At 50.4% G+C, this 57671-nt stretch carries 50 protein-coding genes and 1 tRNA gene (2 of these 51 cut by a window edge); 8 read left to right on the forward strand and 43 right to left on the reverse strand.

Annotated features, from left to right (window positions below; translation table 11 throughout):
* The 10 genes from tolB to aspS form a co-directional block, all read right to left on the reverse strand.
* Nucleotides 1-233 carry the 5' portion of a Tol-Pal system beta propeller repeat protein TolB gene (gene tolB / locus IDAT_RS09715; RefSeq protein ID WP_425277396.1) on the reverse strand. 1126 nt of this gene lie to the left of the window's left edge, so only the first 233 of its 1359 coding nucleotides appear in the window; its start codon is at nt 231-233; the stop codon falls past the left edge of the window.
* Nucleotides 234-281: 48 nt separating this feature from the next.
* Nucleotides 282-1172, reverse strand: coding sequence for a cell envelope integrity protein TolA (tolA, locus tag IDAT_RS09720; RefSeq protein ID WP_034733256.1), 891 nt, complete (start codon nt 1170-1172; stop codon nt 282-284).
* 44 nt (nt 1173-1216) lie between these two features.
* The gene (gene tolR / locus IDAT_RS09725) at nt 1217-1654 is read right to left on the reverse strand and encodes a protein TolR (RefSeq protein WP_034733308.1); all 438 of its coding nucleotides are present in this window, start codon (nt 1652-1654) and stop codon (nt 1217-1219) included.
* Complete coding sequence (gene tolQ / locus IDAT_RS09730; RefSeq protein WP_034733257.1) at nt 1654-2367, reverse strand: protein TolQ; 714 nt, start codon at nt 2365-2367, stop codon at nt 1654-1656. The genes tolR and tolQ overlap by 1 nt, the downstream gene beginning before the upstream one ends.
* Nucleotides 2357-2782, reverse strand: a complete 426-nt coding sequence (gene ybgC, locus IDAT_RS09735; RefSeq protein WP_034733259.1) for a tol-pal system-associated acyl-CoA thioesterase — start codon at nt 2780-2782, stop codon at nt 2357-2359. The genes tolQ and ybgC overlap by 11 nt, the downstream gene beginning before the upstream one ends.
* Before the next feature lie 753 nt (nt 2783-3535).
* A complete protein-coding gene (gene ruvB, locus IDAT_RS09740) occupies nt 3536-4549 on the reverse strand; it encodes a Holliday junction branch migration DNA helicase RuvB (RefSeq protein ID WP_034733261.1) in 1014 nt (337 codons plus the stop codon).
* 107 nt (nt 4550-4656) lie between these two features.
* Entirely contained in the window at nt 4657-5277 is a 621-nt protein-coding gene (ruvA, locus tag IDAT_RS09745) for a Holliday junction branch migration protein RuvA (protein ID WP_034733263.1), read from the reverse strand.
* Nucleotides 5274-5789: a crossover junction endodeoxyribonuclease RuvC gene (ruvC, locus tag IDAT_RS09750; protein ID WP_034733264.1), complete on the reverse strand. Its 516-nt coding sequence runs from the start codon at nt 5787-5789 to the stop codon at nt 5274-5276. Before ruvC ends, ruvA begins: the two co-directional genes overlap by 4 nt.
* The gene (locus tag IDAT_RS09755; protein ID WP_034733265.1) at nt 5786-6535 is read right to left on the reverse strand and encodes a YebC/PmpR family DNA-binding transcriptional regulator; all 750 of its coding nucleotides are present in this window, start codon (nt 6533-6535) and stop codon (nt 5786-5788) included. Before IDAT_RS09755 ends, ruvC begins: the two co-directional genes overlap by 4 nt.
* 14 nt (nt 6536-6549) lie before the next feature.
* Nucleotides 6550-8322, reverse strand: a complete 1773-nt coding sequence (gene aspS / locus IDAT_RS09760; RefSeq protein ID WP_034733266.1) for an aspartate--tRNA ligase — start codon at nt 8320-8322, stop codon at nt 6550-6552.
* Between the two features lie 158 nt (nt 8323-8480).
* Here aspS and cmoA point away from each other — a divergent pair, with 158 nt between their 5' ends.
* From cmoA to IDAT_RS09775, 3 genes are all read left to right on the forward strand, one after another.
* Nucleotides 8481-9224, forward strand: a complete 744-nt coding sequence (cmoA, locus tag IDAT_RS09765; protein ID WP_034733267.1) for a carboxy-S-adenosyl-L-methionine synthase CmoA — start codon at nt 8481-8483, stop codon at nt 9222-9224.
* A 211-nt stretch (nt 9225-9435) separates the two neighbouring features.
* Complete coding sequence (gene cmoB / locus IDAT_RS09770; RefSeq protein ID WP_034733268.1) at nt 9436-10407, forward strand: tRNA 5-methoxyuridine(34)/uridine 5-oxyacetic acid(34) synthase CmoB; 972 nt, start codon at nt 9436-9438, stop codon at nt 10405-10407.
* 28 nt (nt 10408-10435) lie between these two features.
* On the forward strand, nt 10436-11326 hold the full coding sequence (locus tag IDAT_RS09775; protein WP_034733269.1) for a LysR family transcriptional regulator: 891 nt from the start codon (nt 10436-10438) through the stop codon (nt 11324-11326).
* Nucleotides 11327-11342: 16 nt separating this feature from the next.
* On the opposite strand, the gene IDAT_RS09780 is transcribed toward IDAT_RS09775, so the two are convergent.
* The 16 genes from IDAT_RS09780 to IDAT_RS09855 all read right to left on the reverse strand — a co-directional run bounded on the left by IDAT_RS09780 (nt 11343) and on the right by IDAT_RS09855 (nt 25957).
* Complete coding sequence (locus IDAT_RS09780) at nt 11343-12893, reverse strand: peptide MFS transporter (protein WP_034733270.1); 1551 nt, start codon at nt 12891-12893, stop codon at nt 11343-11345.
* A 103-nt stretch (nt 12894-12996) separates the two neighbouring features.
* Nucleotides 12997-13881 (reverse strand): UTP--glucose-1-phosphate uridylyltransferase GalU, encoded by an 885-nt coding sequence (gene galU / locus IDAT_RS09785; RefSeq protein WP_034733271.1) that lies wholly within the window; start codon nt 13879-13881, stop codon nt 12997-12999.
* A gap of 35 nt (nt 13882-13916) precedes the next feature.
* Nucleotides 13917-14663, reverse strand: coding sequence for an MlaA family lipoprotein (locus IDAT_RS09790; protein ID WP_244441636.1), 747 nt, complete (start codon nt 14661-14663; stop codon nt 13917-13919).
* 15 nt (nt 14664-14678) lie between these two features.
* Nucleotides 14679-15893, reverse strand: a complete 1215-nt coding sequence (ccmI, locus tag IDAT_RS09795; RefSeq protein WP_034733272.1) for a c-type cytochrome biogenesis protein CcmI — start codon at nt 15891-15893, stop codon at nt 14679-14681.
* Nucleotides 15890-16390 (reverse strand): cytochrome c-type biogenesis protein, encoded by a 501-nt coding sequence (locus IDAT_RS09800; RefSeq protein WP_034733273.1) that lies wholly within the window; start codon nt 16388-16390, stop codon nt 15890-15892. Before IDAT_RS09800 ends, ccmI begins: the two co-directional genes overlap by 4 nt.
* The gene (locus tag IDAT_RS09805; RefSeq protein ID WP_051986694.1) at nt 16387-16962 is read right to left on the reverse strand and encodes a DsbE family thiol:disulfide interchange protein; all 576 of its coding nucleotides are present in this window, start codon (nt 16960-16962) and stop codon (nt 16387-16389) included. Before IDAT_RS09805 ends, IDAT_RS09800 begins: the two co-directional genes overlap by 4 nt.
* Nucleotides 16959-18911, reverse strand: a complete 1953-nt coding sequence (locus tag IDAT_RS09810) for a heme lyase CcmF/NrfE family subunit (RefSeq protein WP_034733274.1) — start codon at nt 18909-18911, stop codon at nt 16959-16961. The genes IDAT_RS09805 and IDAT_RS09810 overlap by 4 nt, the downstream gene beginning before the upstream one ends.
* A complete protein-coding gene (gene ccmE, locus IDAT_RS09815) occupies nt 18908-19396 on the reverse strand; it encodes a cytochrome c maturation protein CcmE (protein WP_034733311.1) in 489 nt (162 codons plus the stop codon). The genes IDAT_RS09810 and ccmE overlap by 4 nt, the downstream gene beginning before the upstream one ends.
* Nucleotides 19397-19401: 5 nt before the next feature.
* Entirely contained in the window at nt 19402-19602 is a 201-nt protein-coding gene (gene ccmD / locus IDAT_RS09820; RefSeq protein WP_034733275.1) for a heme exporter protein CcmD, read from the reverse strand.
* Nucleotides 19602-20348 (reverse strand): heme ABC transporter permease, encoded by a 747-nt coding sequence (locus IDAT_RS09825; RefSeq protein ID WP_034733276.1) that lies wholly within the window; start codon nt 20346-20348, stop codon nt 19602-19604. The genes ccmD and IDAT_RS09825 overlap by 1 nt, the downstream gene beginning before the upstream one ends.
* Before the next feature lies 1 nt (nt 20349).
* Nucleotides 20350-21033, reverse strand: coding sequence for a heme exporter protein CcmB (gene ccmB / locus IDAT_RS09830; protein ID WP_034733277.1), 684 nt, complete (start codon nt 21031-21033; stop codon nt 20350-20352).
* The gene (gene ccmA / locus IDAT_RS09835) at nt 21017-21652 is read right to left on the reverse strand and encodes a cytochrome c biogenesis heme-transporting ATPase CcmA (protein ID WP_034733278.1); all 636 of its coding nucleotides are present in this window, start codon (nt 21650-21652) and stop codon (nt 21017-21019) included. Before ccmA ends, ccmB begins: the two co-directional genes overlap by 17 nt.
* Before the next feature lie 74 nt (nt 21653-21726).
* Complete coding sequence (locus tag IDAT_RS09840; RefSeq protein WP_034733279.1) at nt 21727-23679, reverse strand: type IV pilus modification PilV family protein; 1953 nt, start codon at nt 23677-23679, stop codon at nt 21727-21729.
* Nucleotides 23669-24802 (reverse strand): pilus assembly PilX N-terminal domain-containing protein, encoded by a 1134-nt coding sequence (locus tag IDAT_RS09845; protein WP_051986695.1) that lies wholly within the window; start codon nt 24800-24802, stop codon nt 23669-23671. Before IDAT_RS09845 ends, IDAT_RS09840 begins: the two co-directional genes overlap by 11 nt.
* On the reverse strand, nt 24792-25406 hold the full coding sequence (locus IDAT_RS13015) for a prepilin-type N-terminal cleavage/methylation domain-containing protein (RefSeq protein WP_051986696.1): 615 nt from the start codon (nt 25404-25406) through the stop codon (nt 24792-24794). Before IDAT_RS13015 ends, IDAT_RS09845 begins: the two co-directional genes overlap by 11 nt.
* Nucleotides 25400-25957 carry a GspH/FimT family pseudopilin gene (locus IDAT_RS09855; RefSeq protein WP_034733280.1) on the reverse strand — a complete coding sequence of 186 codons (558 nt, stop codon included), beginning with the start codon at nt 25955-25957 and terminating at the stop codon, nt 25400-25402. Before IDAT_RS09855 ends, IDAT_RS13015 begins: the two co-directional genes overlap by 7 nt.
* A gap of 93 nt (nt 25958-26050) precedes the next feature.
* Here IDAT_RS09855 and IDAT_RS09860 point away from each other — a divergent pair, with 93 nt between their 5' ends.
* Nucleotides 26051-26437 carry a type IV pilin protein gene (locus tag IDAT_RS09860; protein WP_034733281.1) on the forward strand — a complete coding sequence of 129 codons (387 nt, stop codon included), beginning with the start codon at nt 26051-26053 and terminating at the stop codon, nt 26435-26437.
* Between the two features lie 16 nt (nt 26438-26453).
* On the opposite strand, the gene ispH is transcribed toward IDAT_RS09860, so the two are convergent.
* The 7 genes from ispH to IDAT_RS09895 all read right to left on the reverse strand — a co-directional run bounded on the left by ispH (nt 26454) and on the right by IDAT_RS09895 (nt 34503).
* A complete protein-coding gene (ispH, locus tag IDAT_RS09865; protein ID WP_034733282.1) occupies nt 26454-27398 on the reverse strand; it encodes a 4-hydroxy-3-methylbut-2-enyl diphosphate reductase in 945 nt (314 codons plus the stop codon).
* A 118-nt stretch (nt 27399-27516) separates the two neighbouring features.
* Complete coding sequence (fkpB, locus tag IDAT_RS09870; protein WP_034733314.1) at nt 27517-27954, reverse strand: FKBP-type peptidyl-prolyl cis-trans isomerase; 438 nt, start codon at nt 27952-27954, stop codon at nt 27517-27519.
* A complete protein-coding gene (gene lspA / locus IDAT_RS09875; RefSeq protein WP_034733283.1) occupies nt 27954-28466 on the reverse strand; it encodes a signal peptidase II in 513 nt (170 codons plus the stop codon). The genes fkpB and lspA overlap by 1 nt, the downstream gene beginning before the upstream one ends.
* The gene (ileS, locus tag IDAT_RS09880; protein ID WP_034733284.1) at nt 28459-31311 is read right to left on the reverse strand and encodes an isoleucine--tRNA ligase; all 2853 of its coding nucleotides are present in this window, start codon (nt 31309-31311) and stop codon (nt 28459-28461) included. Before ileS ends, lspA begins: the two co-directional genes overlap by 8 nt.
* 123 nt (nt 31312-31434) lie before the next feature.
* On the reverse strand, nt 31435-32364 hold the full coding sequence (gene ribF / locus IDAT_RS13415; RefSeq protein WP_034733315.1) for a bifunctional riboflavin kinase/FAD synthetase: 930 nt from the start codon (nt 32362-32364) through the stop codon (nt 31435-31437).
* A 164-nt stretch (nt 32365-32528) separates the two neighbouring features.
* Nucleotides 32529-34070, reverse strand: coding sequence for a murein biosynthesis integral membrane protein MurJ (gene murJ / locus IDAT_RS09890; RefSeq protein ID WP_034733285.1), 1542 nt, complete (start codon nt 34068-34070; stop codon nt 32529-32531).
* 67 nt (nt 34071-34137) lie between these two features.
* A complete protein-coding gene (locus tag IDAT_RS09895) occupies nt 34138-34503 on the reverse strand; it encodes a four helix bundle protein (protein WP_034733316.1) in 366 nt (121 codons plus the stop codon).
* A 167-nt stretch (nt 34504-34670) separates the two neighbouring features.
* On the opposite strand from IDAT_RS09895, the gene rpsT reads away from it, so the two are divergent.
* The gene (rpsT, locus tag IDAT_RS09900) at nt 34671-34931 is read left to right on the forward strand and encodes a 30S ribosomal protein S20 (protein ID WP_034733286.1); all 261 of its coding nucleotides are present in this window, start codon (nt 34671-34673) and stop codon (nt 34929-34931) included.
* A 60-nt stretch (nt 34932-34991) separates the two neighbouring features.
* A tRNA-Arg gene (locus tag IDAT_RS09905) sits at nt 34992-35068 on the forward strand.
* Between the two features lies 1 nt (nt 35069).
* On the opposite strand, the gene IDAT_RS13300 is transcribed toward IDAT_RS09905, so the two are convergent.
* On the reverse strand, nt 35070-36518 hold the full coding sequence (locus IDAT_RS13300) for a tetratricopeptide repeat-containing sulfotransferase family protein (RefSeq protein WP_034733287.1): 1449 nt from the start codon (nt 36516-36518) through the stop codon (nt 35070-35072).
* A 144-nt stretch (nt 36519-36662) separates the two neighbouring features.
* Between IDAT_RS13300 and IDAT_RS09915 the strand changes: the two genes are divergently transcribed.
* Entirely contained in the window at nt 36663-38288 is a 1626-nt protein-coding gene (locus IDAT_RS09915; protein ID WP_081909812.1) for a tetratricopeptide repeat protein, read from the forward strand.
* Nucleotides 38289-38290: 2 nt separating this feature from the next.
* Here the strand turns inward: IDAT_RS09915 and IDAT_RS09920 are convergent, their stop codons facing one another.
* The 9 genes from IDAT_RS09920 to IDAT_RS09960 all read right to left on the reverse strand — a co-directional run bounded on the left by IDAT_RS09920 (nt 38291) and on the right by IDAT_RS09960 (nt 54913).
* Nucleotides 38291-39865, reverse strand: a complete 1575-nt coding sequence (locus tag IDAT_RS09920; protein WP_051986697.1) for a tetratricopeptide repeat-containing sulfotransferase family protein — start codon at nt 39863-39865, stop codon at nt 38291-38293.
* A gap of 87 nt (nt 39866-39952) precedes the next feature.
* Nucleotides 39953-42817 (reverse strand): TonB-dependent receptor domain-containing protein, encoded by a 2865-nt coding sequence (locus tag IDAT_RS09925; RefSeq protein ID WP_034733289.1) that lies wholly within the window; start codon nt 42815-42817, stop codon nt 39953-39955.
* Between the two features lie 260 nt (nt 42818-43077).
* Complete coding sequence (locus tag IDAT_RS09930) at nt 43078-45030, reverse strand: S9 family peptidase (protein WP_051986698.1); 1953 nt, start codon at nt 45028-45030, stop codon at nt 43078-43080.
* Nucleotides 45031-45122: 92 nt separating this feature from the next.
* Nucleotides 45123-45752 carry a 3'-5' exonuclease gene (locus IDAT_RS09935; RefSeq protein ID WP_034733290.1) on the reverse strand — a complete coding sequence of 210 codons (630 nt, stop codon included), beginning with the start codon at nt 45750-45752 and terminating at the stop codon, nt 45123-45125.
* Nucleotides 45753-45758: 6 nt separating this feature from the next.
* A complete protein-coding gene (locus tag IDAT_RS09940; RefSeq protein WP_034733291.1) occupies nt 45759-47639 on the reverse strand; it encodes a DUF294 nucleotidyltransferase-like domain-containing protein in 1881 nt (626 codons plus the stop codon).
* Nucleotides 47640-47766: 127 nt separating this feature from the next.
* The gene (locus IDAT_RS09945) at nt 47767-49482 is read right to left on the reverse strand and encodes a sodium:solute symporter family protein (protein ID WP_034733292.1); all 1716 of its coding nucleotides are present in this window, start codon (nt 49480-49482) and stop codon (nt 47767-47769) included.
* 11 nt (nt 49483-49493) lie between these two features.
* Complete coding sequence (locus tag IDAT_RS09950; protein WP_034733293.1) at nt 49494-49760, reverse strand: DUF4212 domain-containing protein; 267 nt, start codon at nt 49758-49760, stop codon at nt 49494-49496.
* A 145-nt stretch (nt 49761-49905) separates the two neighbouring features.
* Nucleotides 49906-51879, reverse strand: a complete 1974-nt coding sequence (locus IDAT_RS09955; RefSeq protein WP_034733294.1) for a S9 family peptidase — start codon at nt 51877-51879, stop codon at nt 49906-49908.
* A 106-nt stretch (nt 51880-51985) separates the two neighbouring features.
* Nucleotides 51986-54913, reverse strand: coding sequence for a TonB-dependent receptor plug domain-containing protein (locus IDAT_RS09960; RefSeq protein ID WP_034733295.1), 2928 nt, complete (start codon nt 54911-54913; stop codon nt 51986-51988).
* A 597-nt stretch (nt 54914-55510) separates the two neighbouring features.
* Between IDAT_RS09960 and IDAT_RS09965 the strand changes: the two genes are divergently transcribed.
* Nucleotides 55511-57671 carry the 5' portion of a PAS domain-containing hybrid sensor histidine kinase/response regulator gene (locus IDAT_RS09965; protein ID WP_034733296.1) on the forward strand. The gene runs 1325 nt beyond the window's last position, so the window shows 2161 of its 3486 coding nt (coding positions 1-2161); it begins with the start codon at nt 55511-55513; the stop codon falls past the right edge of the window.

Consider the following 57671-nt stretch of genomic DNA (forward strand, 5'->3'; position numbering starts at 1 on the left):
TTCACCGGAATCGGATTAAATTTGCCACTACGCATAAGGTCTGCGGCAATCACTTCGGTTAGATTACCTGGAGCAGGCCCTTCACCAAGCCAACGAAACGGTACTACGGCAATCGGACGCGCACTGTCGATACCATCGGTAATGACGATTTCGAGTGAAGCATTCGCTGGGCGCTGAACCATTATTAGGGTCAGCAGCGCAGTCAGCGCAATCAATGTCAATTTTTTCATCATAGTATTGGTTACCGTTACTTCCTAAAAAAACTTGTATGAGAGCCTATCTTAATCAAATTCAGGCGCCACCGTAAGGTTAATGTCCTTCAATTGATTAAATACCTCAGGATTATCTGACACCGGCAAGCTGCCAGCTTTAAATACCGCATTTTCGGTCGCTTTACACACTGCAGGGTCGCCACCTAAGTTAGTGACCGAAATAACAAAGCCACTTGATGCCAGACGAATATTGACGCGACATTCTTTACCACGCATCGACGGATGGGTGATCAAGTTGCGCTGAATCGTTGCTTGGATCAAGCTGGTGTATTTGCCCACTTCGCTCTGCACCGCTCGCGCTCGTGCTGCCGCACGTTGTTCCCGTTCACGCGCAAGCTGCTCTTGCAATTGGCGTTCGCGCTCCGCGCGTGCACGCTCCTCCGCTTCTTTGCGCTTGCGTTCCTCTTCAAGACGACGCGCTTCTTCTTCGCGACGTTTGCGCTCTGCTTCAGCTTTACGCGCCGCTTCTTCTTCAGCTTTACGGCGTTGCTCGGCTTCGGCTGCTTTGCGTTCCGCCTCACGCTGTTGCCGTAAAGCACTATCTTTTTCTCGTTCCAAGCGCTCACGCTCGGCCCGTTGCTGCGCCTCGAGTTCGCGTTGGCGTTGCTGCTCAGCTTCACGTTGGCGTTTCGCCTCAGCAGCACGGCGCTCAAGCTCCGCAATCTCGTCCTTACGCTGCTGTTCCGCCGCCTCAATCGCTGCTAACTGTTGCTCCACCTTGGCTTTATCCACCGTCGCTGCCTGCACGATCTCTTCGTTGGGCAGCACTTCTTCACTCAGCGGAGCATCGAGTTGAATCTCCATGACTTTGGGCGCGCTCGGTGAAAACAACGAGCCTGCAAACAGCACCACGACAACCCCTAAATGCAATGCTATCGACAGCAGCAGAGGCGTTGTCATCTCATCCGGCCATGTAAACTTACCAATCTTCACATGCGCCTCACTTAACTCTCGGTGTCTTCGGTCATCAAGCCAACCGACTCAACCCCGACCTGCTGTAGCAGCACCATCAGACGGACCACTTGGTTATAGGACACACCACCGTCGCCATTCACCATAAAGCGCGTTTGTGGGTCCCGAATCATCTCGGCCTGCACCCGCGCCGCAAGGGTTTCGAGGTCCAAAGCATCGTTTGGGTTACCAATATTATTCAATGAATTGATATAAAATTGACCATCACGATCAACCGTGACAATAACAGGTGGTTTGCTGTCTTCACTCAAAGGCTCAGCATTCGCATTCGGCAAATCAACTTTCACACCTTGGGTGATCAGCGGTGCCGTCACCATAAAGATAATCAGCAATACCAACATGACGTCGATATATGGCACCACGTTGATTTCCGAAACCGGCTTGCGCCGTTTGCGCATGGTGGTCATCATCATGACGCTTCACCCGCCTTAGCAGCCGCTGGTTTCGTTGGAGCACTGCCTTGGCGCTGCAAAATCGCCAACAGTTCATCCATAAAATTCAAATATTGATTATCGACTTTCTCAACTCGATGCGCAAAACGGTTGTAAGCGATGACCGCTGGAATCGCTGCGAACAAGCCCATAGCTGTGGCAATCAAAGCCTCGGCAATGCCCGGCGCAACCATCGCCAGTGTCGCTTGCTGCACCGCCCCCAAACCGATAAAGGCATTCATGATACCCCAGACGGTACCGAACAAACCGACGTAAGGACTGATAGAACCGATAGTGGCAAGCAAACTCAAGTTACTCTCTAACCCGTCGACTTCACGTGAATGCACCACGCGCATCGCCCGATAAGAAGCCTCGAGAACCTGTGGCTGTGTCAGTGCAGTATTATTACGTAACCGCGCAAACTCTTTGAAGCCAGCATAGAAAAGCTTTTCCATACCGTTGGCATTTTGCGCCCGCGCGCTTATTTCTTGATACAAACGCGCCAAATCAACACCAGACCAAAACCGATCCTCGAAAGCAATCGCATCCTGGCTGGCTTTCTGAATAACCTTGCGACGCTGAAAAATCATCATCCAACCGGCTACCGAAAAAGCTAGCAACATCAGCATCACCAGTTGCACCACAAAGCTAGCTTCTAGAATTAACGCAGTAATCGACATCTCAGCTTGCACGCTTCAGCACCTCTATTATTTCCGTTGGCATAGGTACCGCGCGCACCGCGCTACCCACTTCCCCTAAATTGACACATGCCGCGCGGATCTGCGCTTGGCATAACACATTATTTTCGTTATCAAGCACCTGTTGACTAAATTCGACCGATGCACGCTTCAAACGTTCGACCACAACCGTCACGCGCAGTTCATCGTTAAAGCGCGCCGGACGCAATAAATCCATTTGCACTTGGCGAACAACGAAACCGATGCGGTGCGCAAGCCAAGTATCTTGTTCAATCCCCAGCGAGCGTAACCATTCAGTACGCGCCCGCTCAAGGAATTTGAGATAATTGGCATAATATACGATACCGCCTGCATCTGTGTCTTCATAGTACACACGAATGGGCCATAAAAATGCATTTGTCGCGTTCATCCAGTTACCTTTGCATGATTTTTTCGTTCTTCGTTCTTCGTGATTCGTTATTCGTTATTCGTTATTCGTTATTCGTTATTCGTTATTCGTTATTCGTTATTCGTGAGTGGAACCTCTAGCTATAGCCGAGTTCCGAGCTTCGAATGCATTTTTATTCGCATCCAATATCAAAAAACTTACAAGCAGAGGTCAGCCCCCTAACGATTAACCAGTAACGAATAACGGTTGTTATTGATTAACAATTCATAATTATGCATAAAATTTTTTATTAGCCAAAATTTACCAAAAACATTCATTCTTTTGTTTTTATTGATTTATTTTGGTCTTACCAATTTTATATAGGCTATTTTTTGCGCTGCATAATTTATTCAATATTAGATTTTCTAATGCATGCCACAATTTTTCTCGTTTGAACAGTTATCCGACCTCCGTATAATGTGCTGCATATCAGTTACGAAGAGACCGGTTGTCAATTCTATCTGTTATTGTTCCCTGGATTTAACTTCCTTGTTGTTCTGTAGTTTTAACCCGCCTCCCCGGCGGGTTTTTTTTACCTGTAAAATATCGTTATTCGTTATTCGTTAATCGTTAGTGGAGCCGCTAGTTATGTTCGCGTTTCTTGCTGCGAATGGTTTCTTAGTTGCTTCCGATATTGGAAAGCTCGTATTCGGCGCTTAACAATTGGGAGCAGAGTCTCTCAACCCTAACGAATAACGATTAACGATTAACGAATCACGAATCACGAATCACGAATCACGAATCACGATCTTTGAACGCGAGGCCGAAGTGGGCGTAGGCATGCGGTGTTGCAATACGGCCGCGCGGCGTACGCTGCAAAAAGCCCTGCTGGATCAAGTACGGTTCAAGCACGTCTTCGATAGTGTCTTTTTCTTCGCCAATGGCAGCGGCTAGATTATCTAATCCGACCGGACCACCGGAGAACTTCTCCATAATGGCAAGTAACAGCTTACGGTCCATGTAATCAAAGCCAGCTTCATCGACATCCACCATTTTCAATGCAGCCGACGCAATCGGCTGGTCGATCTTGCCATCGTTGCGCACTTCGGCAAAATCACGCACACGACGCAATAAGCGATTGGCGATGCGCGGAGTACCGCGCGAGCGCCGTGCAATTTCGGTAGCCCCGGCAAAATCCAAATCTAGATTCAAATAATTCGCGGAACGCTGAATAATGGTGGTGAGCTCTGGCACGTTGTAAAACTCGAGGCGCTGCACAATGCCGAAGCGATCACGTAACGGTGACGTCAAGGCGCCCGCACGGGTGGTCGCGCCAATCAAGGTAAAGGGTGGCAAATCAAGTTTGATAGAACGCGCAGCGGGACCTTCACCGATCATAATGTCCAGCTGATAATCTTCCATGGCTGGATAGAGTATTTCTTCAACCACTGGACTCAGACGATGGATTTCATCAATAAACAGCACATCGTGCGCTTCGAGGTTGGTCAACAGTGCCGCTAAATCCCCCGCTTTTTCTAATACGGGGCCAGAAGTTTGGCGAATATTCACTTTCAATTCGTTGGCAACAATATTGGCGAGCGTGGTTTTACCCAGTCCCGGCGGGCCGAATATCAACAGATGATCGAGTGCTTCTTCACGTTGCCGAGCCGCTTGAATAAAGATTTCCATTTGCTCGACAACGTGGGTCTGACCGGTATAGTCAGCCAGCATCTTCGGCCGAATTGCACGGTCAATGACGTCGTCTTCGCCTTGTTTCTGCGGCTGATTAATACGATCCGGTTCAATCATTTAAAATTCCCAAATTCGTCATTCGTTATTCGTTACTCGTTATTCGTTTAGCTTGAGTCGACTAAGGCTCCCCCTAACGAATAACGAATAACGAGAAACTGTTCTTATTACATATTCTTCAGGGCGGTGCGGATCAGCTGCTCGCTGCTCGCGCCATCGTCTGCTTTCAATGCCTGCGCCACCGCTTTCTCCGCCTGCGCGGGCTTGTAGCCCAGAGCTAGTAACGCACTTAGTGCGTCATCACGCGGCGAATTACTGACCAGTGTGCTTTGCATGTCGCCAAAGTCAATTGATGCTGCATCGGTCGCAGGTGTTGCACTGCTCCACTGCTGCAAGCGATCGCGCATCTCAACCACCAAGCGTTCGGCAGTTTTCTTGCCGACACCCGGCAATTTTACCAAAGTGGAGACATCGTCGTGGGTCACCGCCTGCACAAATTGTTGCGCGGTCATACCCGACATTATGGTGAGCGCTAACTTAGGACCTACGCCTTGGGCTTTGATTAACTGGCGGAACAGGCTGCGCTCGGCAAAGGTATTAAAGCCGTACAACAACTGCGCATCTTCACGGACAACAAAATGAGTAATAATACTGACCGGCTCACCAATATCAGGCAGTTCATAAATGCAGGTCATTGGCATTTGTACTTCATAGCCCACTCCGTGCACGTCAAGCATGACTTCGGGGGGCTGTTTACTGATCAGCGTACCACTTAAACGTCCTATCAACGGGATCTCCTTCCGGCCATTAAGATGGCCTGTTGCCGATGGTGCGCATGACACATCGCCACCGCTAAGGCGTCGGCTGCGTCCGCTTGTGGCCGATGACTTAATTTCAGCATCGCCACCACCATATGTTGTATTTGACTCTTATCGGCAGCGCCAGTGCCGACCACTGCTTGTTTGACCAAGCGCGCCGCGTATTCAGCGACGGGCAATCCGGCTTGCGCTGCGGCAACGATAGCGGCGCCACGCGCTTGTCCGAGCTTCAATGCCGAATCGGGGTTACGTGCCATAAACACTTGCTCAATGGCGAATTCGTCGGGTTGAAACTGCGCGATAAGTTCACTCACGCCATCATGAATGACCTTGAGTTTTTCAGCAAGTGCTAGCGGCTTTGCCGCTGTGCCGGCCGCGTTTATGCAACCGCTAGCAAGATAAGTGAGCTGATTGCCAGACTGGCGAATCACGCCATAGCCGGTCAAACGTGAGCCTGGGTCGATGCCCAGAATCACGGTCATGAGCTGAGCCGCTCCAACACATCGTCGGCGATATCGGCGTTGTGATAGACCTCTTGCACGTCATCAAGTTCTTCGAGTGCGTCAATCAGCTTCAGGAATTTTTCGGCATCTTCTTCGGCTAGTGGCGAACGCGTGTCAGGTAATAAGCCGACTTCAGCATGATCAGGGGTGAGATCAGCAGCCAGTAGCGCATCTTTTACCCGTCCAAAGCTATCTGGGGTGGTGTAAACATCGAAGCTGCCATCATCATTGCTGACAAAATCTTCGGCGCCAGCCTCAAGCGCGGCAGCCATTAGCGCGTCTTCGTCATGCTCAGGGCTAAAACTCAACACACCGCGCTTGTGAAACAAATAAGCGACCGAGCCATCGGTACCTAAGTTGCCACCATTTTTGCTAAACGCAAAGCGAACTTCGGACACCGTACGATTGCGGTTATCCGTCATGGTTTCGAGCAAAATCGCCACGCCGCCGGGGCCATAGCCTTCATAGGTAAGTTCCTCGACATTGTCGCCTTCAAGACCACCGCTGCCGCGCTTAATCGCGGTGTCGATGGTGTCTTTTTTCATGTTATTGGCGAGCGCTTTATCTATCGCTGCACGGAGTCTTGGATTGGTTTCGGGGTCACCGCCGCCTTCGCGAGCGGCAACCACGATTTCCCGAATGAGACGGGTGAAGATTTTGCCGCGCTTAGCGTCCTGCGCGGCTTTGCGATGTCGGATGTTGGCCCATTTGGAATGTCCAGCCATCGTCCTACTCCTCGTTAGTCTTTTGCTTCCTCAGCTAACTTAACGGCTACGCCAAGCTCCTGCAAGGCATCTTCGTTGGCAACGCCTGGGGCATCGGTCAATACGCAGGCTGCGGTGGTGGTTTTCGGGAAGGCAATGACTTCACGAATTGAGCTCGCGCCCACCATCAACATCACCAGGCGATCGAGACCAAAAGCTAAGCCCGCATGCGGCGGAGTGCCGTACTTCAAGGCTTCGAGCAAGAAGCCGAACTTCTCTTGTGCTTCGTCTTTGCTGATGCCCAAGATTTCGAACACGGTTTGCTGCATCGCGTTTTCGTGAATACGCACCGAACCACCGCCAACTTCAACGCCATTCAAAACCATGTCATAAGCATTTGACAATGCCGCGCTCGGATTCGCTTTCAATTCTTCCGGCGTAACGCCTACTGGCGCAGTGAACGGATGGTGAATCGCATACAACTCACCGTCATGCTCTTCGAACATAGGGAAGTCAACGACCCACAACGGACGCCATTCATCGCTGACAAAGCCATGTGCTTCACCGACTTTCAAACGTAATGCACCCATCGCCTCAGCAACTACGGTTGCATTATCGGCACCGAAGAACAGAATATCGCCATTAGCTGCTTCAGTGCGCGCCAAAATACCCTGCAACGCAGCATCTGGAATAAATTTGAGTACCGGTGACTGAATACCGTCACGGCCAGCACTTAAGTCATTCACTTTCATCCACGCCAAACCTTTAGCGCCATAAATGCCGACAAAAGCGGTGTACTCGTCAATCAGTTTACGAGTGATATCGCCCGCTTTGCCTGGCACCTTCAGTGCTGCCACACGACCCTTAGGATCATTTGCAGGTCCCGCAAACACTTTGAATTCAACATCTTTCAGTAGGTCTGCAACGTCAACCAGTTCCAGCGGGTTACGCAAGTCAGGTTTGTCACTACCGAAACGACGCATGGCTTCATGCCAGGTCATGCGCGGAAAATCACCGAGATCAACGTCGAGCATTTGCTGAAACAGGCTTCGGACCATCTTTTCAGTCACCGCCATGACTTCGTCGGCGCTCATAAATGAGGTTTCGATATCAATCTGCGTGAATTCTGGCTGACGGTCAGCGCGTAAGTCTTCATCGCGGAAACATTTGACGATTTGGTAATAGCGGTCAAAACCGGACATCATCAACAACTGTTTGAACAGCTGTGGTGATTGCGGCAAGGCAAAGAACTTGCCTTTGTGGGTACGGCTCGGCACCAAATAGTCGCGCGCACCTTCTGGGGTAGCGCGGGTCAGCATGGGTGTTTCGATATCTAAAAAGCCAGCGTCATCCATGAAACGACGCACCGCACTGGTCACCCGCGCACGGAACTGCAGGTTGTGATTCATGTTCGGGCGGCGCAAATCGAGGTAGCGATAGCGCAAACGCGCTTCTTCGCTAACATGCTGGTTGAAATCAATCGGCAGCGGCTCTGAGCGACTGATGATCTCTAACTCACTCGCCATCACTTCGACGGCACCCGTCGCCATGCCCGCATTCACTTGGCTCTCAGGACGCGCACGCACAGTACCCGTTAAACGGATACAGAATTCTTGACGCAACTTGTTCGCAGTTTCAAAGAGTGCAGCTTGATCCGGATCGAATACCACTTGCACCAAACCTGTACGGTCGCGCATATCGATAAAAATCAGACCACCGAGGTCACGACGTTTGTTCACCCAACCACACAGAGTTACCTGTTGGTCGACAAGGCTTGTTTCAAGCTTTCCGCAATAATGGCTACGCATGGGTTTGTCCCTACCACAAGTTAAAATTTTTGAAGCGCCACATTATAACGGACTCATAGAAATTGTCAGTAACAGATGCGGAAAGAAAATCCTCAATTTGCGCTGCTGTTTACGCTAAACTACACAGTGATTTGAGATTTTTTGCAGGATGAACCTAAGTGGGCCAATTTGATAGCAAACCTGACGCCATTTTTGCCGAGCCATTGAGCAAGGTGAGTGATTTCGTGTTCGACCAACGTGTGGTCGAAGTTTTTCCCGACATGATCAATCGTTCAGTGCCCGGCTATCAGAGTATATTGCAAGGCATCGGCCAATTGACCCAGCGCTTTGCGCAAGCTGATTCAGTTTTGTATGACCTTGGTTGTTCGCTCGGCGCCGCAACACTTGCCATGCGCCAAGGGGCCAAAGACTTAGCAGGTGTGAGTATTGTCGCGGTCGACAACTCAGCGGCTATGGTCGAGCGCTGTCGCTTACACCTCGATGGCTACCGCAGTGAGATTCCGGTGCACGTAGAATGCGCCGATATTCGCGCCATTGAGATGGCGAATGCGTCGGTCATCACCATGAACTTCACGCTGCAATTTGTGCCGCCGGAGCAACGCCAGGACGTGCTGCAACGTATCTATGACGCGCTCAACCCGGGCGGAGTGCTACTGCTTGCGGAAAAATTCCGTAGTGCTGACCCGACGATGGATGCAGTGTTGGTCGACTTGCATCATGAGTTCAAGCGTGCCAACGGTTACAGTGAGCTAGAAATCAGTCAAAAGCGCGCCGCGATTGAGAATGTGATGCGCATTGATACGTTAGAGGCGCATCATGAACGTTTGCGCGAGATTGGTTTTGCGCATTCGCAGGTCTGGTTTCAATGTTACAACTTCGCCGCCCTGCTCGCAGTGAAATGAAACGACCGTTATTCGTTATTCGTTATTCGTTATTCGTTACTGGATAATTTAGTTGTATCCGATTTTATCGCTCCGTGTGTATGTCCAGTGCTGTCGAATGAGAAACAATACAAAATCTTAACGATGAAAAAGACTCAGCCCTAACGATTAACGATTAGCGAATAACGAATAACGAATAACGAATAACGAATAACGCTTTTAGGATCTACACATGGATTTATTTCGGGATGACTTGATTGCCGTAGCGCAATCGCCCCTCGCACATTGGCTCGAACAACTGCCCGCGCAACTGGCAAAGTGGCAACGCGAGCAGCAGCATGGTGAACTGCCAAAATGGCTGCGTTGTGTTGCGCAATTGCCGAAGTTGCAAGCAGAGCAGGTCGACTTAGCCGACACCGTAAGCGTGCAAGCCGCACAAGTGAGTGATGGCCAGCAGCAGCGGATTCGGGGCTTGCTGCAACAGTTGATGCCGTGGCGCAAAGGGCCTTTTAACTTGCACGGTGTGCACGTCGATACCGAATGGCGCTCAGATCTGAAGTGGCAGCGTGTAGCCCCGCACATCGGCGATTTAACCGGTCAGCACGTACTCGACGTTGGTTGTGGTAGCGGTTATCACCTGTGGCGCATGCTTGAACATGGCGCGGCGCAGGTTTGGGGGGTCGACCCTGGCCAGCTCTTTATGGCGCAATTTCTGGCGGTGCGTGGCTTTATGCCTGCCGAATTGCAAGCGCGCGCACACTTATTCCCGCTGGGCGTCGAAGACCTGCCTGAATTAAACGCCTTTGACACCGTGTTCAGCATGGGAGTGCTGTACCACCGGCGCTCGCCAATCGACTTCTTGACGCAATTGAAAGCACAACTGCGCCAAGGCGGACAGTTGGTGTTGGAAACTTTAGTCGTTGAGGGTAGCGAACAAACGGTTTTGGTGCCGGGACAAACCTACGCGAAAATGCGTAATGTCTGGTTTATTCCGAGCACTCAAGCACTACTGCACTGGCTTGACCGCTGTGGTTTTCGCAATGCCCGCGTGGTCGATGAGAACGTCACAACACTCTCAGAGCAACGCGCTACTGAGTGGATGGATGGTCAATCGCTTGCTGACTTTCTCGACCCGCAGGACCCATCACTTACTATTGAAGGTTATCCTGCACCACGGCGCGCAGTGATTATTGCCGAGCGTTAATCGCCCCACTCTAAAGTTAGGAGCTGCCATGAACACTGCCTACCGCCCTCGTACTACCATTGAGCAATGGCGGATGTTTCAGGCCGTTGTCGACTATGGTAGCTATGCCAGCGCCGCTGACGCGTTGAATAAAAGCCAGAGCTCTATCAACCATGCGGTCGCCAAACTGCAACAGGTACTGGGGGTTGAATTGCTACGAGTGAGCGGGCGCAAAACCGAACTGACCCCCATCGGTGAGGTCATGTTGCGCCGATCACGGCAGTTGACCGCGCATATCACCGAGCTTGAACAGCTAGCCAAGAACTTAGAACAAGGTTGGGAGCCCGAAGTCAAACTCGCCATCGAGATGGTGTTTGACCGCAGCTTGTTGTTACCAGTACTAAAAACATTTCAGACGCAAAGTCGGGGGAGCCGTTTGGTCATTGAAGACACGGTACTGACCGGCTCGATTGAGGCAATTACCGAACAACGCGCAGATATCGTGATTTCGCATCAGTTGCCCAAGGGTGTGGTCGGTGAACCTATTGCCAACTATGCCTTACAACTGGTGGTGGCCAAAGACCACCCACTGGCAGCGGAGACGCAACCGTTACAGCCCGATCAACTTAGTCAGCATTTGCAAATTGTGATTCGTGATACCGCTCGTAAACCGGTTGAAGCCGAAGGCTGGTTACGCGCCGAGCAGCGCTGGACCGTGAATAACTTTAATGAGGCATTACAGTTGGTCGAGGCTGGCTTAGGCTTTTGTTGGTTGCCGCCATTTATTACGGCGCACAGCAACCAGCTTAAAGAATTGCGGCTCGAGGGCAGTTCGCATCGCGCCGGTGGCATGTATTTGGTCTTACCCAAAGACGAAAAAACCGGGCCATGTGCCCGGTTACTTTACGATTTACTACGTCAGCAATTGGTGGGCGGTTAAGCCCACCACACACAGCTTAGAACTTTTCAGATTTTGGCGGCTCGTTGGCGTTAATCGCCACCGCCTCTGGATCGGGTTGTCCCGCCAAAGCTTCCCATTTACGCGTTTTCAGCGCAATGATGAAAATGACCACACCAACACCCATTCCTAACATCGTCATTTTGATGAAAGTATCAGGCATTGCTGAAACATTCTCAGGGTCGAGTCGACCTGCGATCAGACCCGCCATCAAGCTACCAATGGAGTAGGTCAAGACGAAGATACCCATCATCTGGCCAGCCATCCGGCGCGGTGACAATTTACTTACCGCACTCAATGCTACTGGGCTCAAACAGAGTTCACCGACAGTGTGCAAGAAGTACACCGCAACTAACCAGTTTGGCGAAACCTTCATGCCTGAAGCAGCTACCTGTGAGGCGAAGAACATCACGATAAAACCACTCGTCATAATGATCAAACCAACCGCGCTCTTAAAGCCGTAAGATGGGTTGATCATCCGCTTGGTAAGATTTACCCAAAGCGCCGCGAAGAATGGCGATAAGGCGATCAAGAAGCCTGAGTTCAGCATCTGGAACCAGGTGGTAGGGATTTCAAACGAGCCCACCATGCGATCGGTCAAGTCGCGCGCGAATAAGTTCAGCGACGAACCTGCTTGTTCAAACCCAGCCCAGAACAGAATCGATGCGATACACACTAAAAAGAGTGCGCCTAAACGTTTGGCTTCATTACGTGTGAGCTTACCGAAGATAAAAATACTCAGATAATACACAAAGAAGACGATAGTCGCGGCAGTAGCAACGTATTGCGCAATGGCGATTGGGTCGATGACGATGGCACCGGTGGTAGCCCCCACAAAAACCACACCAAGCCCCGCGAGGAAAGCAATGATCACACCCCAGCTAAGGCGACGGCCACTAGCCGAGAGTGGTTTTGGCGCTTCAGCACCGACATCACCCAATTTAGGCAAGGTCACACGATACTGGATAAGACCGAATAACATACCTACCGCAGCAGCACCGAAGGCCCAATGCCAACCGACATTCTCCATCAGGTAACCGGTGACCAAATAGCCGATCAGCGAGCCAATATTGATACCCATATAATACAAGGTATAACCCGCGTCACGACGGTCATCGCCATCGTCATAGAGCTGGCCAACCAAGGCGCTGATGTTTGGCTTAAGCATGCCGGTACCTAATACCACCAAGATCAAACCTAAGAAAAAGGTGGTTTCAGAAGGTACCGCCAAAACGATGTGGCCGCACATAATGATGATACCGCCATACCATGTGGCGCGTTGCCCACCAATCAAGCGGTCAGCAATCCAACCGCCGGGCAACCCCATAAAGTAAACTGCGCCAGTGTAAAGCCCGTAGATGGCTGTTGCGGTTGCTACAGTGATAGCTAAGCCACCCTCTTGCACTGCCGCTGTCATAAAGAGTACGAGTAGCGCACGCATGCCGTAATAGCTCATGCGTTCCCACATTTCGGTAAAGAACAAAGTTTGTAATCCGGCCGGTTGGCCGAAGAAGCTATTGTCCTGAGGAGTTACGTTTTTAGGTTCCATACCTATTTAACCTTCGTTGTTGTAATTATTAAAACGCCGAAAAACTGTATTACCCTACAGATTTCGGCGTTAAAAGGAAATAGAAAACGTTGAATGGATAAGCTTACACGACTGACTTGAGCCAGTTGCGCAAATCTTGCGCAAGCTCCGGATGGCGTAATGCTTGTTCGATAAAGGCTTGAGTATAACCAAGCTTGTTGCCACAGTCGTTGCTGCGGCCTTTCATGTAGTAGGCATTGACCGGTTGCTGCGCGAGCAACATGTCCATCGCATCGGTCAGTTGAATCTCGTTGCCGGCGCCAACTGGGGTGCGTTTCAATAAACTCCACAACTCCGGTGGAAAAACGTAGCGACCTACCACAGCAAGGTCTGAAGGCGCTTTATCAACAGCTGGTTTTTCAACCAGCTTTTTAATCGGTGCTTGTTCGCCAGGTGACAAATCGACACCGTTAATGTCGGCAATACCATACTGATTCACCAAGGCTTGCGGCACTTTCTCGACCATGACTTGCGCCACACCCGAGTCATTGTAGTTGCGCACCATTTCCGCGAGGTTGTCGCGTTTTAAATCACAACTCGCGGCATCGACCAGCACATCTGGCAGCACCACCGCAAAGGGTTGGTCGTCAATCAACGGGCGCGCGCACAGTACCGCATGCCCCAAGCCTTTGGCGACGCCCTGACGGACATGCATGATGGTCACACCGGGCGGTGTAATGGCTTGCACTTCGGCAAGTAGCTGACGTTTCACCCGCTGTTCAAGGGTGGTTTCGAGTTCGAAACTGGTATCAAAATGGTTTTCAATTGAGTTTTTACTCGAGTGCGTCACCAAAATGATATCGGTAAGACCTGCGGCAGCGCATTCTTCAACGATAAATTGAATCAGCGGGCGGTCGACCAAAGGTAGCATTTCTTTTGGAATTGCTTTGGTCGCGGGTAACATCCGTGTACCTAGTCCGGCAACGGGAATGACAACTTTCTTTACCATGTCATCGAGTCCTTGTTTTGTCTTAATCCAGTTTCTTATTCAAATTGATCGTAAAAATCGTCACCGAGGTCTTCCAGCTCGTTCGGGTCTTCTTCTTCAACCGGCGGGTTACCGTCGTAAACTTTGTCACGCCAGTTCTGGAAATACGCCTCGCGCACAAAACTGTACGGGTCGAGCGAGTTCTGCATCAGACTCTGTTGTTCTTGCAAGCGTAGTCGCAAATCAAGCGCTTTAATAGCAATTCGCGCAACACTTAATGGCGTGCTGAGGTCATCGATGGGAAAATACATGCCGTCGACAATGTCACCACCACGGTCGGTGACCACGGTCGGACCAAGGCCTGGTAGCATCAGATACGGCCCTTCACCCACGCCCCACACTGCGAGCGTTTCACCAAAGCCTTCTTCACGCTGCGTCAAGCCCATCGGCGTGGCAACGTCAAACACCCCCAACACGCCCACGGTACTATTGATAAGGAAGCGCCAAAAAGTAACGCCAGCATCCTTAAATTTACCCTGCAAGGTGTTGTTGACGAAGTGCGATGGCTCGCCAAGGTTCTCGGTCGCATTGAGCAGACCGGTCCGCACCGGCTTCGGGATCATGCCGTAGGTACGTGCGGCAGGCCAAATCACATAATCATCAAGCGTTTCGTTTAAGTCCCAAACCTCACGGTTGACCTCTTCAAACGGGTCGCGCGGGTCCGCATAGGTGTCATCCGGCGCTGTAGCACAGCCACCTAAGCCTAACACCACAAGAGCAATTCCTAATTTCCACAATTTCAAGCGAGACTCCTTAGTTTACAGCGCTCGATCAATAACTAACTCGACTTCGACACTGGTATCAGCATCAACAATTTTCGGCTCGGCACCCAGATCACCAGCGCTAATTTCAATGCGATCATCGGTCGAGATACGCGCTTCCACCTGCCATCGGTTCAATTGACTCATTTTATAGTCAGGTAGCATGGCTTGGGCATCGGATAACTGCACCCTTACCGGGAACTCTGTGACCACTTGGCGCACCACGGCCGCCGGCATTGGCGCGCCGTCGACTGCTTTTACATACACGAACAAAGTGGCGTCAGTAGGTAACTGGCTTTGTAGATCTTCACTAAGCTGGACGGTCACCGTTAAGGTTCTAGCGCTGCCTTCGAGTTGCTGCTGTGCATCGGCAAGTGCTTGCGCAATAGCATCGGCACGCGGGTCATCTGCAGGCAGAACTTGTTCGAGTAATTGCCACGCTTGCACCGCTTGTTGATAGTCGCCACGCTGATAGGCCACTGCGCCAGTGAGCGACAGGCCGTCAATATTACGCGGATCGATGCGTAATAATTGTGATAATAGGCGTGCGGCTTGCTGTAGTTGCTCGGCACCACCGACATTGATCAACAACTGTGCGTAACCGAGCAGAATAGCAGGACGTTCGTTGTCCATTGCATAAGCTTTTTCATAAGCTGCTAAAGCTTGTTCAAATTGCTGCAACGCGGTCGCCGCGCGAGCATAAAGCATCCACGCCATCGCATCGCCATCGTCTTGTTGTAAACGTTGCCGCAAGCCAAGCGCAAATAGTTCGAGTTGCTGTGGCGATGGCGCAGCATTTTGATCGGACAGTACTTGCTGCGCTAGGGTTGGCAAAGCGCGACGCGCTTCATCGGCATATTGTTGTTGGTTCCAACTGCCAAACAGCGTGTAACCGACTGCCGCCAACACCACAATAAGCACCGCAGGTAACCAAATGCCACGACCAATAGCACGCTCTTGCAGCTGTTCTAACTCCGAGTTCTCACTCACAAAGCGTTTATCGAGTTCCGTCAATGCGCCTTGGTAAGCCTCTTCACTAAGCAAACCATCGGCAAACTCTTGCGACAGTTCCTCTTGGCGCTGTGCGTAGAGTTCGCGGTTAACGTCCAAGCGGGTCAATTGCTGTGCACGCTGCCGTACTCCGAACCACAGCACCATCACTAATGCCAGTAACGCGAGCAGCACCATACTCAGAATCAGTAACCAATTCATGCGTCAGTATCCTTCTTTTCGGCGCGCAGCGTCGCTAATTGAGCTTGCTCTTCATCACTTAAGCTGACTTCGGTCTGCCGCTGCTGCTTGACGCGGAATACAATGACGAAGGCGCCAATGACCAAAACCGCGATCGGCCCCCACCATAAGATGCTAGTGGCGATATTCATCGGCGGTTGGTAATGCACAAAATCGCCATAGCGCGCGACCATAAAATCAATCACTTGTTGCTTTGTCGCGCCGTCTCGCACCATCATGTAGGTGCGGTCACGCAAATCTACAGCTAACTCTGCATTAGAGTCGGCAATGCTTTGATTTTGGCACTTAGGGCAGCGCAACTCGCCGATCAGCTCGCGAAATAGAGCCTCCTGAGCTGGGTCTTCAAATTGATACTCTTGCAGGTTTTGCGCTTGTACCGCAGGCATCGAGGCCAGCCATAACGAAGGCGCAACCAGCATAGCCGCGACAAAAAATGTCGCACGAATTATCTGCTTCATTGCGTCGCCTCCTCGGTTATTCCTGCAAGCGCACGATAACGCTGTCCCAGTTCGCCACGCCACACGCGCTCGTTGACGTCACCCACATGGCGATACTGAATATTCCCTTCAGCATCAATTAGGAAGGTTTCCGGCGCGCCATACACCCCAAACTCTAAGGCGACAGCACCATCAGCATCGAACAAATTGGCAATGTAGGGGTCACCTAGAGTGTTCAACCAATCCACAGCTTTTGCCAGCGAGTCGTCTTTGTAATTGAGCCCGACAATCGGCACGCCTTGGGCAGCCAATTCGTTTAGGTACTCATGTTCTGCACGACAGGTCGGGCACCACGTCGCCCAAACATTCAATAGTAGCGGTTGGCCACGCAAAATACTCTCATCATAGCGTTCATCAGTGTTATACAGATTCGGCACCGAGAACTGTGGCACTGGCTTACCGACCAGTGCCGAACTAAGTTCCGTAGGATCCGAAAATAAACCCCGCAGCAAGAAGCCAACCAGCAATAAGAACGCCAACAGTGGTAGCAATAAGATGGCCCAGCGCCAACGGTTCGAGGTCACGTCATTCATACCTTCTCTCCCGCTTTGAACGCCCGATAACGCTTATCACTCATTGCCAGTAGACCACCAAGCGCCATCAGTAACGCCCCTAACCAAATCCAACGAATAAACGGCTTCACATAGATGCGCACCGCCCAAGCATCAGAATTTTCCAGCGGCTCACCGAGTGCGACATAAAGATCACGGGTGAAACCGGCATCAAGACCAACTTCAGTCATGCTCATGCGCTGGACGGTGTAGAAGCGTTTCTCGGTGACCAAATCGGAAATCTTACGATCGTTACTATACACCGAGAATTCGGCGTGATCCGTCAAATAGTTCGGGCCTTCTTGTTGCGAAAGCACATCAAACTGGAAACGATAGCCTTCAACCATAACGCTATCACCCGGTGCCATGCGCACATCGCGCTCAGTTTCATACTGCGTCACTGCAGCAATTCCAATTAGCGTTACGGCGAAACCTAAATGCCCAAGCACCATCCCCCAATGGCTGCGTCCAAGCTTAGTAAGACCAGCAAGCCCCTGTTTACGCTGTTGTACACGCAGGTGCAGCTCAGTCACCAAGGTCAGCACGATCCACACACTCATAATCATGCCGAGCACCGCCATGGCTTTGACTTGCTCAGCTAAGATTGCCGGCAGTGCATAGCCCAACGCCAGCGCTAGAATAAATGCCAGAGCTAAGCTGTTCCGCAGCGGCGCTAACTCTTGGCGGCGCCAACGGAATAACGGCCCTAAGCCCATGAACACCACAAAAGGAATGATTAGGTAGGTGAACATTTGATTGAAGAACGGCACGCCAATTGAAATCGAACCTAAGCCGAGTTCTTTATGGACCAGCGGTAACAATGTGCCGAGCAACACCACTAGGGTGGCAGCAACTAACAAAATATTGTTACCTAACAGCATCACCTCGCGCGATGCAGTTTCGTACTTAGTGTGGCTATTGACCACACCGCCACGCAGTGCGAACAGCAACAGTGAGCCACCAATTACCACGGCCAGCAAACCGAGAATAAACAGGCCGCGCGCCGGGTCGGTCGCAAACGCGTGTACCGATACAATCACACCTGATCGCACCAAGAAGGTGCCGAGCAAGGCTAAACTGAAAGCTGAAATCGCGAGTAAAACGGTCCAAGATTTAAACGCGCCGCGCTTTTCAGTTACCGCCAACGAGTGAATCAAGGCCGTGCCCACGAGCCAAGGCATAAAGCTGGCATTTTCAACCGGGTCCCAGAACCACCAACCGCCCCAGCCGAGCTCGTAGTAGGCCCACCAGCTCCCGATGGCGATACCTAGCGTCAAGAACGCCCATGCCGCTGTCGCCCATGGCCGCGACCAGCGCGCCCATGCCGCGTCTAATTTGCCCGTCAATAATGCCGCAATGGCGAAGGCAAACGCGACCGAGAAACCGACATAGCCCATATACAGCATCGGTGGATGAATGATCATGCCAGGATCTTGCAGTAATGGGTTGAGGTCGCGACCATCCACTGGTATCCACGGTAAGACCCGATCAAACGGGTTAGAAACCGTGAGCATAAATAGATAAAAGCCGACGCTAATCAAACCCAAAATGGCCAACACGCGGGCCATCATGGCAATCGGCATGCGCCGGGAAAAGAGTGCAACGGCGGCAATCCAGCCTGCTTGCATGAGCATCCACAACAGGAATGAACCTTCGTGCGAGCCCCACACCGCAGTAATGCGATAAGCTAGCGGCAACTGTGTATTAGAGTTGGCGGCAACGTAGGCGATACTAAAATCATTAGCAATAAAGCCCCAGGTCAGGGCAATGTAAGCCACCAAAGTGAAAAAGAACTGCCCATAGGCAAGCGGACGTGCCAGCAGCATCGCACCACTGTGGGATTTATGCGCGCCCCATAACGGGTATACGGCAAGCACTAACGAAAAGGCGAGGGCTAGCGCCAGCGCAAACTGCCCTATTTCTGCGGTCATGACTGCTTATCCTTGAACGCGTCGGGTTGATTAGGGTTAACGTGCTTGATCCCTTTCATTTGCTCCGCCAATTCCGGTGGCATGTATTCTTCATCGTGCTTGGCAAGCACTTCGGTTGCTTCCATTACTGTAGGTTCAACCATCACACCTTGTGCAACAATCCCCTGCCCCTCGCGGAACAAATCAGGCAAGATGCCGGTGTAAAGAATTTTCACTTCTGGGCCGGTATCCGTCACACGAAATTCAACTTCCAAGGTTTCTGGATTGCGACGCACCGAGCCTTCAACCACCATTCCGCCAATGCGCAAACGCTGGCCAACCTCTGGCTTAGTCATATCTCGGCCTTTGCCGTCAATCACTTCACTTGGCGTATAGAACAAGTCGATGTTTTGCGACAGTGCATACAGAATAATGCTCATCGCCACGGCCACCCCGCCGATCAAACCGAGCGCCCAAGTCAATCGTTGTTTACGTCGCGGATTCATAGCCACTAGGATACCTCTTGTTTACGACGCGCTAGCCGTAGTTGCCGTTGCTGCTCTTTAACAAACTCTTGCTCAAGCTTGCTGCGAGCGCGCAACCCTTGCACTACTACCAACGCCAATGCAAGAAAACTTACGCCAAAGGCGAGCCAAACGTAAAATCCATAGCCGCCCATTTCAATAAATGCTTGCCAACTTTCAAATTGCATTAGGCTTGCTCCCCTTGCTGAAGTTCCATTTTGACCCAAGGTCGGCGCAGCTCCTGCCGCAAGATTTCGTTACGCATGCGTTGCATCACTAGCGCACCGGCCAATAAAGCAAAGCCTAACATGCAAGTTAAAAGGGGAATCAGCATGCTATTCGCCATCGGTGGGCGCTCAAATACCGTCAGGGTTGCGCCCTGATGTAGCGAATTCCACCAATCGACGGAGTAACGAATAATCGGAATGTTAATCACGCCCACCATCGCCAAGATGCCTGCCGCTTTTGCGCCAGTGCGATTATCGCTAAACGCATGATAAAGCGCTAACACGCCTATATATAAGAAAAACAGAATCAGTTGCGAGGTGAGTCGTGCATCCCACTCCCACCACGTGCCCCACATAGGTTTACCCCACACGGCACCGGTAAACAGCGAAATAAACGTAAAAACAATACCAATAGGAGCGATAGCAGCAAGTGCCCAATCTGCCATCTTCAATTGCCAGACGCGCCCGACGAACGCTGCCACAGCCATGGCAATGTAGAGACTCATAGAGAACATCGCGGTCGGCACATGCACAAAAATGATACGATAGCTATCGCCCTGCTGGTAATCGGCGGGCGCAAACGCTAGCCCCCACACAAGGCCCGTTGCCAGTACTGCGGCGGCACCTATGCTTACCCAGGGTAGCCAGCGACCTAATAAGCGGTATACAACTTCAGGTTTTGCGTACGGATGTAACCAGCGCCACATGTCAATTCACACTCACTCGAATCGCTGCAGCAACCGCAAACGGCGACAACAGCAAAGTTAATAAACTTAAGCCCGCCAATAATAACACCTGCGGCCATGCTTCTGTACCCACTAACGCCGCTTCAACTGCGCCACTAGCAAAAATCAGTAGCGGAATGAACAGCGGTAGTAATAATAGACTCAACAAAGCACCGCCGCGTCCTAGACTCACCGTCAGTGCTGCGCCAATGGCTGTGACTGCGCTAAGAATCGGGGTCCCTACCAACAAGGTTGCAACCAGTGCGCTCCAACCTTCTAAGGGTAGCTTTAGTAATAACGCACACAGCGGCGCGAGGATCACTAACGGCAAGCCACTTAATAGCCAATGCACGGCAACTTTACCGAACGCTAAAAGTGCCAGTGGTTGGGGTTGAAGCGTTAATTGTTCGAGGGTGCCATCGAGATAATCTTCACGAAAGAGTCGCTCCGAGCCTAATAGCGCCGACAAGAGTGCTGCAACCCATATGACGCCAGCGGCAATCCGCCCAAGAATGTCTGGACCAGGTCCGACAGCTAGAGGGAACAAAGTGACCACCATCAACACGAACAATAATGGATTCAAAACGTCACTGCGGCGCCGCATGACCACCATCAGATCGCGACGCATCACGGCTTGAAGCGCTTGCCAACTAGTAGCCTGCATCATCGCCTCCTGCAATCCGCAAGCGCTTGAGACGTTCCGTTTGCCACGTCAGCTGCTGGTGTGAGGTCAAAATGATCGCCCCGCCGTTGGCCGTGTGCTCGGCAAACTTTTGCTGCAGCAATTCAATTCCAAAAGTGTCCAAGGCAGTAAAAGGCTCGTCTAAAATCCACAACAGTGCATTGCTGTACCAAAGTTTGGTCAGCGCAATACGACGTTGCTGCCCAGCCGATAGCTGGCCCGCAGGCAAGTCCTCTAAGCCTAACAAACCGACGGTTTCTAAAAGTTGCCACGCGTCAATGTTATCGACACCGCAGAGTTGCGCTTGTAAGGCGACGTTTTCTAGTGCAGTGAGTTCCGATTTGACCCCAGCCTTGTGCCCCATGAATAGAGTATGGGCACGCCAATTTTGTTGTAAATCTGGCTGTTCAGGGAAGAATGTGATGTGTCCCGCTTGCAGTTGTACCAAGCCGACTAGCGAGCGCAGTAAGGTCGATTTACCGGCACCGTTGACGCCCTCAATATGCAGCACTTCGCCCTGTGCAAGATCAAAGGTTAACTCGGCAAATAAGGTTCTGCCCGCACGCTGCGAGGCGAGATGAGATACGGCAAGGACTGTCGACATGATATATAGGCGGTACTACCGAAACAAGCGTTCAAATTTGTTCCGATAGTACCATAAGAGATGAGCAAAAGTGATCACTCAATACGCATTTCAATGTTGCGCACAACGTTTTCACTAATGCCACTTACACTAAATGCGGCGGGATCGAAAGTAGTATCAGCGTCGTCTGAACCAAAGTAGACAGTTACGCTTGAGCCGGCGCGAATACCTGAACAAGAATAGGTCACGGTGTTGGTGTTACCTATCGACTCTACGGTGCATTGCACATTTAAGTCTGAAGTTGTAACGCTTACACCTCTAAAATCGTTAGATTTACATGCTTCCCAAGCACCTGTTTTACCGGTTTTCTTCCAAAATAAACAGTTTAGATCACCAGTAATTGAGTAAAGTGCGACATCATCATTATCTTGTCCAACAACAGTTACATCCATTGCGCTTTCAAATATCTTCCCCGTATCATTGAGGTGTACCGCTTGGTTACCCAACACACTTGCGTTCCCAGCATTCACATTGAAGTCGACAGTAGTGGTACCTGAGCTGAGGGCTTGCAAACGCCCACGACTGTAGGTTCCATAATAATTGTTTTCAGGGTCTACAATCGTTCTGATTTCTTGGTCAGTGACACTCGCAACACTCTCGTTCTGCGAGCTCCAATTACCTAACAACGTCAGGTTAACCTCGTAAAACGGCACCATAGAAATCCAGTCTTCGCGCCCATCTGCAATTGCCTGCTGCACCGTCTCCAAATGCATCGGCTGCATTTTATCAAGATAAACGGCACGACCAATTAATTGATAGGCACCAGGCACAAATTCAGCATCGCGCCCATCTGGTTGCTCTGGTAGTTCATTTCCCAAGATAAGCGCGCGCACTACATCTCGCACGTAGTCGGTATAACCCGAACCAGTAGCTGCATTTAACAAATAGTCGGAACTCATAATAGTTACACTTTGCAATTCCCAGTCGGGATACGTGACATAGTAACCATCAACTCGCCGCATCCGGCAGGACTCTTCGTAGGTGTCTCCAAGCTCTGCTTGTACTAGTACACCATTCTCATTCTTGAAGTGACGATGATCGCCACTCGGTAGACGATTACGAGGGTTGGGTTCGTCGCGATAGACATTACCTGCAGCCACCATTTCCGTACTATCGTGATGGTCACGACAACATAGCGAGCAAAGTTCCGACTGCGAAACATTTGCGGCTCGACCGACCATTTTCTCAGTTGGTTGTGAGCCGTTCGGATCAAGTAATAATTTTCCTTGTTGTAAGGTCAAGCGCGCAGGCGTTACGCCAGAATTTCCAACTCCGACAAATTGACAACTGCAGTTTACCGTTACAAAGTCTTCTATACGCTGAGTCTTTGACGCTTCATCGTAGGTCACAGTATCGAAAGTAACTTGTAACTTGTCACCCATACTTTGTACTTGAGGTGTAGGCTTTGTTGTTTCTTTTACTTGGTAAACATCAGCCGCATCATTGTCGGTCAACTTCACCGCAATCACCTCTGGAGCGGCCCCAGGATTATAGATAACGCGCGGCTGCGCGCGTGCCCCGGGCTGAGTCACGACCATACCACCATCGCGTGATTCCACATTGTTGAACCAAGCTTCCATCGTCAGTGATTCAGCATCACCGGCTCGCTCTGTCCAAGCGACCGTAATGGTCACAGCTTTTGCATCTGGCTCCGGCGGCAAAGGATCAGGCTCACTTGGACTCCCGGCAGGCACCCAACCGCTACCGACCAAGTATTGACTTGCCACAGTCCAATTCAGGTTGAACGTTTTACCTGCACGCTGCTCACTGTCAGTGCCAGCAGCTAAAGTTTCGTATTTGGTAAAGCGCAATTCTTCGATTTTCTCTTGCGCCATCTCCATTGCGGCCGTGCGCTCAGTCGCGCGAGTTGAAGACTGTATATACATACGTTGCAGACTTACCAAGCCTGCAACACCTATCGCAATAATCACGAGCGCCACAAGAACTTCTACAAAAGTGAAGCCTTGCTTATTATGTTTAAAAATCATGCCAGCTGCCTCCTACGCGGTATAGCCGACGAAACTCATCATTCACGACAACCGCTTGCAGTACATTCGAATCATATCGCACTGTCAGGTTACCGTTCGATAAATCGGGATTCTGACTCGCCATGATTGAGCCATTTACAAAAGCACCGCCATTTAAACTTATTTTATAATCAGTCGTATTGCCCGGTGTATTAAATTGAAACACCATACCAAACAACTCATTATTCCCATTCATCTTAAAGTCTGAATCTTGTACGATAATAATCGCTGGCGCGTCCTGTTGTCCGACATCTCCGTTGGGCATGTTACAAGAGCCATTAGCTGAATTTTGTGGAGGTTCTACCCAGATAAGTCCAGTGGTGTTGGGCCCTAATGCGCCACAATCAGTAAGAACTTGTGTGGCCATCGCGCGTAAATCTTCCCAGTTTTCCTCAGGAACACCAAACAGATAATCAAGCAGGTCGTCAGGGAAGTTTGGGTCATCATCGAGAATATCCACGCCTTTTTCTCCGCGTGAACTAAACGACTGAGACTCACATACGTTATTGTCGAATTCCCATTGGCCACAGGTCGTTCCCGCGCCTGACATAGTGACCGTGTCATCAGTCCAAATCGACAGCGGTACGCCATCACCGCCGCCATTGGGGTTCGCAACCACTTGGAAGCTACCCGAGACGTTGATGCCGCCTCGTATCGCAAGGGGCACATTGGGTCCACCGCGCACCAGCGACATCACTACCAACTTTTGTGCTGCACGTTGCGTCGCTGCGCCATCCGCAGATTCAGCTATAACTTGAACTTCGACAACATCAACATTGCCGCGCGGTGTGTTCGGGTAATTCACACTAGTAATGGTAGCAGTGTATTCTGCACCACCGATATCTCCAGAAATCGTTCGATCAAGGTTACTTCGATCTTTATCCAACTCCATGATCGTCTGTTCAAGTGCTGCATCGGCAACAGTTCGAGCCTCAAGCATCGCTAGGTGGTTGCGCATGATCCGTTGCTCTTGAGCCTTAAATCTAGCGGTATACAGCGTTACCAAAATAATGATCGCCAACAACATTACGGTCAGCGTGACGGTTGCGAAGCCGCGTGAATTTTCAAGTTGGTTAAAATGCATTTCGAATCACCACCTCAGTAGACAACGTCCGTGTGATTTCACTATCATCTGGCATAGCAACCTCTAGGATGACTGTAACGCGTTGCTCATTGACCAGATTAAACATTTGCTCAGTTAGGGCAAACTGCAGATCATTTATCGTCAGCATGTCTTGTTGCGTAACATCCTGCCAACCGCCTTCAGTGCATGTTGCTGCAGCTTGCCGTCGCTCAATTACGCCGTCGCGAAGGCGATAACCAAATGACTCATCGGCAGCCTCAAAACTACCGTTACCATTTTCGTCGTAGCGAAACACAATACAACTGTCTGATTGTTCACCAGCAAAACTGGAAATAGCCACAGAATCATTAAATTCATCACTAGCGTTGGTTGGATCGTAAACCAACATAGCTGCATCGCCGCGATAACCGGCGCGGCGTAAATCGCCGACAATTAAATCCATGACAGTTGTCGCCTCTTCTTGCATTTGACTCAACTGTAAACTTCTAGAATTCACCCCGAGCGTATTTGAAAACACAGCTGTCAACGCGGCCATTAAGAGTAGACCGAGCGTAATAGTGATCATGAGTTCGACCAAGGATAAACCCTGTTGACGTTTTAACATGCCGGATAATTCCCAAAATCACCTGACGCAGTGCAATAACGCAAGCGTCCCAAAGGACTCACAACCACTCGTACTTCACCCTCGACTGTGGCGCCGTCCATCAGTTGGTAGCTCACCGTACCGTTGTTGCCCTTTGCGAGACCCCGCATACCATCAAATCGTGTATGTTCACCGCTTAAAAACGCTGCATCAACGCTTACGCCGGGGTAATCCGCACTATTAATTTGCCGCAACACACCATTAATACTGCAATCTTCAGTCAAACAATCGCAATCGTCATCGACCGCTACCGCAGCGCACCAGTCGCTGCCACTTTCATCCCAGACCACAAAGCGCGGTTCCGAGGTTCGTAATGCATCTGAGCGAGCGTACTGTAACAAAGCATAGGTATCTTGCGCCGCGCCTTGCAGCCGCATCGACTTTGCCATATCAAGCATAAGTGGCACACCGGCTCCGAGCACGATACTGAGGATCACTAAAGTGACCAGCAGCTCAAGCAGGGTAAACCCACGCTGCAGACCTTTGCCAAATCTCACAAATGTTATGCGCATTGCGTTCTCAGTAAAAATAGCGTATCTATTTTAGTTGTTATGTATGCGTTATAGTGTAGTGCAAAAAATCATCTTTGACGACTAGGACAAGAAATGCAAGCAAAAATAAAGCAATCAGGTATGACGCTGATCGAGCTGATGATCGTAATTGTGATTATTGGCATCATTGCTGCGGCCGCCTATCCGAATTACGTAGATTATGTTCGTGAGTCTCGGCGGGCAGATGCCATGGGCCAATTGCTGACACTGCAAATGGCCCAAGAAGAGTATCGGTTGAAGAATACGACTTACGCTGCCTATGCTGATTTAGGCGTAACCGCGAGTAGCGAGTTTTATACCTTTAGCGTGAGTAACGTCGGCGCCGAAACTTATACCATTACCGCAACCGCAACCGGTGGCCAAGCCAATGACACCGGCTGTACCACGCTCTCGATTAATCAAAACGACCAGAAAACGCCTGCAGCGTGCTGGCAGCGCTAGGCTACCAGCTTGCCAATTAAGATACTTCGACTACGCGTAACTCGGGTGGGATAGAAAAGGTTACGTTCTCTTCACGCCCTGAACGCTCAGTTACCGCTTCACCGCCCCACGCTTGCAATTGCTTGATGACATCTTTGACCAGCACCTCTGGTGCCGATGCGCCAGCAGTCACGCCAACACTTGCCACACCCTCAAGCCATTGCTGTCGAATACAACTTGCGTCATCGATCAGATGCGCAGGCGTTCCCATTTTTTCTGCAAGCTCACGCAAACGATTGGAGTTCGAACTGTTACGAGCGCCTACAACTAGCAATAGATCGACTTCTGCCGCCAACTCACGCACTGCGTCTTGGCGATTCTGCGTGGCATAACAAATATCGTCTTTGCGTGGACCTTGAATGTCAGGAAACTTCGCGCGCAACGCATCGATGACATCGGCAGTGTCATCAACTGACAGCGTAGTTTGGCTCATGTAATGCAATTGGGAGGGATCTTTGACTTCGAGCTCAGCGACATCCGCCACCGACTCGACCAAGTAGATACCGCCCTCTGTGTTTGCATATTGCCCCATAGTGCCTTCAACTTCGGGGTGTCCCGCATGACCGATCAGAATGCACTCTTGCCCTTTACGACTGGCACGGGTGACCTCCATATGCACTTTAGTCACCAACGGACAAGTGGCATCAAACACTTTCAAGCCACGGTCTTTAGCTTCTTGGCGTACCGCTTGCGACACGCCGTGCGCAGAAAAAATCACGATACTATTGTCTGGCACTTCTTCGAGCTCATCAACGAACATGGCCCCGGCCTGGCGCAAGGAATCGACCACATATTTGTTATGCACGACTTCATGGCGCACATAAATCGGTGGTTCAAAAATATCTAACGCACGTTCCACTATGGTAATGGCGCGGTCAACGCCGGCGCAAAAACCTCGTGGATTAGCCAACACAATTTTCATACCAACTCCAATAAAACCCCGTTACTCGCTATTCGCTATTCGTTATTCGTTATTCGTAAAAAAACCACAACCGAGCAGCCCTAACGAATAACCATTAACGACTAACGCTTTTCGTCATTTAAGGGGTTACCTCGATGATTTCGACGGCGAAGCGAACCCGCTGCCCAGCTAACGGATGATTAAAATCAATCGTCACAAACTGTTCATTGATCGAACGCACAATGCCCGGTAATTCCGTGCCATCTGGCTGTGGGAACGTAAAAATTTGACCTTCCTCGGGGCGCCCCTCAGTGAACTTGGTCGTCTCTACTTGATAATAGTTGTCTTTGTTCGGCATGCCAAAAGCATCTTCGGGTGCCAACTCAAACTCCCGATTGTCACCAGCTTTGAGACCAATGAGACAAGCTTCAAAATTTTCCGTTAAAGAACCGTCACCGACGCGAAACTTTGCCGGTTTGCCTGACATTTTAGTGCTGTCGGCGACCGAGTCATCGGTCAGCTTAATAGTAAAATGCAGAATCACTTCCCGACCATGCTCGATAGGAAGACGACTGATCATGCGCGTTGCTCCTGACGTTGTTCAAAGAATGCTTCGAGTAACATAAGTACTGCGCCAACGGTAATTGCCATGTCGGCAACGTTAAACGCCGGCCAGTGCCAGTTGTTTACGTAAACGTCGATAAAATCGATGACATAACCGTGCCATAAACGGTCAATGACATTACCAACGGCACCCGCCAAGATCAGTGAAAAGGCCAGATTCTGGCGCCATAACCCCACTGGATTACGGCGCAACCACACCAGCAATATAATCGACACCGCGAAAGCCAGCAGAGTAAATAACCATCGTTGCCAACCACCTTGGTCACTTAAAAAACTGAACGCCGCCCCAAAATTCTGCACGTAGGTGAAATTCAAGTACGGCATAATGGCGATACTTTCGTAAAGCTCAAAAGCACCAACGACCCATTGTTTGGTGACTTGATCGATAATGATCAGGACCAGCGACAACCACAGAAACTGCAGTCCGCTGGTACGTTTTTGGCTTGCGGCTGTTGCGTTAGGCAAAATGACGTTCCTCACCTGCACCTTCAACGTTGGTTACACAACGCTGACATAAAGTTGGATGTTCGGCAATGGTACCGACCTCAGGGCGATGATGCCAACAGCGTTCACACTTACTGAAGCTGGTTTTCGCAACTTTTACCCACAAGCCACTAATTTCAGTCGCTTGGGCATCAGCAGGTGGTTTTTCCACGCTGTTCACGTCGACCGCTGAGGTCAACAACACAAAGCGTAGTTCCTCGCCTAACGAAGCGAGCTGCTGTGCCAAATCTGCTTGTGCATACAGTGTCACAGTTGCTTGTAATGAACCGCCGATCAAATCGTCGCGACGGGCTTGCTCAAGTGCGCGATTCACTTCGTCACGAACTTCCAGTAAACGCTGCCAGAACGCGTTGTCTTCGTCACTCACTGCGATACCATCAGCGCCGCGATACCAAGCTTCAGTAAATACATAGTCACTGCGTGCAGCGCCGTTGGTGTCTTGGGCTGGCAATGCAGTCCACACCTCTTGTGCAGTAAAGCTACAAATCGGTGCTAACCAACGCACCAACATTTCAGCAATGTGATACAGCGCAGTTTGGCACGAACGCTGTGCGACACTGTCTCGTTTCGCAGTGTACTGACGGTCTTTAATCACATCCAGATAGAAGCTACCCAGTTCGATTGAACAGAAGTGCATCAAGCGCTGCACCACGTTGTGGAACTGATAGTTGTCGTAGGCGTCGAGCAATTCGTCTTGCAGCGCCACCGCACGCGCCACAATCCAGCGGTCCATCGCCACCATTTGCTCCGCCGGTACGGCGTGCTGCGCTGGATCAAAGGCGTTGATGTTGGCTAACAAAAACCGCGCCGTGTTACGCAAGCGACGATAGCTGTCCGCCGCACGCTTCAAAATCTCGTCAGAAACCGTCATCTCTGCCGAATAATCGGTCGCCGCCACCCACAAACGCAGAATGTCACCACCGAGTTTGTTCATCACTTCTTGCGGCGCCACGACATTGCCGATCGATTTCGACATCTTGCGGCCCTGGCCATCAACAGTGAAGCCATGGGTAAGCACTTGCTTGTAAGGAGCTTGCTGATACATCGCAACACCCGTTAACAATGACGATTGGAACCAACCGCGATGTTGGTCTGAACCCTCAAGGTACAAGTCGGCAGGCCATTGTAGGCCTGGTGTTTTATTCAACACAGCTTCGTGGGTCACCCCAGAATCAAACCAAACATCAAGTGTATCCGTCACTTTGCGGTAATTTTTGGCTTCATCACCGAGCAGCTCTTCAGCATCGAGATCAAACCATGCTTGAATACCATCCTGCTCAACTCGTTGCGCGACCTGCTCCAATAGCTCCAAGGTGCGTGGATGCAGTTCGTCGGTATCACGATTAACAAACACTGCAATCGGGTTACCCCAGGTACGTTGCCGTGAAATACACCAATCTGGACGGCCATCAACCATACTTTCAATACGGCTTTGCCCCCACTCAGGCACCCAGCGTACTTGCTTGATTTGCTCGAGTGCATTGGCACGCAAGCCTTGCTTGTCCATGCTGATGAACCATTGCGGGGTCGCGCGGAAAATAATTGGCGTTTTATGACGCCAGCAGTGCGGATACGAATGCTGATAGGCTTCGTGATGCACCAAGCGTCCAGCTTCTTTTAGCGCCTCAACAATATTGTCATTGGCTTTCATCACGTGTTGGCCAGCAAACATCGGGGTGTCTTCTTTGTAGACCCCGTTGTCGCCCACTGGGTTATAAACCTCGATGCCGTAACGCTGCCCGACTAAAAAGTCATCGACACCATGGCCTGGCGCGGTATGTACGCAACCAGTACCCGACTCAGTGGTGACGTGCTCGCCCAAAATAAGTGGTACATCGATGTCACTAAACAGCGGATGACGCACTCGCATATTTTCCAACGCTGCACCTTTAGCGAAACCTAACTTGTGATAGTCATCGATGCCCCAACGCTCCATCGATGCCTTGACCAGCTCGTCGGCAATGATCAAACGCTGCGCCGGTTTACCGTCTTTTGCCTCGACTTGCACCAAAGCGTATTCCAACGCCGGATGCAGCGAGATCGCGCGGTTCGCCGGGATGGTCCACGGTGTCGTGGTCCAGATCACTACGCCGACTTCACCGCTGCCAGGATGCCCTTCAGGATGATCAAACGCCGCTACCACAGCAGCTTCGTCAACCGGCACAAAGCTCACATCAATCGCTGGTGAACGCTTGTCTTGGTATTCTACTTCCGCTTCAGCGAGCGCCGAGCCACAGTCCGTACACCAATGCACGGGCTTAAAGCCCTGTTGCATATGACCATTAGCAATGATTTTACCCAGCGCACGAATACTGTCTGCTTCCTGTTTAGGGTTCATGGTCAAATAGGGATTGTCCCAGTCACCAAACACGCCCAAGCGTTTAAAATCTTCGCGCTGCTGCTCAACTTGCGTGAGTGCATAGTCACGACAATGCTGACGAAACTCGGCAACCGAGAGCTTCTTGCCTGGCTTGCCATATTTCTTTTCAACTTGCAGCTCGATTGGCAAACCGTGACAGTCCCAACCCGGCACATAAGGCGCATCAAAATCGCTCAGCGTTTTCGCTTTAACGATAATGTCCTTAAGAATTTTATTCACCGCATGGCCAATGTGAATCTGACCATTCGCATACGGAGGGCCATCGTGCAAAATAAAAACCGGCTTGCCCGCTTTTGCCACGCGAATCTTGCCGTAGACGTCGTCGGCATACCACTGTTCAAGCATTTGCGGCTCGCGCTGTGCGAGGTTGCCACGCATCGGAAACTCAGTTTCCGGTAAATTCAGCGTGTGTTTGTAGTCGGTCATTATCTGGGTTCCTTTTTCGAGCTCATTGGAAACTCGGTTACTTATCTCTATTCAAACTATCTAAAAGCGTGATTCGTTATTGGTTATTCGTTAGGGGGAGGCGATAACGACCGCCCTTAACGATTAACGATTAACGACTAACGTCTTTGCTTTCTGCGCGTCCGCGACGATTTGCTGCTTAAGAGCTGCGAAATCTGCGAATTTTTGTTCCGCACGAATAAAATGCGTCGGCAGAACTTTCAGCTGCTGACCGTAAAGATCACCAGTGAAATCGAACAAGTGCACCTCAAGTTGCACCCGCTCACCATTTAACGTCGGTCTGCGCCCAATATTAGCAACACCCGCGTGCATTTTGCCATCATTGCTTTGCACCTGCACCGCAAAAACACCCTGCAGCGGCGACCGCAGCCGTTTTAACTGGATATTAGCCGTCGGAAAACCAATGGTGCGACCTTTCTTCTCACCGTGCACCACCCGTCCTTCAAAGCCAAACGGACGCCCAAGCATTGCCGCAGCTTGCGCAAAATCTCCCGCATCTAATGCCTCGCGAATCGCCGTACTGCTCACGCGTTGCTGCTGTTGTCGATAACTATGGGTATCAACCACTTCGAAGCCCAGCTCAGCTCCCGCACGCTGCAACATGGCAAAATCTCCTTCGCGACCATGACCGAAACGGAAGTCATCGCCGACCACCAAAAACTGCACGCCCAGCTGCTTCACCAATACTTCGTCGATGAATTTTCGTGCCGGCAAGTTAGCAAATTTACGATTGAATTCAATCACGATGTGACGGTCGACGCCCTGCGCACGCAAGGCTAAATGTTTCTCACGAAAATTAGTCAGTCGCGCCGGCGCGCTGTTCGGCTGAAACAGCTCTTGCGGTTGCGGCTCAAAAGTCATCACCGTTGCTGGCACACCGCGCGCCAAAGCTTGCGCTTTTACTTGTGCGAGTACCGCCTGATGCCCCAAATGGACACCATCAAAATTACCGATGGTCAGCACACAACCACGGTGCTGCGCGCGAATATTATGAATACCACGAATGAGTTGCATCAGAGCTTTGCGAGCCTGTTGAGTCAGTTGCTTAACAAAGCGGCGATTATAACAGGCTGGGCAAAGGCTCACCAGCCGCAGCACCCGTTATTCGTTATTCGTTATTCGTTAGGGTGAGGTTGTCGCGCGCTCCATTAACGAGTAAAGAATAACGAGTAACGAAGTTAGCGGAGTTTTACGCGGAGTAGGAGCAGCACCGCCAAATAACTCAACGCGCCGGCGCCAATCAACAAACTCAAACGCCAGACCCGCACCATAAAGTCTGCTGCGAGCCACCAGTCACGCGATGGCGCAAAATACATAATCAACGCAATCATCGCCAGCACCGCAGCCGTCACTTTAGTGAGATAGGTAAGTGTGCCTGGATACCGTTTGAGTACACCATCACGCCACAAGTTGTAACCTAGCAAGCCAGCATTGAGTGCTGCCGACATCGAGGTCGCAATAGCCAAACCGACATAGCCAAACGGAATCGCAAAAATGACGTTAAATAGCATGTTGCTAACCATCGCAATGATGCCGTATTTAACCGGACGCTTGGTGTCCTGTCGCGAATAGAAGCCGGTCGCTAGCACTTTGACAAGCATAAAGCTCAGTAAACCCGAGCCATAGGCATACAGGCTGTAAGAGGCAAAACGCGCATCCTCTGGGGTAAACTCACCGCGCATGAACAACACCATCAACATCGGCTCTGCCAACACTATCAAACCCGCCATCGCTGGCAAGCCCAACAGCACCACCTTACGAATGCCCCAATCCAGCGTCCGACTAAACTCTTCCGCGGATTTATCCACATGGCGCGACGACAGCGCCGGCAAAATTACCGTGGCAATGGCAATACCAAATAACCCCAGTGGAAATTCAAGTAAGCGATCGGAGTAATACAACCAACTAATCGACCCACTCATCAGAAACGACGCAATAAAGGTATCGAGCAGCAAATTGATCTGACTGACCGACACCCCGAACAACGCCGGAATCATTAAGGTGCGGATTTTTGTTACGCCAGGATCACGCCACCCCCACCGTGGCCGCACCAACAGCCCAGCGCGTTTCAGAAAGGGAATCTGGAACAAGAACTGCACCAAGCCACCGGCAAAGACGCCCCATGCTAGCGCATACTCAGGCTGCTCAAGTTGCGGCCCCAACCACAACGCAAAGCCAATAATCGCGACATTCAAAAACACTGGCGTAAACGCAGCTACCGCGAATTTACCCAACGTGTTGAGAATCGCGCCAGCTAATGCAGTAAAGGTAATAAACCATAAATAGGGAAAAGTAATACGCAGCAAATCCGATGCCAGCACAAACTTAGCGCCTTGCGGACCGTCGTTGTACCAGTCGACGAACCAACCCATACCAAACAGCGCTGCCACTACCGGCGAACCGATCACGCCAATCAAGGTGACAATGGTCACCAAAGTACCAAGTGTGCCCGACACCCGCGCCACCAGCAGTCTCGTATCTTCCAGCGGCTTACCCTGCTTGTACTCAGTGAGCACTGGCACAAACGCCTGCGCAAACGCGCCCTCTGCGAAGAGACGACGCAAAAAGTTTGGAATTTTATTAGCAAAAAAGAAAACGTCGGCGGCCGCGCCAGCCCCCATCAGGTTGGCGATCACGACGTCGCGCACGAGCCCGAGTACACGCGAGATCAGCGTCATGGCGCTGACAATGATTCCAGATTTAGCAAGTGATTTAGACAACGAGTACCCCGTTATTCGTTATTCGTTATTCGTTATTCGTTATTCGTTATTCGTTATTCGTTATTCGTTAATCGTTATTCGTTATTCGATAGTTTAGTGATCTTATCAGAGCATTTATAAGCTTAAGCACACGGGATATTAAATCATTTGCAAAGTCATCGATATAGCCAAGTCTCACAGCGATTATGAGCTGTGTCTCAAGTTCTGCTAAGGAACCTTTAGCTATGTGCATAAATCGCAAAAAATCTTTGAGAGAATGACGATTTGAACCTTCAGCAATATTACTGGGAATACTGACAGCACTTCGCCGAATCTGACTTGTTAAGCCGTATCTTTCATCACGTGGAAAATCTTTGGTCAACGCGTACACATAGACACACAACTCAATCCCTACTTCAATAGCAATCAACCGTTCAGCCACTTCAACCTCCATGTTATTGTTCGTGACCATACTAAGATACACCCTCCCCTAACGAATAACGAATAACGAATTACGAACAACGAATCGCGAATATCGCACTTGACTTTAAACTCGAAAACAGGCATATTCCCCGCCCTAATAAACCATTGCACACAGATAACGAATTTTAGGAGTTCACCTTGGCTAACATTAAGTCTGCGAAAAAGCGTGCGGTCCAAGCGGAAAAGAACCGTCGCCACAACGCGAGCCGTCGCTCAATGATGCGTACCTTGTTGAAGAAAACTATCGCTGCTATTGAAGCTGGCGACAAAGCAGCTGCGCAACAAGCGTTCGCAAGCTTGCAACCGACTCTTGATCGCTACGCGACCAAAGGTCTGATTGGCAAAAACAAGGCAGCTCGTCATAAGAGCCGTTTGAGCGCGAAAATCAACGCTCTGTAATTGCCCAAGGCGTAAGCATGTATTGAAAAAACCGGCTCATGGGCCGGTTTTTTTACGTCTGTCCCCGTAGCTCAGCTGGATAGAGCAGCCCCCTCCTAAGGGGCAGGTCGCAGGTTCGACTCCTGCCGGGGACGCCAGCTACTGCGCAGGACCTGGCCACTGCGGCAAAAATTCAGCGTAGTTTTTGTAGCGCTGAATTGAGCGTGTGTAAAGTGGCTGGCGAACTTGCCAGACGCTGGCGGTGCGCACGCTGTTGCGGCGTTGGTGAAAGTCCAAACAGGCGGCCTCCCATGGCAAATCGAGCCACTCGAGTAATGCGCGCAGCTGTTGTTCCGGCTGCTGTACTACCTGTTCATAATCAATCACGTAAATATCAGCACCAAATTCTAACTGCCAGTCTGACAGCAGCTGCTGCTGTTGCTCAATGAAAGCAAGGGTGTCACTGATACTGTTGGCGTAATTCATGCCCGCGCCCAGCCGCGTAAAATAAACCGACAATGCATTATCCAGCGGATGCCGTTGAGTGACGATAAACTTTGCCTGCGGTAGCGCTCGCTTGATCAATCCTAAACGCCATATATTATCTGGTCGCTTATCGGTGAAATAACGCTGCGCTGGCAGCCGTTCACTGACAAAGTTCCGGTAGTCGGCGGCTAATTGCCGGGCCAGCGTGTTGGTTGCGGTTTGACCTCGGTGCACAGGATCAAAGCGCGCAAAGAAATCGAGCTCTCCCCCAGTACTGACCTCAGAGTGAGCGCCGAGCATCTGCTCTAGCAAGGTTGAACCGGAGCGAAACATGCCGCAAATAAACACTGGGATGCCCTGCGCTCCGACCGAGTTATCGGCCGACTCTACCTCGAGCCATTGTTTCTGCGCCTGAGCAAATGTCTGTTGTTGCGCAGCTTGCCATGGGGACATTCGCTGCGCGTTAAGTGCATTTGCCTGCCGATAGTAGTTGAATGCGGCGGCATAGTCGGCGCAATCATCGTGCGCCTTGCCAAGCGCAAACAGCACATCGATGCGATCATCTTGTGCTACATCGGGTTGCGTTAGCAGCTGCTGCATGGCCTCGATCAGTGGGTCATTCGTAACACTAAACTTGGTGATATCGGCAAGGCGCGCAAAACCATAGCCGTGGCTTGGCTCAAGTTCGATAACCTTGCGGAAACAGGCTGCAGCCGCGCTGCGATCTCCTTGTTGCTCGTGACAGTTACCTAAATTGAGCAAGGCTGGCAGGTAATCTTGGCGTAGCACCAGCGCTTGACTGAAGGCAGCAGACGCAGCTTGATTGTCGAGCAATCCCTCGTTGTAAATCACGCCAATATTCAGCCAAACTTCCTCTGGGCTATCGATACCTAGTTGCAGCGCGTGCTGATAATGTTCAATCGCGAGCTGAAAGTCACCGGCATGGCGCAGATAAAAGGCACAGTTGTACCAAGCGCCGGCATGTTGCTTAAACTGGTGTAAGTTGGCTTGATAAAGATCAGCGGCATAACGACTGTGCCCTTGCCGCCAGGCTTGCTGTGCCGCTTGGTCGAGTTGCGCCAACTGCGAAAATTGCGGCAATGAATGAGGTTCAGACGTCATGAGTCGGCAGTAAATCCTATTGAGCGAATGTCGCAAGCCTAGCAAGTTTAATCCGTTGAGAAAACACTGTTGTGCAACGATAGCGTTGTCTGTTGGGTTGTTCTTGGTTAGTCTGTAATCATCATCTGCTGCAAAACTAGACGTATGACAACGATGCAACCGCAACAACGCTACCAACAAGCCATTCAAACCTTTCGTGCCGGACATCACGCGGAATCGGCGCAACATTGCCAACAACTGCTGCAGCTGCAGCCAAAGCACCCCGATGTGTTGCATCTACTGGGGCTGAATCTGCAAGCACTGCAACAGCCACAAGATGCAGCACGCATGTTTAAATTTGTGCTGCAACAGCAGGCTAATCACAAAGGCGCGCAAAAGTCGTTAATTGGCCTCTACAATCGTTTAGGCTTACAGGAAGACGCATTGCCCCTTGCGACACAGTTGGTCAAGCAGCACAGCAATGACCCTGAAGCGGTTTTTTTGCAGGCGCAAACCCTACGTGATCTCGGTCATTTTAGCCAAGCGCTACAGCTTATCGAGCCCCTGCGCCAACAATTACCACAGGCTTGGCCGTTATTAGATTATTTGTATGCTGGTGTGCTGCATGATCTTGACCGTTATGCCGATGCCGAACAGGTGTTGTTGGCCTTGCTGGCCGCTCAACCTGAGTACATTGATGCCCATACCACCTTGAACAAGTTGTACTGGGAGCAGGGTCCACAAGAAAAATTTATGGATTCTATTCGCACGGCGCTTACGCAATTACCGCAGTCACGTGCATTGCATTATTGTTATGCGGTGCATTTTCTTATCGCCGAACGCTACGACGACTGCCGTGCCGCGGTCGAGCATGCCTTAACCTTGTTCCCGTCTGCAGCTGAGTTTGTGCACCTGCTTGGTTCAACCTTCGCCCGCGAAGGTGCCAACGACCAAGCAATGCAGCAATACCTGCGCGCGCTTGACCTGCAACCGAATAGTGACCGCTATCAGCTCGATGTGGCGAATCTACTTATCAAAGCAGGTGATTACCAGCGGGCGCTGACGCATCTCGACAAGGCCGAGCAGCTTGCGCCTGATAACCAAGAAATGTGGGCTTACAAAGGCTTGTGCTATCGCTTGTTGAATGATCCGCGCTCGCAATGGCTCGATGACTACGACGGTTTTGTGCAAGCGTTGCCGATTGATGTACCGCCAGAGTATCCGAGCCGCGAGACATTTATTGATGCGGTCGTGGCGGCCCTCGACGGATTGCATAAAAGCGCCCAACAGCCGCTCGATCAAAGTGTCCGTAATGGCACCCAGACTGTCGGCTATCTGTTTCAACAGCAGCACCCTGCCATACAGCAGTACAAGCAGATGTTGGAGCGGGCGACTCAGCGCTACTTAAAGAGTCTACCCAAGGATGCGAAACACCCGTTCTTGCGACGCAAACAGCAACAATTCCGCTTTACCGGGGCATGGTCGGTCAAACTCAAGGAAAGCGGCTTTCACACCAATCACGTTCATCCCAAGGGCTGGTTATCGTGTTGTAGCTACTTAAAAGTGCCGAGCAATGTGCAACCCGACGATCCGCAGCGCCAAGGCTGGATAAAGTTTGGTGAAACTTCGATGCAACTCGGCGAACGCGAACACATCGCCAAAGCGGTCTGTCCCCAAGCCGGTTATGTGGTGTTCTTTCCAAGTTATTTTTGGCACGGCACCGTGCCGTTTGCAGGAGATGAGGTGCGGATGACCTTACCGGTCGATATTGCTCCGCACCTTATTGGCTAGCTTTACTTGGTGCTCAAAATACGCTGCATGGTGCGCAATTGCTCAGCATAGTGCTGTGCCTTACCCACCGATGCGGCATTCACCGGCTGCCGCACTTGTGACGCACTAGCAGTTGTTGAGGCATTGTCTTGCGCGTGGAAGTTCAACACCTCGTCTTGCCATTTTAAGCCACAATGCTGCAGCAGCGTCCGCGCTTGCGCCTCGGTGTCCGTCACCAAGGTCTCATAACGCAAGGTTAGCATTGCATCGCCACAGGTTTGTTCCCACAGCGCCATTACCTCACGGTATTTATTGAAGTAATTGGCAAGCTCTTTTTGGTCATACGAAAAACTGTAGACCTGATTGAACAAGGTCTTGTAAATCGCATAACACGCATCGAGTGGCTCACGTGATAAGTGCACAATTTTCGCATGCGGCAACGCTTTCTTGATAAAGCCTACATACAGATAATTGAATGGCAGTTTATCGACCACGAAAGCTTTCCCTTGCGCGAGTTCGCTCGCTTGCTGCAAATAGCGTTCACCCAATGCCGCAAAATCGACTTGCTCCAATGCTTGATCGCGAGTCACAGAGCCTTTACCGGCCAGTTCAAGCTCATTAATGGCGGAATTCAACAACCATGGAAAGTCTTGAAATTCGCCCAAGCTGGTAACATCTGAGTGAGTCGCTAACATACGTTCGACCAGCGTTGTGCCCGTACGTGGCATACCGACGACAAATATTGGCGTGATGGCATGCTGTTGCTTGACTTTGCCACCGCTAAAGTCAAATGTTGAGGCACTTGCAATCAGTTTATCAATGGCTGCTAGTTCACTTTGCTCTTCATACTTGATCAGCGCGCGTTGCGCTTTATTGGCTTTTTCGAGCGCTTTGAAGCTTGCTTCATACTGGCCTAAATCTTCATATTCTTTGGCCAGCGCGAACCAAATAGGCGCAGCAAACTTGTCAGCTTGTTTTAGCCGCTCTTCAAGCTCGGCAATATGGTTCTTCTTTTCAGTCTGCTTGCGTAATTGTGAGCGCACATGGTACGCACGGGCAGCCTTTCCTTGGGTTGCTTCAATGACCCAATCAAGATTTTTTTCTGCTGCACTCATTTTGTTGGTGAAAAATTGATTCAGCGCTTGATCAAAGCGCGCTTCAACATGTTCAGGGTGCGCTTTGACAATACGGTTCAACAACGTCAATGCCTGCTTGGGCATATCAAGCTGCTGATAAATACGCGCTAACTCATGGGTAAAACCGGGTCCCACATTGATAGTCTTATCGGCGTATTTGAGCAGTTCAATGGCAGCTGCACGTTGGCGAGAAGCCACTAAAGCATTTAATTTATCGAGAATAAACACCGGTTGATCGGGCAATTCATTGAGAGCGCGGTTGATATAACCCAGCGCCTCACGCGGATAGCCGATTTGCATCGCCAATTGGAACGCACGGTGTAACACTGGAACGGCGCTCACATCGTCACCCGCGGCCGCGCGGATCATCTGCTTCGCTTCTTCTAATTGACCTTGTCGAGCAAGTGTTTGAACCGCGTTAGCAACTTGCGGTAAAGGATCCTTCGGAGTATTCAACTGCATTTTTAACCTACTTCAGTTTCAAAGTGACAAACAAAAAGCGGCGACCGAGGCCGCCGCTTTAAATTGTCGTGCTATTGCACCATTCGCTTAGAAGCGAACAGTTACGCTAGCGTGGATGTAACGACCAAGTGTGTCGTAGAAACCAGCCACAGTGTTAGCGTTGTTAGACAAGGTAACACCCATCATTGGTGGTTCTTTGTCAAATACGTTGTTGATACCAACCATTACAGAGGTGTTTTCGCTTACGTCGTAAGCACCGACCAAGTCGATATAGCTCTGTGCAGAGATACCTTTACCTGCCAACAAGGTGTCAGTGCTTCCTTCGTAGTCAACTTGACCGAAGTAACGCCACTTCGCAGTTGCGCTCCACGCACCGTCACTTGCATAGTTAAGTGACAAGGTGTGACGCCATTTTGGCTGCGCGAAACACTGAGTGCTGATCAGGCCGCTACAGTCGTAGTCGAACTCTGGGAAGTCAGTGTTAGGCTGGAAGATTTTCTCAAGGTTGTAAGTACCGATAACTTTCGCTGTCAATACACCACCCGCAAAATCTTCGTCAACGTAGTTAGTGCTTAAGTCAACACCGCGAAGGACACGACCACCTAAGTTTTCGTTAGGCAGAATCAAGTAACCTTCTTCACCACGCCACAAGCTACCAGATGGAGCACGAACGATCTTCTCACAGTATTCGCCAGTCAGCGCACACTGTTCCAAGATAACAGAAGGTGCCAAGGTAGTGATGACGTCTTCGATTTCGATGTCGTAGTAGTCAACACTGAAGTTGAAGTTGTCAGTAGGCTGAGCTACCACACCAACAGTCCAAGTGCTTGCGATTTCTGGGTTCAGGTCAAGGTTACCTGAGAACAGACCGTTGTACTGACCGGCAGGGTTTGCACCGATGTTACCGTACTGGTCTGGCGTTACACCAGTGTTCGCACACTGTGCTGCAGTGAATTCAGGAGAAGCACCCGCACACGGATCTTCACCGCCCCACAGACCTAATGAAGTACCTGTGAACAAGTCACCAACGTTTGGTGCACGCACCGCACGGTTGAAGCTTGCACGGATTTTCAGGTTGTCGGTTGGATCATAGTCAACCAATACTTTATAGGTTGATTCGCCGCCTGAGCTGCTGTAGTCAGAGTAACGAGCACCTAATTCAAGTGCTAAGCTCTCAACGCCTTCGATGCCGTCAACGATAGGAACGCGCAACTCACCAAAGATTTCGCCAACGTTGAAGCCACCAGCGATGCTTTGCGTTGGACCGCCTTGACCAGACAACTGACCAAGTTTGTAAACTTCATCCGCAGTACGTTCGAAGTCAACTTCACGGCTCTCAGCACCGATTACCGCAGCGATTGGGTAGTCAGAACCAGGCAAGCTCACGTCAAGGTCACCACTCAAGTAACCAGAAACGATACGCTGGGTAGTGATACCCGTCATTACCGCAGTACCGCCAAGTGCGTCAGCTGCTTCAGCAGTTACGCCGCCTGGAGTGAATACGTTGTAAGGAATACAGCCGTCAGCACACTCAGGTGAGTTGATGTCGCCCAATGCTTGACCAATACGCGGTACGTAGAAGTCGTTTACGTACGCAGTGCTTGAAGAAGCTTGACCTAACTGGAAGTTCACGTCGTACATCCAGTTGTTGCTCAAGTAACCTTCAACACCCGCTACGATACGGAACGTGTTGTGCTCAAGCTGGTTCTGACGTGGACCGCCTTCAACGTTACGCTTACCGATATAAGTACCGATTTGCTCAACGTCTGGGCCGAACGTGTCATAGAACTGCTGACGTTGCGCGTCGCTAAAACGTGGGTTGTTAATGTCAAGCGTGAAGCTTTGGAAGAACACACCTGATTCAGCAATCTGTGCAACCGTGCGGTTGTGCATGAAGCTGGTTTCTAAGTACGCTTTAGAGTCGTCAGTGACTTGATACTCGACGAACGCACCTAAGGTATAGCGCGTATCAGGACGCATGAAGTGGTTGACTGGCGCATAGTTGTATACGTTAGTGCCGTCATAAGGAGTGAACAGACCGTCTTGGCCTAGGCTCCACAATACTTCTTGTGAACCGTCGTAAGCACCGTCAACAATTGGCGCAAAGTAAGCGTTAGGCAATGGCGCAGTCGCAGAACCACCGCACGCAGTACCAGCACCGTTCAATGCACACGATGAGTAGTCACGTGCACCTTGACGTAGCTCTTCTACTTCACGCCATGTCGCGTAAGCAGTTGCGTGGCCACGGCCACCACCGAATTCACCACCGATAGTCAAATCGATGTTGTGTTGACGACCGTCGATACCACTGCTTCCAGTTGGGTAATCGAAGTTACGGTTGTCCATCAGACCTTGAATGTAAGAGTTACCATTGTTGTGTTGGAAACCAGAGGTACCCGCAACAATTTCAACGCCTTCAAAGTCGTCTTTCATTACGAAGTTAACAACACCAGCTACCGCGTCAGCACCGTAAGTAGCAGAACCACCACCGGTCATAACTTCTACGCGCTCAACAAGTGCTGCTGGGATTTGGTTAATGTCTGGTGATTCTGAGTAGATACCACCTGATTGCAAACGGCGACCGTTTACGAGCACCAAAGTACGCTCTGCACCCAAACCACGAAGGTCAAGTGAAGCTGTACCGGTCGCGCCGTTAGAAATGTACGAAGTTTGCGCTGCCTCGATTTGCGGCAAGCTGTTCATCAAGTCTTCAATTTTGGTGAAGCCTGAAACTTTGATTTCTTCTGATGAAGTAATTTGAACTGGGCTGGCAGATTCATAGTCAGTACGAGTAATACGTGAACCTGTAACCGTGATGCGCTCTTGCGCTTCTTCAGCCTGTTCTTCTTCAGACTGGTCCTGCGCAGCGGCTGTGCCCGTCAGTGCTAAAGAAGCACCACCGAACATCAATGCTAAGCGGATAGACTTAGCTAAGTTGCTATTCTTATACATTATATCTTCTCCCTGGATCACTTTAGGTTAGTGATTTCTAGCCATACCAAACACGGCAAAAAACACCACATTCAGCAAGTACTTAACTCGACAATCTGTGCGTTAAAAGCGGCAAATTACGATTAAGTTCTCTTGATACTAATCAAAAAGAAGGAATAGGGCAAGCACCTATGACGCACGAATTTAAAACAATTTCGTGCGTTTTTAGTGGTTAACATTTGACCTAAACTTTAGTTACATCCTTTTTCGGTTGTCGGCAGTTAGTCTTTTTCGGGCAATAAGTACTGCTCAAAAAATAATACCGTTGCTTCTTGGTACACATCTGCGTTTTCTTTACGTGCATATCCATGCCCTTCGTTAAGCGCGTTCATGTACCAAACTTTCTTATCGGCAGCCCGCAACGCCGCAACAATTTGCTCGGCTTCAGTAACCGGAACTCGCGGGTCGTTCTCGCCCTGCACCACAAACATTGGCACATTAATTTTGTCGACATGATTGTTCGGACTAATGGCCTCTAAGTGCTCGCGCATTGCAGGGTCGCGCTCATCACCATACTCAGCACGGCGTAGATCGCGACGATAACTTTCGGTGTTTTCCAAGAAGGTCACAAAGTTCGAAATACCGACGATATCGACTGCAGCTTTTAACTTGTCGCTGTAATGAACTGAGCTGGCAAGCACCATGTAGCCGCCATAACTACCGCCTATCACAGCAACGCGAGAAGCATCCAAATCAGGTTGTGTGGCAATCCAATCGAGCAATGCGCCGATATCCTTCACTGAGTCTTCGCGATTGAAGCCGTTGTCGAGGCTAACGTAGTTTTTACCGTAACCCGCCGAGCCTCGTACGTTCGGTGCAATCACTGCGGCGCCTAATTGCTGCACCCACAACTGTACGGTCCCACTAAAGTAAGGACGATACTGCGCTTCAGGGCCACCGTGAATACTGATAATCACCGGTACTGGACCTTCGGCTTCAGGTTTATAGACAAATGCAGGCACTTCAAGGCCATCGAAACTTGCAAACCGCACTAATTCCGGCTCAACGAAAGTATCGGTATTTAAGCCACCAACCTCGCTATAAGTCCAGCGTGCCAATTGATCATTGGCGTCCAACATAAACACATCAGTCGGTGATTTCGGCGTGTTCAGACTCAGCGCCAGCTTGTCGCCATCGGGACTAAACACCAAGCCGCCAACTACGCCAACCGGTAATCCTTCGACTTTGCTGTAAGTGAAGCTTTGCGGATCGAGACGATACAGCTGACTCATCCCCTCTTCATTGACAGTAAAAGCGGCTTTGTTGCCGTCATCGCTCATGGCAAAATTGTCAACGTTCCAAGGAATGCTCTCGGTAATCACCGTTACTTCATCGGTTTCGGTATTACGAAATGCCAGTTGGGTAAAATCAGAAAACTGGTCGGTGGTAAAAAAGTAACCTGTACCATCTTTGCGATAACCTTGCGGAAAGTTAGCGCTCTGCCCTACTTCACTGGCTTCGCGCAGCTGCAGCTCGCGCTCATTCATATCGAATTCGTGCACACGCACGTCGGTGATACTGCGGTACTGCACGACCAACAGTTTCTGGTTATCGGGCGACCAGTCCACCGCGCCCCACCAACTGCCATCAGGCGCTTCAACCGCAATCTCGGCTTGGTCCGGCTGATCAGGATCCATCACCCAAATGTCATTGGCGCGACCATCACGGCGGGTACTTTGATAGGCAATCCGCTCGCCATCATGACTCCACACCACCGCTCCATTCCGTGACTCGCCATCGCTGATCATTTCGTAATGACCTGTGTTTGGGTCTAACAAGAACAGTTGGCTAAATTCGTTACCACCTGCATCCATAGAGAAAATCATACGATCGGAACCTGGCTGTCGTGCAATGCTCCCAATTGGCTCTTCAAAAAAGGTCAACTGCTGACGATAGCCGCCCGCTTGCGCGACTTTATGCAGCTGACTTACATCGCCGAAACGGGTACTAATGTATATTGCATCACCAGCAGCGCTAAAGGCGCGAAAGGCGGCCGAACGAATATTCTGATAGCGACTCAATTGTTCGCCGATACGCGCAGGAATTTCGGGAATGTCTTCGAGAATCAGTTGACCATTGTTCATGGTCCGTGTTTCAACCTCAGCGGCGTCACTCACAGTCATAGGCAAAGTGGTCGCCAAAGCAATAGCCAACATTGTTGCTTGCAACTTCATAGGAATTTCCTCATGTTGTTTTTTTAACCAAACAATAGAGGGATTTATTGCAAAAGGATAGTCACAGAACGTAACAGAGTGTTATGAGGTGCTTACTTACAACGCGCTAGTAGCTCTGCTAAGGGCACATTGGTACGGCCGGCGTATTGATAGGCTTGCGCTAAGAACAGCTCACCACAGGCGACTGCGTCGCTGTAAGCATGGTGTGCGGTGTACTCCGGCAACTGAAAACGCTGACGACAGGCAGTTAAGGTCAAACTGCCACGCGCAATGTGATGCTGCTGCTGTTTCAAGCGTTGCGCCTCGAAAGTCAGTGTATCGAACTTAGCGAGCGGTTGCAGTTTGACTTGATGCTGCTTGGCAAACTGCAGTAAAAATTGCCAATCAAACTGTACGTGATGAGCAACTAACACAGCGCCTTGAAGTACTTCTGTAAGTGCCTGCAACGCCTGTAAAGGATCTTCTGCCGCAGCAAAATCGCGAGTCACCATACCATGCACCACCGGTGACTGTTTTAAATCTGGGCGCTTTTGCACGACAAAGTACTGCGCTTGTTGATAGTCCAACAGCGGTGGCTCAATCACCACCCAGCCGATCGCCAACACCTGATCGGTTTTCGGGTCAAGTCCGCTGGTTTCCAGATCCAATGCCACGTAGCGCTGTCCGCGCCAGCCACGTTGTAACAATTGTCTGCGCTGCCACCAGCGTCGCAGTCCTAGCATAGCTGGTTAACCTATTCGCCCGAATTTCATGCCGACACCCTGCTGACAATCCTTCAAGATACTAAAAGCGGTTTTCAGCTGGCGTCTGACCAAGGTACTCAGCTCGTCAGGGTCGAGGGCATTCTTCGGATGATCGGTACCCCATACTGCCAATTGATGTTGCAAACGTAATTGGGTGAGAAACTGCCAAGCTTCACCGAGCGCCTGATTGTCTTTGCGGTTGAGCAACTTGCTGTCTTGCAACAATGCGAGTCGCGTAAGCGTACGCGGCTCGGTAAGTCCGGCATGCAAGCTATACAAACGCACGATGTCGTTCACTAACGCCAAGCCATAACGCTTAATATCAATCAGGTCACTGTCTTTGCCCGACTCGGTGCCGCGAAAGCGATTAAATAACCCCAGAGGGACCTGCACATTGCTTTGCAAACGTGCCAAATTACCTAAAAAGAACTCCGACCGCCCCAGCTTAGCGACCGCTTCGCGATAGCTTTGGTACAACCGTTTGTTGCCGCGCACATTGCGGCTGTCAAAAAAGATTTGGCAATACATGAGTGCTTTCGGCGTCGGTGATTCGGTCCAGGTAGTAAAGCGCTCCAACCAGCCTTCGCGCGTGTGTCGACAGTCCGGATTCGACGCCATAATGTTGCCGGGACATTTGGGCACGCCGCAGGCCGCCAAGCCCTCGCACACATAGTCACCAAGCCCAGCGAACCATTGCAGTTGTTGTTCATTCAGGTCATTGGCCAACAACAAACCATTATCTTGATCAGAGCTTAGCGTTTGATCTTCGCGCCCCTGCGAGCCGAATGCCAACCACACATAAGACGCCGGTGCGACACCATGCTCTTGCTCATAAAAATCAATCAGTTTGCGCGTCATGGTATCGGTGAGACTTGCTAACAACCGGCCAACAGCACCGGCATCATTCACCCGTAACGCGAAACTGTGCATGTAATCAGGAATGTGCGAAGCCTCACTCACCAGTGATGCTAAATCAGCCGCCTTATTCAGCGCACTAATCAGCATTACCGGTTCGCTCTTTTGCTGCCGCATCAAGTCGGTGTTGGTGAGCATACCGAGCGGTTGGTCATTAGCATCGAGCACTGGAATATGATGCACATTCTCTTGCGTCATCAACGTCAATGCATCCAACAAGCGCTGATGACTTCCCACCGTGGTCGGCGCTTGGGTCATGATGGCATTCACATGAATACCGTAGTCGAGCCCTTGAGCGACCACGCGATTACGTAAATCCCTATCGGTGACAATGCCTAGCAGGCGCCCCTCATCGACAATCATGACCGATGAAATTTTTTCTTCGCGCATGGTTTGCGCTGCTTGCTGAATGGTGGCGGTGGACGGCAGACACACAGCAGCACGCTTGACGACCTCAGCAATGGGCAACTGCAGCGAATCGGCATAACTGGGGCTGGTTGTCGTAGGCGTTGCACCACCCGGACGCCGCTGATGCTGGGTTTCGGTTAATAAACGTTGTTCATGCGCGCGGATAAAGTAGCGCTCAAATGCGCGTGATTGCTGCCGCAACTTATCAAAGTCAGCACCAGCAATGATATAAATAATGCCGTCTTCAATCACCTCGAGTCGGTTCACCACATCGCGCCCACTCAGCAGTGACGGAAAACCAAACAGGTCATGTGACTCAAGCCGTTCAATCAATTGCCCTTCTGGCGTGAACAAATCAAAACCGCCTGAGCGCACAATATAGAGCGCAGGACTGTAGTCCTTGAAAAATCGCTCGACGTTGTGTTCGTTCACATAAGCGGCTTTGATCTGTCCGGCTATCCACTGGCGCTGCTCGCCGTCCAGTTGATCAAATGGCGGACAGTCCAGTAAAAAGCGAATAATGTCCCCAAACTCCGGCTGCATAGCTCCTCCAAAAAGCGTGATTCGTGATTCGTTACTCGTTAGGGGTGTATGTTGCGATCACCTCTAACGAATAACGATTAACGAGTAACGGTATTAAAAAAAAGCCCGGCGATGCCGGGCTCGTATCTTAATGACCAGTCGCGCCGCCCGCTCCTTTCGGATAACGAATCGACTCTACCAAGTCTTGCGTTGCTTTTGGTGCATCACCCGTTGCTTTATGTACAACATAAGCCACGATGAAGTTGAACACCATACCTAAGGTACCAATACCTTCAGGCGAAATACCGAACCACCAGTTGTCTGGCGTATTGGCAGCAGGATTCACAAACTTGAAGTAAATAATATACGACAAGGTGAAAATGATACCTACCAACATACCGGCAATGGCGCCCGCGCTGTTCATGCGCTTGTAGAAGATACCCAAAATGATCGCAGGGAAGAAGCTCGCCGCGGCTAAGCCGAAGGCAAAGGCCACCACCTGCGCCACGAAGCCGGGCGGATTAATACCAAACCACGTCGACAACGCCACCGCAAGACCTGCGGCCACGCGCGCCCACATTAGTTCTTGCCGATCGGTGATGTTCGGGGCAAAGGTACGTTTGAGCAAGTCATGCGACACCGAGGTCGAAATAACCAGCAGCAAACCGGCTGAGGTAGACAACGCGGCGGCAACACCACCTGCGGCAACCAGCGCCACTACCCAAGCTGGGAGGTCAGCAATCTCTGGGTTCGCCAACACCATGATGTCGCGATCAACGGTCATCTCGTTGCGCTCATCACCTGAGTAGAACATTTCGCCATCGCCATTTTTGTCTTCCCAAGTGATCAAACCGGTTTTCTCCCAGTTTTTCACCCATTCAGGCGCTTGCTCATACTCCACACCGGTCAACTCAGGACCATTAATGGTGTTGATCAAGTTCACTTTAGCGAAGGCTGCGATTGACGGTGCGGTCAGGTAAACCACCGAAATGAACACCAATGCCCAACCTGCTGAACGACGTGCATCACGTACTTTCGGTACGGTGAAGAAACGCACGATGACATGCGGTAAGCCCGCGGTGCCAACCATCAACGCGCAGGTGATCGCGAATACGTCTACTTTGCTCCGCAAACCTTCGGTATAGGCCGCAAGTCCCAGCTCCTCGGATAGTCCATCCAGTCGCGCTAACAAGTAATTCCCCTCACCTGCAACGCCTTCAGCGATGGTCGCGCCAAAGCCAGTTTGTGGTAAGAAGTGACCCGTCATGTAAATCGAAATAAAGATAGCCGGTACCAAGTAGGCAAATGCCAGCACGCAGTACTGTGCAACCTGGGTATAGGTGATACCTTTCATGCCACCGAGTACGGTGTAGAAGAATACGATAACAGCACCAATGAAGACACCGGTCGCAATTTCGACTTCCAGAAAGCGTGAGAACACCACGCCAACCCCACGCATCTGGCCAGCAATATAGGTAAAGCTGATCAAGATGGCGCAGATAACCGCAATAGTACGCGCGAGTTGCGAGTAGTAACGATCACCAATGAAGTCAGGTACGGTGAATTTACCGAATTTACGTAAGTACGGTGCCAGACACAGTGCTAACAATACGTAGCCACCGGTCCACCCCATCAAATAGACACTGCCGTCATAACCAGCGAATGAAATAATCCCCGCCATAGAAATGAACGACGCAGCAGACATCCAGTCGGCCGCCGTTGCCATGCCATTCATCACTGGATGAACGCCACCGCTGGCGACATAAAAGTCATTGGTTGATCCTGCCCGAGCCCACACTGCAATAGCGATATACAGCGCGAAGGTGGCTCCGACGATAATAAACGTAAGCGTTTGAATATCCATGCTCGGGCCCCTTAGTCTTCGTGAACTTCGTATTTGTTATCGAGCGCCGCCATTCGTTTGATATAAATGAAAATCAGAATGACGAAAGTGATAATCGACCCTTGTTGAGCAAACCAGAAGCCCAATTTAAAGCCGAAAAAAGTAAACTGATTGAGCCAGTCCACCAAGATGATGCCAAAACCGTATGACACAAGGAACCAGACTGCTAACAGCTTAAGTACCAGTCCGATATTCTCGCGCCAGTAGGCTTTAGCGAGTTCTTCGCTTTTGAAAGCCATAACGCCCTCCAGGTTGTTCTATTGTTATTTTGTTTTTGTGCACTAACGAATCTAGTCGCCCTGCTGTCAACGAGAAATACGACATTGGTCTAACAGCCATAAAAAAACACCGCCGAAGCGGTGTTTTTTTAATTTAACCAATGACTTACTCGCCAATATATTTATCAAAGAAGGTCAGCATCTGCTGCCAACGCTCGACGTTATTCTCAGGCTTGTAAAAACCATGGCCTTCGCCCTCTTTGAACATCCACTCGTACGGATGATCGCGCTCTTTCAAGGCATCGCGTAAACGATAGGCGTGCTCTTTCGGTACGCGCACGTCAGCACCGCCTTGAATAATAAATACCGGCGCTTTGAGCTTATCGACGTTATGCACCGGAGATTGTGCTTCACGCCCTTCTTCAGCCGACGGCAACACTTGGTCAAGGTAGTTTCGTCCAGCCTGCGCCTGTTGGATATCTCCTTGCTCATACATCAAGTTCAAGTCATACACACCGACAAAGCCAACGATGCATTTGTATAAATCAGGTTCACGAATGCCGCTTTGCACCGCTGCGTAACCACCATAGGACGCACCGTACACACACACACGATCAGGGTCGGCAATACCTTCTTCGACCAAATGCATGACGCCATCAGTCATGTCATCAATCATGGTGGTGCCCCAATTTTTGTAGCCAAGTTCAAGGAACTCACGACCAAAACCACCAGAACCACGGAAGTTTGGCTGCAATACTGCATACCCGTGTTCAGCAAGTACTTTTGCATCACTATCCACACGGGTGACCGTATCACGCGGACCGTGCGGACCACCGTGCGGCAACAAAATCAGCGGCAAATCTTTCGCTTCTTTATCTTTTGGCAAGGTTAGCAATGCGTGGATGTCTAGCCCGTCACGACTCTTGTAAAAGATGGTCTGCGTTTGCGGGAATTTATGATCTTGCATCCAAGGCCGCGTGTTGGCAATCAGCGTCAACTTACCGAGTTCACGATCAAACATGTAGAAAGTCGCTGGCTGATTCGCTGATTCAACCCGAATCACGAGTTTTTGGTTGTCATGGGTGCTTGAGTTAATCGACACCGATTGATTTGGAAAAGTCGCGACTAAGCTCTGCACTAACTTAGCATAGGCTTCATCTCTCACACCATCAAAGAAAAAGGTACCGATACCATCGTATTCAAATGCCGCACCAATGATTTCAGTAGCACGACCATTTTTGACCGCAGTAATCGGCATCAAGTCCACTTCTGGATGCTCAGCCATGACTGACTCTTTTTTAGTATCCATATCCAAGATACTCAAAGCACGGGTGTCGGACTGAGAATCGCTCAAACCGATCACCTTGTTGGTGCCAGGCAGCCAACCTAACGGGGTAAAGCCACCCTCGTTTTCGTAATAGCTCATCACCTCGTACCATTCTTGGTCGGCACCGTCACGACCGAGGATCTGAATTTTGTTTTGGTCGTCAGGGTCAATACCCAGCACCAGTCGCGACACGCTCTTGTCGTCAAGCACCACTTGTACGTTGGTACTGCGATAGGCACGTAACGGAATACGGCCCTCGGCGCGTTTGCGACCCGAGGTGACTTTCATGGTATACAAATCAAGATAAGGTTCAGCAGAAGTGAACGAACGCTGATAAATCATGATTGCATCAGGATCTTCCGGTAGAAAATCGACAATTTGTGCGAATACATATTCACCGCTATCCGAACGCGGTCCGGTAAGGATTTCTTGCCGTTTACCATTGGCATCCATGGCGAAAATTTCACCGGTTGGGATCGGTGCATCGAGCGAGCCAATTTCACGCACCATGGTCATGACCAAACGGTCATTATTCGCCCAGTTGAATGAACCCACTGATTCATTGCCTTGCCCTTGGGTGACCGACAAAATTTTACTTTCGTTAATATCGATGACCGTCAACTGGACATTGCCATCCGGATTACGTGATGTTGCTGCCAAGTAATCGCCTTCAGGCGAAATCTTCACATCTAAATACTGTGCATGTTTCGCGTAATTCTCTAACAGCTCGGTGTTCACATCCGACACTTCAGAGCTGAAGCTCGCGGTAGGCAGCATCAGGGCCACTACGCCCCACATTAGTGCTAACTTCATAATGCCCTCGTTGTTCTTATCTAGTTATCGTTTTTGAAATAAAAAGCCCCACCAAGAGGTGGGGCTTTGGTCTTACTTTCTCATACGTTCCTATAGCACTAGGCTATTAGAAGCGGTATGACACGTTGAAGAACGCGCGACGACCTAAGTAGTCAAGCTGTGATGCAAACAGTGGTACGTTACCACGAACGTTTGCTGCAGCTGGGCTCACGCTAGGTGGCTGCTTGTCAAACAAGTTAGCAATACCGAAGGTTACATCAATATTGTCGTTGAACGTGGTGTTCGCTGACAATGAGTGCAAGATGTAGGTCGGAGTTTCTGCTACGAAGCGAACTTTCTGACCACGATAAGTGGTGTCGTCAAAACCGTAGTATGAATAGTCTTCAGTTTTGTCGAAGTACGCCAAGTTCCAGTTGAAGCTCCAGTCGTCACGGCTGAAGGTAGTGTTAATAGTACCTACGTGACGTGGGTTACCCATCAAGCCGATGTAGTTCAATGGCTCGTCGGTTGCGAACTGCTGGAATGAACGTTGGATCTGGTTAGTGTGATCCCATTTGACGCGAAGATCACCAAAATCAAATGAATCTTGGTAAGTTACGACAACGTCAACACCACGAACGATCTGTTCTGCAGTATTCAAGTAACCACCACGTACAGACTCGATACTCCAGTCACCGTCTTGTGAACCGTCGTTACGCACGAACTGGTCACAGAATGGTTCGTTCTCGAAGTCTTCTGAGGTGTAACACTGGCTCAGTACCGCACCACCAGAAACGTTTGAAATTTGGTCATTGATGACTACGTCGTAGTAATCGATAGACGCTGCGAAACGACCTTCTGGGCTGGTATACACGATACCGACACCTTCAGAAACTGAGGTTTCTGCGTCAAGCTGACCAGCACCACCACCAGAGATTGACAAGATTGAACCTGAGCTACCTACAGTATCAGTGTAAGTTTCTGGGATGCCATCAGCAGCACAGTTTTCACGGATACGTGGGTTAGTTGACTCAATCCAGTTCAAACATGGATCTGAAGTTTGACCGATGAAGCCAGTTTGGTTCTCAAGATACAATTCATATAGCGCAGGAGCACGGAATGAAGTACCACGTGATGCACGAACACGGAAACCAGAACCAACGGTCCAGTTTGCGCTCAGTTTATAAGTAGTGTCACTACCGTAAACGTTTACGTGCGTCCAACGACCAGAAGCGGTCAAATCAAGGCTTTCAACCAATGGCAGATCACGAACTACAGGGATGTTGAACTCTGCATAGTATGCACGAGTGACCGCTTTACCAGCAGTGATACCAGCGCCTGAAAGACCCCACGAGTTACCTTCACGCGTTTGCTCGCCAGGTACGTCGTTGATTTCGTCTTTCTGCCAGTACACACCTAATGCTGCGCCCACTGGGCCTGCAGGAAGATCTAATAAGTCACCAGTGATGTAAGCATCAAAAGTGTCTTGTTTGTAAGTAGTGTTACCAGTGTCGATACCGAACAAGAAGTCACGCGCTGCTTGGCTTTGGTTCCCATACATGTTTTGCGGATCGAACCAGTCATAAGCATAACATTCACGACCAGAGATTTCAGTCACTTCGCCTTCACACGGAGCGCCGGCAAGGACGTTTTGCGCCATGATCATTGAGTCGAAGAAAATGATATCTTGTTCGTACTTACCGCTGTTGTGTGAACGCTGGTAAGACATATCCCAGTTCCAGAAACCGATTGAACCTTCGAGGCCTACTACCGCACGGGTGTAATCAACAGTGGTTTCGTTACCGAAGTGATCGGTATAGTGAACAGGCAATACGAAAGTGCTACCTTCGAAGCCAGGTGCCATGCTGATTGGCAAGTAGCCTAGCTCACGCGTCCAGAACTGACGTACGTTCTCAGATTTAGTGTTACGGCTGCTGTGTAACAATTCGCCGTACCAAGAAGTGCTGTCGGTTAAGTCGTAGTCGGCCTGCAAATAGACTGACGATACTGTGGTTTTTGGAATCACAGTTGACTCAAGACGTGCTGGGTGACGACCGCCATCTAAGTAACCGTCAGAAGTTGCATCGTAACCTGCCCAGTACCAGCCTTCAGGTGCTGAAGTTACAAAGTCATTTTCTGTGGCTACGTTAGGGAAGCCATAACCTTCGTAGTCATATTGGAAACGACCGCCACCGAATGAACCTGGGTGGAACAAGCCGAAGCCGCTTTCGGTACAGTGGTACTCACCAGTACGTGGGTCGATTGGATCAACACGCTCACCTGTTTCATAGTCGAACAAGTAGCGAGTTGAACAGTCGAAGTAATCACGGTCTTTACGCTGCACACCAGTGTTAACGTTGTGGTCAGCTACGATACGCCATGAACCACGGTCAAAAGCTTCACCGTAAGTTGCGTTGATACGACCGGTTTCACCGCCGCTCTCGAATGGCTTAGAACCTGATACGTTGACTTCGCCGCCTTCACCTTTTTTAGTGATGATGTTGATTACACCAGCAACTGCGTCAGAACCGTAGAGTGATGATGCACCGTCTTTCAGGATTTCAACACGCTCGATAACGCTGATCGGTAATGCGTTCATGTCGAATGCAGAAACTGCACCACGAGTACCAGCAGGACCGGCGCGACGGCCGTTCAAGAGGACCAAAGTACGGTTTGCACCCAAACCACGCATAGAAATTGATTCGGCACCGCTACCACCGTTGGTTACGAAACCAACTGAGTAGGCTGAGATCAACTGGTCAGAGCCAGCTGCCACAGTAGAGGTACGCAACAATTCACCCAAAGTGTTCAAGCCTTGGTCTTCTGCGATTTCGGCAGTGATGATTTCGATTGGAGTTGCGCTGTCTAGGCCGTCAGTACGAATACGTGAGCCTGTGACTTGAATTTTTTCTGTTACTTCTTCGTTCTCAGCGTTTTGCTGCTCATCTTCAGATTGGTCTTGCGCGTAAGCCGGTGCACCAGCTAACAAAGCAGTACCAAAACCTGCCATCATGATAGAACGAATAGAACTCGACAAAAATGACTGCTTAGCCATGTGAGTCTCCCTGATATTTTTATTGTAAGTTGTGTTCAATGGAACTTTTTAAAAAGTTTATTGGTTCAATCACCTGTGCTTATTGGGCTACAGCTGACTGGTTCCACAGAAGACGCCGCTTTAAAACGACTTTTGCTTCCGAGGTTCAGTCAACCACAGTTTTATTGTTTTTACAATAGCTTTGCAACAAGTTGTAAATGGGATTTGTGTGCCGAAAAAGTAACCATGCTTGTGATTTTTTCGTGGACTTGAAGGAGAACTTGTAACCAAATCATTAAGTCATTGTTTTATATGCATTTTAAGATGATCTCATATTTTTATGTTTACTAAATTAGATAATACTCAAAGCGCAGCAGAGCGCATAATAGCCAGTTTTTGTACGTTTTTACGCCAACAGAAAAGTTCACGCTGATCATGTAACGAAATGTAACTTGAAATTTACAATCAGCTTAGCTTTTCTATTCTACCTCAGTGGCTTTTCCATATGAGTTGTATAACTTTTACTTGAGCTGATTTCTCGACCATCGTCTATCTTGACCCTGAACCTAGGCTCACGCTACTGTTAGCGATTATCTAACGACCGCTGCCGAGACTTTCATGACCCTATTGCTCATTGTCGCCTCCCTTGCCTATATTGCGCTGCTCTTCGCAGTAGCACATTACGGTGACAAGTCTGGTTCATGGGCCAACCGTCTGAGTTACAAGCCAACGGTTTACAGCATGTCTTTGGCTATCTATTGCACCTCATGGACTTATTATGGTGCGGTCGGTAATGCTGCTAGCTTTGGCTGGGCCTACTTGCCTATTTTGCTGGGACCATTCTTGCTGTTTATTGTGGGCTTACCCATCGTTGAGAAACTGGTATCCGTTAGCAAGCAACAAAACATTACTTCGATAGCGGATTTTATTGCCAGTCGTTACGGCAAGCGCCAGCGTCTCGCGCTGTTTGTCACGCTTATCGCCGCACTCGCTACCATTCCCTATATTGCCTTGCAACTCAAAGCTGTCGGCTTAACCTTTGTGGTGCTGACCGACAACACTACCGCTTTTACCGAGTTTTCTATCAACGAGTTAATGGCAGCTGCAATTATGGCGGTCTTCGCCATGTTGTTTGGTACCCGCCATATTGAAGTGACCGAGTATCGCAACGGGATGATTTTGGCGATTGCATTTGAGTCGGCGGTGAAGCTCATTGCTTTGGTCGCCGCTGCCGTATTCGCTTGGTATCTGTTTACTGATGTATCGCCAGTGTCAATGTTTGAGCGTATTACGCGACCGGAACAAGCCGTCTGGTCTTGGGCCGCTTTTACTGAATTCGACTTTATCGTGCAAACCTTTATGGCCGCAGGTGTTATTTTGTGTCTGCCGCGCCAGTTTCACGTGACCGTTGTCGATAATGTCAATATCTCACACTTACGCACAGCACGCTGGGGCTTCCCGCTGTATCTCTTGGTGGTTGCAGCAGCGATAGTGCCTATTGCCCTCACTGGTTCGATGTTCCTCGGCACCAACGTTGACGGCTCGACTTATGCGTTACAACTCCCTTTGCTGCATGATCAGACCTGGTTAGCGGTAGTCATCTTTATCGGTGGTTTTTCAGCGGCAACTGCAATGGTGATTATCGCCTCTGTCACGCTCAGTACCATGATCACCAACGATGTCATCATGCCACTCATTTTGCAGCGCGGCCGCAGCTTTCCGTTTGGTATGCCGGCAGCTTTGCAAGCCACTGAAGTCCGCTCATTTCAAGGTCGCTTGTTATTCATTCGCCGTGTTGCGATTGCGGTCATCATGCTGTTGGCCTACCTGTGTTATTACTTATGGGCAGCAAATACTGGCCTCGTAAGTATCGGCTTGCTGGCATTTTCCGTGGTGCTGCAGTTACTGCCGGCAATTATCGGTGGTCTCTACTGGCGCCGTGGCCATGCGCGTGGGGTTTATGTCGGCTTAGGTGTTGGTTTGCTCGCTTGGCTATTCAGTGTGGCGTTGCCGATGTATTTGCCGCACACCATGAGCGACACCAGTATTATCACCCAAGGCACGGTGATTAGCCTCGCCGTAAATACGGCTGCCTACATAATCTTTTCACTGGTCGCACAAGCGCGTTTGGTCGACCGGATTCAGGCGACCGCCTTCGTTAAGCCGCGCGTCGCGGTACAAGAACACACCATTGGGCGCCATCATCAAGCCACCAATGGCGACATGGTGTTGTTGCTGCGCACTTTCATTGGCGAACAGCGGGCCAAACAGTTGCTCGACTTTTTCAATGACGCGCAACAAGTTGATATTAATGACGCGAAGAAAGACGATGTCGCCAGTCGCGAGTTTATCGATTACGTCGAACGCGCCTTAACCGGGGTGCTGGGCGCAGCGACTGCGCGCTCACTAGTCGAAGCGGCACTGCGCGATCGGCGTTTGCATCTCGAAGAGGTGGTGCACTTTTTTGATGACACCACGCAAGCACTGCAAACCCAGCAATCAATTCTGTTTAGCTCGTTGGAAAACCTTGCCCAAGGCATCAGCGTGGTCGATGCCGAACTGCGTCTGGTGGCTTGGAACAAGCGTTATCTTGATTTATTCGAGTATCCCGAAGGCATGGTCAAACCGGGGCAGCCTATCGCCACACTGATTCGCTACAATGCAGAGCGCGGCGAATGCGGGCCGGGTGAGGTTGACGAGCTGGTCAACAAACGCTTGAACTACATGCAAATGGGTTCACCGCATCGGTTTATTCGCCGCCGTGGCGACGGCCGTGTGA

Origin of the sequence: Pseudidiomarina atlantica (genome assembly GCF_000753735.1) — a bacterium.
GTDB classification, from domain to species: Bacteria; Pseudomonadota; Gammaproteobacteria; order Enterobacterales; family Alteromonadaceae; genus Pseudidiomarina; species Pseudidiomarina atlantica.

Bases quoted from the DNA above. Each gene is read 5' to 3' on its own strand.
- tolA (WP_034733256.1), bottom strand. From the start codon at position 1,172: ATGACAACGCCTCTGCTGCTGTCGATAGCATTGCATTTAGGGGTTGTC.
- tolR (WP_034733308.1), bottom strand. From the start codon at position 1,654: ATGATGACCACCATGCGCAAACGGCGCAAGCCGGTTTCGGAAATCAAC.
- ybgC (WP_034733259.1), bottom strand. From the start codon at position 2,782: ATGAACGCGACAAATGCATTTTTATGGCCCATTCGTGTGTACTATGAA.
- ruvB (WP_034733261.1), bottom strand. From the start codon at position 4,549: ATGATTGAACCGGATCGTATTAATCAGCCGCAGAAACAAGGCGAAGAC.
- ruvC (WP_034733264.1), bottom strand. From the start codon at position 5,789: ATGACCGTGATTCTGGGCATCGACCCAGGCTCACGTTTGACCGGCTAT.
- IDAT_RS09755 (WP_034733265.1), bottom strand. From the start codon at position 6,535: ATGGCTGGACATTCCAAATGGGCCAACATCCGACATCGCAAAGCCGCG.
- aspS (WP_034733266.1), bottom strand. From the start codon at position 8,322: ATGCGTAGCCATTATTGCGGAAAGCTTGAAACAAGCCTTGTCGACCAA.
- cmoB (WP_034733268.1), top strand. From the start codon at position 9,436: ATGGATTTATTTCGGGATGACTTGATTGCCGTAGCGCAATCGCCCCTC.
- IDAT_RS09775 (WP_034733269.1), top strand. From the start codon at position 10,436: ATGAACACTGCCTACCGCCCTCGTACTACCATTGAGCAATGGCGGATG.
- IDAT_RS09780 (WP_034733270.1), bottom strand. From the start codon at position 12,893: ATGGAACCTAAAAACGTAACTCCTCAGGACAATAGCTTCTTCGGCCAA.
- galU (WP_034733271.1), bottom strand. From the start codon at position 13,881: ATGGTAAAGAAAGTTGTCATTCCCGTTGCCGGACTAGGTACACGGATG.
- ccmI (WP_034733272.1), bottom strand. From the start codon at position 15,893: ATGAATTGGTTACTGATTCTGAGTATGGTGCTGCTCGCGTTACTGGCA.
- IDAT_RS09800 (WP_034733273.1), bottom strand. From the start codon at position 16,390: ATGAAGCAGATAATTCGTGCGACATTTTTTGTCGCGGCTATGCTGGTT.
- IDAT_RS09805 (WP_051986694.1), bottom strand. From the start codon at position 16,962: ATGAATGACGTGACCTCGAACCGTTGGCGCTGGGCCATCTTATTGCTA.
- IDAT_RS09810 (WP_034733274.1), bottom strand. From the start codon at position 18,911: ATGACCGCAGAAATAGGGCAGTTTGCGCTGGCGCTAGCCCTCGCCTTT.
- ccmE (WP_034733311.1), bottom strand. From the start codon at position 19,396: ATGAATCCGCGACGTAAACAACGATTGACTTGGGCGCTCGGTTTGATC.
- ccmD (WP_034733275.1), bottom strand. From the start codon at position 19,602: ATGCAATTTGAAAGTTGGCAAGCATTTATTGAAATGGGCGGCTATGGA.
- IDAT_RS09825 (WP_034733276.1), bottom strand. From the start codon at position 20,348: ATGTGGCGCTGGTTACATCCGTACGCAAAACCTGAAGTTGTATACCGC.
- ccmB (WP_034733277.1), bottom strand. From the start codon at position 21,033: ATGATGCAGGCTACTAGTTGGCAAGCGCTTCAAGCCGTGATGCGTCGC.
- ccmA (WP_034733278.1), bottom strand. From the start codon at position 21,652: ATGTCGACAGTCCTTGCCGTATCTCATCTCGCCTCGCAGCGTGCGGGC.
- IDAT_RS09840 (WP_034733279.1), bottom strand. From the start codon at position 23,679: ATGATTTTTAAACATAATAAGCAAGGCTTCACTTTTGTAGAAGTTCTT.
- IDAT_RS09845 (WP_051986695.1), bottom strand. From the start codon at position 24,802: ATGCATTTTAACCAACTTGAAAATTCACGCGGCTTCGCAACCGTCACG.
- IDAT_RS13015 (WP_051986696.1), bottom strand. From the start codon at position 25,406: ATGTTAAAACGTCAACAGGGTTTATCCTTGGTCGAACTCATGATCACT.
- IDAT_RS09855 (WP_034733280.1), bottom strand. From the start codon at position 25,957: ATGCGCATAACATTTGTGAGATTTGGCAAAGGTCTGCAGCGTGGGTTT.
- IDAT_RS09860 (WP_034733281.1), top strand. From the start codon at position 26,051: ATGCAAGCAAAAATAAAGCAATCAGGTATGACGCTGATCGAGCTGATG.
- ispH (WP_034733282.1), bottom strand. From the start codon at position 27,398: ATGAAAATTGTGTTGGCTAATCCACGAGGTTTTTGCGCCGGCGTTGAC.
- ileS (WP_034733284.1), bottom strand. From the start codon at position 31,311: ATGACCGACTACAAACACACGCTGAATTTACCGGAAACTGAGTTTCCG.
- ribF (WP_034733315.1), bottom strand. From the start codon at position 32,364: ATGCAACTCATTCGTGGTATTCATAATATTCGCGCGCAGCACCGTGGT.
- IDAT_RS09895 (WP_034733316.1), bottom strand. From the start codon at position 34,503: ATGGAGGTTGAAGTGGCTGAACGGTTGATTGCTATTGAAGTAGGGATT.
- IDAT_RS13300 (WP_034733287.1), bottom strand. From the start codon at position 36,518: ATGACGTCTGAACCTCATTCATTGCCGCAATTTTCGCAGTTGGCGCAA.
- IDAT_RS09915 (WP_081909812.1), top strand. From the start codon at position 36,663: ATGACAACGATGCAACCGCAACAACGCTACCAACAAGCCATTCAAACC.
- IDAT_RS09920 (WP_051986697.1), bottom strand. From the start codon at position 39,865: ATGCAGTTGAATACTCCGAAGGATCCTTTACCGCAAGTTGCTAACGCG.
- IDAT_RS09925 (WP_034733289.1), bottom strand. From the start codon at position 42,817: ATGTATAAGAATAGCAACTTAGCTAAGTCTATCCGCTTAGCATTGATG.
- IDAT_RS09930 (WP_051986698.1), bottom strand. From the start codon at position 45,030: ATGAAGTTGCAAGCAACAATGTTGGCTATTGCTTTGGCGACCACTTTG.
- IDAT_RS09935 (WP_034733290.1), bottom strand. From the start codon at position 45,752: ATGCTAGGACTGCGACGCTGGTGGCAGCGCAGACAATTGTTACAACGT.
- IDAT_RS09940 (WP_034733291.1), bottom strand. From the start codon at position 47,639: ATGCAGCCGGAGTTTGGGGACATTATTCGCTTTTTACTGGACTGTCCG.
- IDAT_RS09945 (WP_034733292.1), bottom strand. From the start codon at position 49,482: ATGGATATTCAAACGCTTACGTTTATTATCGTCGGAGCCACCTTCGCG.
- IDAT_RS09950 (WP_034733293.1), bottom strand. From the start codon at position 49,760: ATGGCTTTCAAAAGCGAAGAACTCGCTAAAGCCTACTGGCGCGAGAAT.
- IDAT_RS09955 (WP_034733294.1), bottom strand. From the start codon at position 51,879: ATGAAGTTAGCACTAATGTGGGGCGTAGTGGCCCTGATGCTGCCTACC.
- IDAT_RS09960 (WP_034733295.1), bottom strand. From the start codon at position 54,913: ATGGCTAAGCAGTCATTTTTGTCGAGTTCTATTCGTTCTATCATGATG.